This window comes from Sagittula marina (genome assembly GCF_014196795.1).
In the GTDB taxonomy this organism is placed as follows: Bacteria; Pseudomonadota; Alphaproteobacteria; order Rhodobacterales; family Rhodobacteraceae; genus Sagittula; species Sagittula marina.
This window is the reverse complement of record NZ_JACIEJ010000010.1, coordinates 1-55,549: the sequence shown is the minus strand read 5'-3', so window position 1 is coordinate 55,549 and position 55,549 is coordinate 1. Positions and strand designations below refer to the sequence as shown.

The following is a 55,549-nucleotide window of genomic DNA, read 5'->3' as shown; positions in this document are numbered from 1 at the left end:
GTCTTGATCACCACATCGCCCATCTTGGTGCCAAGGATCGACTGGCCCGCGTCGGCCATCATGAACGGCGAATAGCTGGCGTTGGAACCGAAGTGCGGCATCCCGACCATCACCACCTTGCCCCGGTTGGCGAGGTAACGCGGCGCGAGATCGTAGACAGAGGCGACGCCCACCGTGACCAGCACCGCATCCGCACCACGTCCGCCAAGGAGCTTCTTCACCTCCCTGAAGGGTTTTCCATCGCCAAGCACGCCGTGGGTGGCACCGAACTGCTTGGCCGCTTCGAGCTTGTCGGCGTTGGTGTCGATGGCAACGATGCGGCGGGCCCCGGCGATGCGTGCGCCCTGGATCGCGTTCAGCCCCACGCCGCCCGCGCCGATCACCACCACGTCCTGACCGGGGCGAATATTGGCCGTGTTGATCGCCGCGCCAAGGCCGGTGATGACCCCGCAGGAGATCAGCGCGGCGGCATCCTTGGGAATGTCGTCGGGGATCTTGACCGCCTGGGATTGATCCACGACGACGCGTTCCGCGAAGGCCCCGGTAAAGAGCGCCTGCCAGATCTTTTCGCCGCTGGCGGTGGTGAGCGGGCCGTCAAAGGCATCGCCGGGGCTTTCGCACACGGTCGGGTGGCCCGCGCCACACGAAGGGCACTGGCCGCAGGCGCGGATCAGTGTGACCGCCACGGAATCGCCTTCGGCAAAGCCTTTGACACCGGGTCCGACCGCGACGACGGTGCCTGCGGCCTCGTGTCCAAAGACCGCCGGGACAGGCCCACCAAAGCCCCCCTGCCAGAGCGACACATCCGAATGGCACACCGCGACGGCGTCGATGCGGACATCGATTTCACCCAGCTCCGGAGACCGCATGTCGATCTCTTCGATGACGAGCGGTTCACCATGGGCGTGGCAGACGGCGGCTTTGACCTTGGCCATGTGGGGTTCCTTTTGTGGCGCGGCGCAGGGGCGCATTCTATGGGGACAGTAGGGTTGGGTCGGTATCGGCGCAAACGCATTTCATGGCGGTAACGGGCTGCACGCCTGTTGCAATAAAAACATTTTACAAAGAAACAATATGCGGACATAGTTTTCGAGGAGACGTTGAGGGGGAGGATCGCACGATGGCCGATGCGCCGATCGTCAGCGATGCGGAGGCCGTGGCGCTGGGTGAGTTGGAGGACTCGCTGGGCTTTTTGTTGCGGGTGGCGCAGGTGCGCAGCTTCGAGCGGTTTTACGCGGCTTTCGACGAGTTGAAGCTGCGACCGGGCGAGTATTCGTTGCTGTGGCTGGTCAAGCTCAACCCCGGTGTCCGACAGGGGCATCTGGGCGATACGCTGCGGGTCAAACCTGCGCAGATGAGCAAGATGATCCGCCGTCTGGAGCAACAGGGGCGGCTGCGGCGTGTCATCCCGGATGGCAATCGTCGATCCGTGTTGTTGCATCTGACCGACGCGGGCGAGGCCTTTATCACCGCGCATCATGCGGCGTTCTTTGGCCACGACGATTATCACCAACACGACCTGACCCAGGAGGAAGAGCAGCAGCTTGCGGCGCTGCTTCGAAAATACAGCGGCATTCGCAAAAGCGGGCAGGGGCCTGCTGCCTGACGCTGTGGCGGTCCGTGGGCGTAAGGCCAGGGACGGCTGAACCGCAATCGGCGCGGGCTTTGTGCCGTGACATGTAAGGAGACAGCCCCGACGAGCCCGGCTCGCGGTGGCCTGAGAGGGGGAAACGACCAGTGCCTCAAGCACCTATTGATACAGACATCACCATTCATCAGCTGACCGACGATCCATATCCGATCTACAAACGGCTGCGCGCGGAAAGCCCGGTCATCAGGGTGGAGGCGGTCAAGCGGACCTTTTTGACCAAGGCCGAGGATTGCCGCGCGGTGAAGGACAACCCGGAGCTGTTCAGCTCCAACGATCCATCCACGCCGATGGAGAAGGCCTTCGAGGCGCACACGCTGATGCGCAAGGACGGTGAAGAGCATATGCGCGAGCGCATGGCGATGACGCCGACGTTTTCGGCGCGCAATCTGAAGGGCATCTGGTCGCCCGCCTACGAGACGCACGCGCATGCCTATCTCGACAGGCTGCCGCGCGACGAGGCGGTGGACCTGTTTCCGACGCTGGCGGGGCCTTTGTCGGCGCGTATCCTGGCCGATGTCTTGGGCATTCCGGATGCCACCGACGATCAGATGCAGCACTGGTCGCAGGCGCTGATCGACGGGGCCGGGAATTTTGGCTGGTTCGACGAGCCGTTCGACCGGGTGGCCAAGGCCAACGTCGAAATGAACGAATGCATCGCGCGCAATGCCGAGCGGCTGCGCGCCGATCCCGATCAGTCTGCGCTGTCTGTCATGGTGAATGCCGACGACCCGATTGCCTGGAGCCAGATCGTGTCGAACCTGAAGATCGCCATCGGTGGCGGCATCAACGAACCGCGCGATGCGATGCTGACGATTCTCTATGGGCTGCTGCAGAACCCCGACCAGCTGGAGGCTCTCAAGGAGAGTGGAAAATGGACCGACGCGTTCGAGGAAGGGGTGCGTTGGGTCGCGCCGATTCAGGCGAGCTCTCGGCTGGTGATGGAGGATACGGAAATTCGCGGTCTTGCCATTCCGAAGGGCGAGGTGGTCATGACCATCCAGGCCTCTGCCAACCATGACGAGGAGCGGTTCGAGGCCCCGGAGCAGTTCAACGCCTTCCGCGAGCGCAACATCCACCAGAGCTTTGGCAGCGGGCCGCATCACTGCATGGGCACCCATATGGCGCGCCTGATGGTCGGCAAGATCCTGCTGCCGCTGATCTTTGAACGCTTCCCCGACATGAAGCTGGTGGCGCCGGAAACCGTGGTCTGGAAGGGCTTTGGGTTCCGCGGGCCGCTGAATCTGCCGGTGCAATTGAACTGACGCCGCTCACGTGCGCGTGGGACGGTAAAGAAAGTGTTTGAGTTGTGGATATTGTTTGATATCCATCAAATAGCAGCCGGCGGGGAGGTCGGCTCACAGGGAGGAAACATGAAAAATCTTGTTGCGCTTGGCGCATTGCTTTCGGTTGTCACCGCCATACCCGCTCAGGCGCAGGAGGTGACGTTGCGGCTGTCCCATTGGGTGCCGCCAACCATCGCCCCGGCGTCGCGCGGGATCAACCCGTGGGCCGAATCCGTGCAGGAAGCCTCTGACGGGCGGATCGCCATCCAGATCTTTCCGGCACAGCAAATGGGCAAGGCGCCGGACCACTACGACATGGCCGCGCAGGGCATCGTGGACATCGCTTATGTGAACCCCGGTTACACCGCAGGGCGTTTTCCGATCTTTTCGCTGACCGAAATCCCCTTCATGACGGACGACAGCGTCGGTGCGGCGAAGGCCATCCACACCTGGTACAGCGAGAACGGTGGACTGGAGGAGATGAGCGACGTCAAGCTTTGCTTCGTTCATCCGCATGCCCCCGGCGCCTTGCACAGCAAGGTGGCGATCACCTCGCCCGAGGATATCGCAGGCAAGAACATTCGCCCCGCGCACGCCACGATGGCGCGGTTCGTGTCGCTGCTCGGCGGTGGACCGGTGCAGGTGCCCGCGCCCGAAGCGCGCGAGGCGCTGTCCAAGGGCACGGCAGAGGCCGTGACCTTTCCGTGGGGCGCGATGTATGACTTCAACCTGACGGAAGAGGTGCCCGTTCACCTGGATATGCCGTTCTACCTGTCCTCTCAGGTCATGGTGATGAACAAGAACAGCTATGATCGCCTGTCCGACGAGAACAAGGCGGTGATCGACGAGCATTGCAGCCCCGAATGGTCGGGGAAAGTGGCTCAGGGCTGGGCTGATGCGGATATGGAAGCGCGCGATCAACTGATGGCGGACGGCCAGACCTTCAACACGCCCACCGAGGAAGAGGTTGCCGCATGGCGTGAGGCGGCGATGCCGCTGATCGACGAGTGGAAAGAGACAGTCACGGCCAGAGGCGGTGACGCGGATTCCATTCTGGACGCCTACAAGGCCGCGCTCGAAGCGAACGACGCCGCCTATTGAGACTGACACAGAAGGCGTGCGGCGCTCCGTCGCGCGCCTTTTTTCTGCGGAGTCCCCATGACGATTGAATCCCCGAATTTGCGCCCGATTGATCGGGTGGTCCAGTTTGTCGAGCGTATCGCGGGCATCACGCTGGGCCTTGTGACGCTGCTGGTGGTGGCCTCTGCCATCGGGCGGTATGGTTTTGCCCGGCCGTTGCCGGATGCCTTCGATTTGTCGCGCCTGATCCTTGGCGTGGCGATTGCCTGGGGGCTGGCCTCTGTCGGATGGCACGGCACCCACATCAAAGTCGACCTTCTGGCACAGGCGGTTGGCCCCAGGGCGCGCCGCTGGATCAACGTGTTTGCCTGGCTGGTGCTGCTGGCCTTCACCATCGCGCTGACGTGGAAGATCGGCAACCGGGTCGAGGCGGCCATGGGCGGCGGCGACACCACGATGGATCTGCGCCTGCCGCATTGGCCGTTCTTTGCGGCGATCTGGCTGGGGCTGGTGGCGGCGGTGTTCACCACGGCGCTGCGCCTGTGGCGCGTGCTGCGTGACGGTGTGGATCTGGGTGAATTTGACGGCATCGACGAAAGCCTGCTTGAGGATCAAAAATAATGACCAACGGATTTATCGCCTCTGGCGGGTTCGTCGTGCTGTTTGCGCTGATGGCCCTGAGGGTGCCCATCGGCATCGCCATGGGGATCGTCGGCGTGGGCGGCTTTGCCATGGTGGTGCATCCGGTGCCCGCGATGAACCTGCTGTCGCAATCACCGATCTCGTCGATCACCGACTTTAACCTGACGCTGATCCCCTTCTTTATCCTGATGGGGGTGCTGGCGACGAATTCGGGCATGTCGGCAGAGCTGTTTCGCGCCGGGCGCGCGTGGCTTGGCGGGTTCAAAGGCGGGCTTGGCCTTGCCTCTGTCGGGGCCTGCGGCGGCTTTGCGGCGATCTGCGGGTCGTCCGTGGCCACCGCTGCCACCATGACCAAGATCGCCTATCCGGAAATGAAGAAAGCCGGCTACCCCGACGCCGCCGCCACGGGCATCATTGCGGCGGGCGGCACGCTGGGCATCCTGATCCCACCCTCTGTGGTGCTGGCGATCTATGGCTTTATCACCGAGACGGACATCGGCATGTTGTTCATCGCCGGTGTGGTGCCGGGCATCCTTGCGGTGCTGATGTATATGCTGACCGTGCGCGTCTGGTACGGGCGGCATCTGCCCCCGGCGGACAAGTTCAGCCTGTCCGAAGGGCTGGCCGCGCTGCGCGGGGTCTGGGCCGTGGGCCTGCTGTTCATCGCCGTGATCCTGTCGATCTACTTCGGCGTCGTCACCGCGACCGAGGCCGCGGCCGTGGGGGCGCTGCTGACGGCGGTAATCGGGATGCTGCGCGGACGGCTGACGTGGTCCACCCTGCTCGACAGTCTGGTGGAGGCGCTGCGGACATCGGTTGCGATCTACACCGTTCTGATCGGCGCGACGCTGTTTGGCTATTTCCTGGCCGTGACGCAGGTCCCGCAGGAGATCACGACCTTCTTGACGGAACTGGGGGCCGGACGTTACGGCACGCTGGCGCTGATCTTGCTGCTGTTCTTTGTCATGGGCTGTTTCCTCGACGCGATGGCGATGATCATCCTCATGGTGCCCATCGTGTTCCCGGTCATCACGGCGCTGGGGTTCGATCCTGTGTGGTTCGGCATCATCGTGGTCATGACGGTGGAGCTGGGGTTGATCACGCCGCCTGTGGGCATGAACGTCTACGTCATCAACTCCATCGCGCATCGCGTGTCGCTGGTCACCATCTTCCGGGGGGTGCTGCCCTTCGTGACCATCGACGTGCTGCGGTTGATCCTGTTGATCGCCTTTCCGGCACTCGTTCTGGCCTTGCCGGGAAGCATGGAATGACGTCAGACGACCACATCATGCGAGATGTGGCTGACATGCAGGAGCCTGACGCGCTGTCAGGCTCCGTTTCCTATAGAATCCGTCTGTTGCAGATCGCCGCGTACAAATCCTTTGAGCAGAAGGTCAGCGGCTTTGGCGCCGCGCCGCGCTACTTTGGCCTGCTGAAACTGGTGCAGGCCAATCCCGGCATCCCGCAGACCCGACTGGCGGAGGCGATCTTTCTCGACCGGTCCAGCCTTGTGCCGATCATCGAGACGCTCACCCGCGAAGGCTGGGTGGAGCGCAAGCCGTCGGCGCAGGACAAGCGCGTGCGGCGGGTCTTTCTGACCGACGACGGGGCGGAACGACTGGTGGCGTTGGAACGCTGTGTTGCGGAACACGAGGCCGCGATCACCGCTGGTCTGACCAAGCGGCAAAAGGCCAGCCTTTTGAGCCTGCTCGACCATGTGGCGGGCAACCTGCGGCGGACGCATGACGGGGGCGCCTGAGCGCCCCCTTGATCACAGATCCATCGTGATCCCAAAGGGTTGCAGCGCATCACGGGTCAGATCCGGCCAAGCCTCCGCGATGCTGTCCGGGGTCCAGCCGCCGGAGCGGGTCTGTACGCGATGCTCCGACGGATGCGACCAGAACGCCAGACGGTCGCCCCCGATCCCGATGCATTGTCCGGTGGTGGCGCGCCCGGCCTGCGAGGCGAGGTAGACCACGAGCGGGGCGATGTCCTCTGGCAGGCCGATGCCCAGATCGGCACGCAGCTTTTCGGGCAGCGGCTCGCCCCGTTCCATCGCCTGCACATAAGGGGCCAGCGGCGGGATGGTTTCGGTCATGCGGGTCAGCGCGGTGGGGATGATGGCGTTCACGGCGACCTCCGCGCGCTGCAGCTCAGCGGCCCAGGTGCGGGTCATCCCCGCGATGCCGGCCTTTGCAGCGGCATAGGCGGTCTGGCCGAAGTTGCCCAATTGCCCGGCCGGAGAGCCGACCAGCACCAAGGCGCCCCCGTGCCCAGCCTCGCGGAAGTGGCGGGCGGCGGCGCGACCACATTGGAACGTGCCGCGCAGGTGTGTGCGGATCACCAGGTCAAAGGCCTCGTCCTCGGTCTTCCACAAGACACTGTCGCGCAGCACACCGGCGTTGGCCACCAGAACGTCGAGGCGGCCAAAGCTGTCCAGCGCTGCCGCGATGCAGGCTTCTGCCGCGCCCTCTGTGCCGATTTCGGCGGCGACGGCGACGGCCTTTCCCCCGGCCTGGGTGATCTCATCCACCACGTGCTGCGCGGGGTCGGCGTCGAGGTCGTTCACCACGACGCTGGCCCCGGCCTGTGCCAGATGTTGTGCCATGCTGCGGCCAATGCCGCGCCCGGCGCCTGTGACCACTGCCACCTGTCCGTTGAGGTCCATTTACTGTCCTTTGTACTGCGGGGCGCGCTTTTCCATGAAGGCGCGTGGCCCTTCGCGGGCGTCCTCGGTGGCCATGACGCGGACCTTGGCCGCGTCTTCGAGGGCAAAGCCGTCCTCAAGCGGGCGGCCCATGGCGGCCTGTACCGTGGCCTTGATCTGCTGGACGGAAACGGGGGCATGGCTGGCAATGCGGTCGGCCAGCTCGCGGGCGCTTGTCATCAGGTCTTCGGGCGCGACGATGCGGTTGATCAGCCCGTGTCGCAGGGCAGTGTCCGCATCCATCGGCACGTTGGCCAGCATGATTTCCATCGCCGCCGTATAGGGGATCTGGCGCGGCAGGCGGGCGAGCGCCCCGGCAAAGGGGATCACGCCGCGCGCTGCTTCGGGCAGGGCAAAGACGGCGCTCGGCACGGCAAGGCGAATGTCGGTGGACAACAGCACCTCCATCCCTCCGGCCATGCACGGGCCGTTGACGGCGGCAATGATCGGCTTGTTCATGGCGGTGCCGCGCGCCGCGATGCGGTCGTTGATGCGCGGGTCATCCAGAAAGCGGTGGTCGAATTCGGTCTGCGGCGCGCGGTCGCCCGACAGGAGCGGCAGGGTCAGCGCCAGATCTCCGCCGGAACAGAACGCCTTGTCCCCGGCACCGGTCAGGATCGCGACGCGGATGGCGTCATCGCTTGCGATTTCGTCCAGCGCATCGGCAAAGCGGCAGACGGTTTCCGGGCACATCGCGTTGCGCCGCTCTGGCCGGTTGAAGGTCAGGATGGCGGTGGCGCCGTCGCGCTCGAACAGGAAGGGCGCGCTCATCGTGGCACCGGCTGCACGTCACCGGAGGCGATGCCCTTGGTGGCCTGATCACGGAGGGCGAATTTCTGCACCTTGCCGTTGGCGGTCAGCGGCAGCGCGTCGATCCCGATGATATATTTCGGCATCTTGTGGCGGGCCATATGCTCTTTGCAATGGATCTGAAGCTCTTTCGGGTCCACCGACGCGCCGGGGGCGGGCACCACGTAGGCGCAGATTTCCTCGCCCAGATCGGGGTCTGGAACGGCGATCACCTGTGCTTCGGACACGGTGTCGTGCTTGAGCAGACAGTCCTCGATCTCCACAGGAAAGACGTTTTCGCCGCCGCGAATGATCATGTCCTTCAGGCGGCCCACGATGCGCAGGTGCCCGCTGGCGGACAGTTCGGCAAGGTCGCCCGAATGCAGCCAGCCGTCGGCGTCAATGGTTTCTGCCGTCTTGTCGTCCATGTCGAAATAGCCCGCCATGGTGAGGTAGCCGCGAATGCAAAGCTCGCCGCTGTCCCCCCAGGCACAGACCTCCCCCGTTTCGGGCGAGACGATGCGGATTTCCGTGTGGGGCAGGGGTGTGCCGGCGGTGGTCAGCCGGGTTTCCAGATCGTCGGCATTGCTGGTCTGGGTGATGATCGGGCTGCATTCGGTCATGCCCATGATGATCATCGGTGCGCCGCCGGTGAGATCCTGCATCATGCGCATCAGGCTGGGTGGAATGCTGGTGCCGCCGGTGAAGGTCGTGCGCAATGTGCGGATGTCGAATTGATCGACGTCCGGATGTTCGATCATCCGCGTCATCATGGTGGGCACGGCGTTGATGATCGTGGGGCGATGGTGGTGCCAAAGTTCAAGCATCCGGCGCGGATCAAAGCTGTCCATCGTCACGAGTTTCCCGCCACTGACCAGCACGGACATGACGTTGCAGACGCAGCCCGCCGTGTGAAAAAACGGCATCGCCGAGATCAGCGTGTCGTCCGGGCCAAAGCCGCCGCGATCCGCCATCAGCCGCGCGTTGTTCAGCGTGGACCGGTGGGTCAGCATGGCGCCCTTGGGCTTTCCGGTGGTGCCGGAGGTGTATTGGATTTGAGAGATGTCGTTTGGGGCCACCTGTGCCTGACGCGCGGCAAGGTCGGCGTCTGAGGTGTCGTCGGCGGCGCTGTCCAAAGCGTCGAACGGCAGGGCAAAGCCGGGGGCGTCCTCGCCCAGGCCGATCAGCAGGCGCAGGTCCGGCAAGTCCTTGGGCGCTGTTCGCTTGCCCCCTGTGAGGTCGGCGAGATCCGGCATCAGCTCTTGCAGGCTGGCGGTGATGTCGTTGGAGCGCATCCGGGGGACGAAGATCATTGCCGCCACGCGCCCTTGCGTCAGGATATAGGCGACTTCATCGCGCAAAAGCGCCGGGTTCACCGTGACCAGAACCGCGCCGATCTTGGCCAGGGCATATTCCAGCAGGACCCATTCGGCGCAGTTGTAGGCCATGACGGCCACACGGTCGCCGGCGCGGATGCCATGGGTCATCAGGCCGCGTGCCACGCGGTCGGCGTGGTGCTTCAGCTCGGCGTAGGTCCAGCTGGTGGAGCGCGTGCCCGCGCCTTCGTCCACCACGATCGCCGGGCTGTCCGGCATGGCTTTGGCCTGTTGGTCGAGCATGTCGCCCAGCGTTATGTCGAGCAGCGCGGGGCCGGAGCCATCCGGCCGCCACCACGCCATGCGGGTGTCGTCAATCGTCATGCCTGTCTCCTCCTCCGGGCGCGGCGTCGAGCAGACGGCCCCCTCTCCGGGGTGCAGTATCGGCGGCAATAATGTTTGACGTCAATCATTATTTTGCGGTGTGAGCCTTGGTAGGATCAGCGGAGGCGGCGCTGTTTGTCGGGCGTTGATCCGGCGACGGAGCGCGGCGGAAGATGGGCTCCGAGTCCTTGAACAGTGTCGGTGCCTGCGGGCCGACAGGTGATGAGCCTTTCGTTTTTGAAGGTCTTTTCCAGGTGCGGATTCACTTCGGTCATTGCAGCGGAGGAATCGTTTCCTTGGCCGTTGAACATATTGACTGGGCATTATGGATGGTCATCGAGATTGGTCGGGGGGGCCGGCGGGGGACGTATGGACTTGATCCGGTCCATCAAATGCACGGGTCATGTGGTCTTTACTTGGGGTGCATATGGTCTATATTGATGGATACGCAGGAGAACCGCCATGCAAGTTGTCGCAAAAAAACGAGAGCCTCGACAGATCAACGCCGTTGCGCTGAAGGCCTATGCACGGGTCGTCGATGCTTGGGCCTTGAGCCTGAAGGATGCGGCAGGACTTGCGGATATGTCCGAAAGCACCTGGAAACGTGCCAAGAAGCCTGACTTTGCCGGCGAGCTGACCAAGGATCAGCTGCTGCGTCTCAGCGCGGTGATCGGCATTTACAAATCTCTTGAGCTTTACTTCTCCGACACACTGGCACGAACCTGGGTCACGCGGCCAAACGAGGGGCCATTGTTCGGCGGGCAGCGTCCGGTCGAGACCGCGATCGAAGGGGGGCTGCCCCAGATACTGGCGATACGGACCTATCTTGATGCGCTGCGTGGTGGCGCGTGAAACAAACCGAGATTTCGGACCGTGGTTTGACGCGCTTGCTGCCTGCGACCTATCACAAGCCTCCGACACTGCGCGGCCTCGTCGACAGCGACGACGAACTGGACATTCTCGCCGAGATCGAAGGCATGACCAGTGGCCGTCTTTTGGCGGAACGCGGACGCAATCCACATATCGATCCGCGTGAATTGTCCTGGCAGCGTCGCAGCCGGGATCTGCGGATTTATGGGGAAAGCCATGTGAATGCTGCTTTTACCTACACGCGGACGGGCGGAAACCGGTTCAATGGTGACGAGCGTGGCGCCTGGTATTGTGCTTGGGACGTCATGGTTTCCGTCAGCGAGGTCGCATTTCACCGGACGCGAGAGCTGGGCTACACGGGCTGTTTCGTGGATCGCGTTCGCTATGTGGAGCTGCTGGCAGATTTCATCGGGATGTTTGACGACATCACCGATGAACCGGGGCATCCGGCGCTCAACGAGGTGCCCGAAATCGGGTATCCGGAGGGGCAGAGCCTCGCCCAACATCTCCGCCGGGGCGGCTCGCGTGGGTTGATCTACCCATCGGTCAGGGCGCCAGCGCCCGGCGGGAATTGTCTGGTGTGCTTCGAGCCGCGCGCCATCCAGAACGTGCGTCCCGGCGCGTCATGGGATCTTGTCTGGGACGGAACGCCTGAATACTCGATCACGGCAGTGGGCTGAGGTCTGGTGTCTGCGCTATCCGTCGAGGTGTGACGGTCAGGAGGCCGCCTGTTCATTCGGGGGCATCCGTGCGCGGTCGATGGACCGTCAGGCTGATCGGTTTCAATCGTCTGGGTGCGGGCGGGGTCCTCTGCCGGACAGCAAAATGCCGCCGCGACAGGGCGGCTGGACGCCTTGCGCAGTAAGCCACTGTGTCGCCATGCGTTCGAGGTCAGTGGCCAAAGGCGCCTTCGTGGACTGGCACTAAGCACTGATCGAGGCGCACCGCGCGACTGTTTCGCAGGCAGGCGCTGATAGGCTGCATTTGCTCGTCTAGGGTTGGTGCGCTTTTCGGAGGCCCGAAACCCGGTCAGCCGATGCTGAGGGACTGGAATTCCCCCAAAGGTCCGAAATCCTCAAAATGGGCGCGATGCAACATCAGCGCCGCGCCGATTTCTGGCCCGGCTTCGCCCGCTTCTGGGACGAGAAGGGCCGGCGGAGGTGTTTCCGCCATCAACCGCTGTTGCAGGCAGGTGGCGATTTGCAGCTCTGCGCGCTTGGCCAGTTGGGCCACGCGCCCACCGATCACGATGCGTTCCGGGTTGAGCAGCACCGTCAGGATCGCGAGGCCACGCGACAGATCATTGGCCCAGACGTCCAGCACTGTTTGCGCAAGTGGGTCGCCCGCATCGAGTCGGTCAAGATAGTCGCCCAGCGTGGTCCCGATGCCGCCGAGGTTGGAAAAATGCGCAAGGACGGCTGGGCGGGAGACGTAGTTTTCAAAGGCCCCCGCGATGCCGGTGTGACTGCAATGCCCGCCATCGCCAACGGGCATGTGACCGATTTCGCCGGCCAGCCCATTTGTCCCTTCCAGCAGTTGACCGCCGCTTTGGACGCAACCGCCCACGCCATCTTCGAGCAGGAGGAATACGGCTTCCTGGGACCGTTCGGCATCAAGGCGTTGGATTTCTGCCATGGCAAAAGCGTTCGCGTCATTCACCAAACGATGCACGCAAATGCCCGTCAGCCGCTGTTGCAGCATCTCCCGGAACGAGGTGCGCCGCCAGTTCATGGACGGGGCGCGCAAGATATCCCCCCCAAAATCAACGATGCCGGGAACGGCCACGTTTATTCCACGTACCGTGGCTGGCATCGGGAGGGTCGACACAAAGGTCGTCACCATATCGGCCAAGCGCTGCGCGATGTCCTCCGGGGACGGGTAGACCTTTGGCAGGCGTTCCACGAAGCTGTGGCGCACCGTTCCGGTGAAATCGACCACGCAGAGCCGCAGTTCCCGCGCGCCGATGTAGGCGCCGAGGAACAGCGCATGATCGGGGATAAGCCGCAGCTGGATCGCCGGACGGCCCGTGCGAATCGGATGATTTTCGCCGGGATTCAGGCCGGGCACTGCCTTTGGATCGAACTCCTCGACCTTTCCCGCCTCGATCAGGCTGGCGACTATGCTGCCTGCGGTTGAGCGGGTCACATCAAGCTCGCGCGCGAGATCTGCGCGGCTCATGGGGCCCACGTTCAAAAGGCGCGCCAAAACGCGGGCTTCGTTCATCTGGCGAACGGCCAGGGGCATCGACATGACGGTGGGTCCTCCCTCTGGTCTGAGGCCCCGTATGGGGCAGGTCTGCTGCCATTTCAACGTGGTTGACAGTCGCAACTGGCTATGTTTGTTTTCCGACCAAACAAACCTTGCCATGGCGGGAGGACGTCAGGCAAGGGGCCAACGAGGAGGAAATCATGGCTTTTACAAAAACATCGAAGTTGCTGGCGACAGTGGCTTTCACATCCGCGATCGGAAGCGCCGCAATGGCGCAAGAGGTCGAGGTTCTGCACTGGTGGACCGCCGGTGGCGAAGCTGCCGCGCTCAACGTCCTGAAAGAGGATCTGGCGTCCAAGAACGTCGGCTGGCAGGACATGCCCGTTGCGGGCGGCGGTGGTGAAGCCGCCTCTACCACGCTGAAGGCCCGCGTCGCCGCCGGCAACCCGCCGACCGCTGCCCAGATGCTGGGTATGCAGCTGCGCGAGTGGGCAAACGAAGGCGCCTTGGGCGACCTGTCCTCTGTCGCCGAAGAGAACAATTGGGCGGAGGTCGTGCCGGCAGCGGTTCAGGAATTTGCCGTGAACGATGGCAAATGGGTCGGCGCGCCGGTGAACATTCACCGCCCCAACTGGCTGTGGATCAACGCGGAAATCTTTGACGCGCAGGGCCTGACTCCGCCGACCACATGGGAAGAGTTCAACGCAGCCGCCGACAAGCTGCAGGAGGCCGGCATCACGCCGCTGGCGCATGGCGGCCAGCCCTGGCAGGACGCGACCGTCTTTGACGACGTGGTTCTGGGCATCGGTGGGCCCGACTTCTACCGCAAGGCCATCATCGAGGCGGACATGGACGCGCTCGGATCGGACACGATGGTTCAGGTCTTTGACCAGATGCGCAAGCTGTCGGGCTACGTGGACGAGAACTTCTCTGGTCGTGACTGGAACCTTGCCACCGCGATGCTGCTGAACGGCGAAGCCGGGATGCAGCTGATGGGCGACTGGGCCAAGGGCGAAATCATCCGTGCCGACATGGTGCCGGGCGAAGACATCCTGTGTGTGGCGGCTCCGGGCACCGAAGGGTCCTACCTGTTCAACACCGACTTCTTTGGTGCCTTTGACGTGAGCGAAGAGTCCAAGCCCGCGCAGATGGAACTGGCGGCGTCGATCATGTCCAAGGAGTTCCAGGAAGCGTTCAACCTTGTCAAAGGCTCGATCCCCGCGCGCACCGACGTTGCGCCGGACAACTTCGACGCCTGCGGTCAGAAAGCGATGGAAGATATCGTCGAAGCCGCTGACAACAACGCGCTTCTGGGCAGCATGGCGCACGGCCACGGCCAGACCTCTTCGGTCCAGCGCGCGATGTTTGACGTGGTGACCGAGCACTTCAACTCCGACATGTCCTCCCAGGATGCGGTTGAAGAGCTGCAGATCGCCGTCGAATCCGCGATGCTCTAAGCGTCACTGACGCCAACGCGGGTCGCCCATCGTCGGGCGGCCCGTTCTCCAATTCCCCCCAATGACAAGCAGGGAGGCCACCGTGGCCCAACCCATGACCGGACGCAGCTTGCGGGACTGGCTCCCCAAGCTGGTGCTGAGCCCGACTGTCGCCATGATGGCGATCTTCGTCTACGGCTTTATCTTTTTCACGACGTATCTGTCCTTTACCGACAGCCGCATGCTTCCGAGCTACGAATGGGTGGGCTTTGACAACTATGCCACCCTGTTCAAGCTGCGCACCTGGGATATCGCGGTCAACAACCTGCTGATCTTTGGCGGGCTGTATATCGGTATCTGCTGCTTGCTGGGGCTGACACTGGCGATTTTGCTGGATCAGAAGATCCGGGCCGAAGGCTTCATCCGCACGATCTATCTGTACCCGATGGCGCTGTCGTTCATCGTCACGGGTGTGGCGTGGAAATGGTTCCTTGATCCGGGCATCGGGCTGGAGGCCGTGGTGCAGGGCTGGGGCTGGGAAAGCTTCGAGTTCGACTGGATCAAGGATCGCGACATGGCGATCTATACCGTCGTGATCGCTGCCGTCTGGCAGACCTCCGGTTTTGTCATGGCGACGTTTCTGGCCGGATTGCGTGGCATCGACGGCGAGATGCTGAAAGCGGCCGAAGTGGACGGTGCGTCGACCTTTGCGCTGTACCGCCGGATCGTCATTCCGCAGCTGCGCCCGGCGTTTTTGTCGGCCTTCGTGGTGCTGGCGCACATGGCGATCAAATCCTACGACCTTGTTGTGGCGCTGACCAACGGCGGCCCCGGCACGGCGACGGAGGTGCCCGCCACCTTCATGTATTCCTACACATTCACGCGCAACCAGATGGGTGTCGGCGCGGCCTCGGCAGAGATCATGCTGCTGACCATTGCCGCGGTGATCATTCCCTACCTCTGGTCCGAACTGCGGGAGAAGAAGTGATGGCCACTGCCCCCACATCCGAAGCCGTCACCGCAGGCACGGGCACACCGCCGCCGGGTGGCAAGACACGCGCGTCCGTCAATATCCCGCGTATCGTTCTGTACGTCATCCTTGGGCTGTTTTGCATTTACTACCTGCTGCCGCTCTATGTGATGCTGTCCAACTCGCTCAAGCCGCTGAACGAGATCACGTCCGGTGGGATGATGGCGCTGCCGTCGGACTGGACGCTGGCCGCCTGGCGCAGCGCATGGTCCGAGGCTCAGGTCGGCGTCGCGGCGACAGGGCTGAAGCCCTACTTCGCCAACTCGTTCTTCATGGTGATCCCGGCGGTGGCCATTGCCACGTTGCTCGGCGCGCTGAACGGTTATGTTCTGACCAAGTGGCGCTTTCGCGGCGACACCATCCTGTTTGGCCTGATCCTGTTCGGCTGTTTCATCCCGTTCCAGATCGTGCTGATCCCGATGGCGCGTGCGCTGGGGTTCCTGAACATCTCCGGCACGGTGTCCGGTCTGATCTTTGTGCACGTCATCTATGGCGTCAGCTTTTCGACGCTGTATTTCCGCAACTACTACGCTGCGTTTCCCACAGAGCTGGTGCGCGCGGCGCAGATCGACGGGGCGGGTTTCTTTACCATCTTTTATCGCATCCTTCTGCCGAACTCCGGCCCGATTGCGGTGGTCTGCGTGATCTGGCTGTTCACCAACATCTGGAACGACTTCCTGTTCGGGGCGTCGTTCAGTGACTTTGACAGCCAGCCTATGACCGTTGCGCTGAACAACCTGGTGCAATCGTCGACCGGGGTGAAGGAATACAACGTCCACTTTGCCGGGGCGATCATGGCCGCTTTGCCGACGCTCTTTGTCTACATCGTCGCCGGGCGCTTCTTTGTGCGCGGTCTGATGACCGGCTCCGTGAAAGGATAATCCCCATGGGTTTTCTCGATATTGATAACGTCACGAAGTCCTACGGGGCGGTGAAAGTCCTCAACGAAACGGAAATCTCCGTTGAAGAGGGCGAATTCCTGGTGCTGGTCGGCCCGTCGGGCTGTGGCAAGTCCACGCTGTTGAACATGATCGCAGGGCTGGAGGATGTGACCTCCGGCGACATCAGCATCAACGGGCGCCGGGTGAACGACGTCAAACCGGCTGAACGCAACATCGCCATGGTGTTCCAGAGCTACGCGCTTTACCCCAACATGACGGTGCGCGGGAACATCTCGTTCGGGATGGAAATGCACGGTGTGCCCAAGGCCGAGCGCGAGGAAAAGATCGCCAAGGTCGCGGACCTGCTGCAAATCACCAACCTGCTGGACCGCAAGCCGGGCCAGTTGTCAGGGGGCCAGCGCCAGCGTGTCGCCATGGGCCGTGCCTTGACCCGTGACCCGGACGTGTTCCTGTTCGACGAGCCGCTGTCCAACCTCGACGCCAAGCTGCGCGTGGACATGCGCACCGAGATCAAGAAGCTGCACCAAAAGCTGGGCACCACAATCGTTTACGTCACCCATGACCAGATCGAAGCGCTGACCCTGTCGACGCGCATCGCGGTCATGTTCGGCGGCAACGTGCAACAGCTTGGCACGCCGCAGGAAATCTATGACAACCCCGCCAATATGTTTGTGGCCGGGTTCATGGGCAGCCCGGCGATGAACCTGCTGCCTGCGCGCCTGGAACGGGTGAACGGAGCGATGTGTGCGGTGTTGAAGGTTGGCGACGGCAGCACCATCACCGTGCCATTCCCCCGCGCCGAAGATCTGACCGAAGGCGCCGATATCGTGCTGGGCATCCGTCCCGAGGCGATGACAGACCCTGAAGGCGCCGACCGTGACAGCAACGCGTTGACCGAAACCGAACTGCCGATCGATGTTGTCGAACCGGCGGGCAGCGACACCTATGTCACCGTTGCGCTTGGCGGCAAGGACGCCATTGGCCGTTTTCGGGCGCACAACCCGGCCAAGGCGGGACAGCCCGCGCGCTTTACCTTTGATATGGCGAAAGCGGTGGCCTTTGACCCCGAAACCGAAACGCGGCTCGCCTGAGAGCAGCGACACTTCCTACGACTTGAAAGGTTTATAATGTACGCATTCGACAAGGGCCCGATCCTCGTCACCGGCGCCAGCGGCGGCATTGGCGGCGCGACCGTGCGCCAGCTTTGCGCGGCGGGGGCCGAGGTCATCGCCAACGGCCGCAACGAAGAGGCGCTGGCCGAATTGGCCAAGGAGACCGGCTGCCGCACGCTGCCGTTCGACCTGACCTCCGAGGACAGCGTGAAGGCTGCGATGGACGGTCTGGACATCTATGGTGTCGTGAACTGTGGTGGCTGGGGTGGCGAGATTGCCACGCCGATGGAGACCGACATCGAGGTTTTCGACAAGGTCATGAACATCAACGCGCGCGGTGCGCTGCTGGTCACGAAATATGCCAGCCAGACGATGATCCGTCTGGGCAAGGGCGGCGTGATCGTCAACGTCTCCAGCCAGGCATCGCTGGTGGGATTGCGCGGCCACATCTCCTACGGGTCGTCGAAGGCGGCGCTCGACAACATCACGCGCGTGTCCGCGCTGGAGCTGGGTGAGTATGGCATCCGGGTCAATGGCGTGAACCCGACCGTGGTCATGACCCCCATGTCCGCATGGTACTGGGGCAAGCCCGAGATCGAGAAGCCGTTCCTCGACACCATGCCGTTGGGCCGTTGGGCCACCGAGGATGAAATCGCGGCGCCGATCGTGTTCCTGCTGTCGGATGCGGCGTCGATGATTTCGGGTGTGTCCTTGCCGATCGACGGTGGCTTTACCGCCGTGTGATCTGCCCAAGTACGTCGTGTGAACAGCCGTCCTGTGTGGCGGCTGTTTGCGGTTTCAGGGCGCGCGTCACTTCCGCATGGGAAAGACGCCCTCCGGAGGGAGCGCGCTGCGGGCGCGGAAATCGCGCCGGTGGGCGGAGGGCGTGCGCCCCGTGGTTTCGCGAAACTTGCGAGCCAGATGGGCCGCGTCGTGAAAGCCGCAGCGCATGGCGATTTGCGTCATCGGCAAGTCGGTGCGCACCAGCAGCGTCGCCGCGCGCCCGATGCGCAGCCGCGTGACATAGGCGCTGATCGACAGGCCGGTGCTGCGTTTGAAAATACGTTGCAGCTGGCTTTCTGTCACATGCGCCAGATCACATAACGGGCCGAGACGGATCGGCGCATCGAGCGTGGCGTGCAGATGGCCGAGAACTGCCTCCATCCGGCGCTGGTCGCGGGGCATGTCGTCGGGTGTGCGGGCGGTGTTGGTCAGTGGCCGCTGGTCGGGATGCTGCGCCAACGCCACAAGGATTGCGGTCAGACGCAGCGCGCGCTCTGCCGGGGGCAGGTCGCACAGCGCCATGATATCGGCGCGCACCGCATCGTCGGGTCCAAACAGAACGCCGCCGCTTGCCGCTGTCAGCAGGGGTGTAATCAGATGCAATTCGGGCAGGACCGTGGGCAGGCCGCGCACCCATTCCTCGGTAAACCAGCAGATGACGGCGCGATGCTCTGCCGCGCCCTCGGCCAGATCATGCGATTGCCAGGCATGCGGCAGATTTGGTCCGACCAGCGCCAGATCGCCCTCGGCATAGGGGGCGACGTCGCTGCCGACGAAACGGGTGCCGCGACTGCCCAACGTCAGCGTCAGCTCGTATTCCGGATGGTAGTGCCAGTTGAACCCGAATTCCGGCAAGCGCCGGTCATAGACCAGACAGCTTTGACCCTCTGGCAGGGTGACTGCTTCGAACCAAGGCTGCATGCGTCCCTCGTGATTGTGCGGGGATCGTACAAGAATGCGCGGTGTTTGGGAATGGTCTCGGAGAACGGGTGCGATAGGTTGCGGGCGGAGGAGCACAATATGACCGCACAGACCCAGTCGAATCAGCTTGCGCCGCAGGTCGTTGTCATCGGAAGCGGTGTCGGCGGCGGCACCGTTGCCTTGAAATTGGCGCGCGCCGGGCTGCGCGTTCTGATGCTGGAACGCGGAGAGGCGCTGCCCAATGAACCAGAGCTGAACGATGCGGAGGCTGTCTTTGTGCAAAATCGTTATCGCACGCAGGAGCAGTGGCAGGATGATACCGGGCGGCGCTACAGGCCCGGGCAGTATTATTTCCTCGGGGGACACACAAAGTTCTACGGCACCGCCATGTTCCGCTTTCGCGAAAGCGACTTTGCCGAAACTCGGCACGAGGACGCGGCGTCCCCCGCCTGGCCCGTCAGCTACGCGGAGCTTGAACCGCATTATGCCGAGGCCGAAGCGCTTTTTGGCGTGCGCGGTCAGGCAGGCGTGGACCCGACAGAGCCGCCGCGCCAGGCAGGCTATGACCATGCGCCCGTGCCCCATGCGCCGGTGATCAAGAGGATGGCCGAGCGCCTAGAAGCGGCCGGTCTGCATCCGTTTCACATGCCCGCAGCGGTCGATTTCGGGCCTGGGGGGTCCTGTAGGTTGTGTGGCACCTGCGACGCCTTTGGTTGTCGGTTCGGTGCGAAGGGGGACGCGGAAACGCGCATCATTCGCCAGCTTCAGACGATGCCCAACGTGGAAATCCGCACCGGGGTGGAGGTCAGACGCCTGATCCCTGACGCCCAAGGGCAGCGCATCATCGCCGTCGAGGTCCATGGCAACGGGCGGCTGGAGCGCATTGAGGCGCCGCATTTCGTGCTGAGCGCGGGGGCCGTGAATTCTGCGCTGATCTTGCTGCGCTCCGCCACGGAAGCGTGTCCGGGTGGTCTTGCCAACCGATCCGGCGTGGTCGGTCGCTACCTGATGAACCATCACCTGACGGGTCTGATGGGAGTTCTGCCATTCGAGACCAACGATACGGCCTTTCCCAAAACCTTGTCGCTAAACGATTTTTATCACGGCCTTCCGGGTGATGCGATGGCGCGCGGCAATATCCAGATGCTCGGCAACATCAAGGGGCCGATGATCCGAGCGACCTATCCGATGACGCCAAAGCCGTTGGCCAATTGGTTGGGGCGGCACAGCGTCGATTGGCTGGTGATGTCCGAGGACCCGCCGCTGGTCGAAAACGGGGTGCGCCTTTTGCCCGACGGCACGCCGGAGGTCACGTGGCATCCGGCGGACCTGAAGGCCCATGACCGCTTTGTCAGCCATGCACGTAAACTATTGCGACAGATCGGCTTTCCGCTTGTGCTCAGGCATAGTTTTGGCATCGACGCGCCCTCACATCAATGCGGCACTGTCCGGATGGGTGACGATCCGGCGACGTCTGCGCTGAATTCCATGTGTCGCGCGCATGATCATCCGAACCTGTCGGTGGTGGATGCGGGATGTTTCCCGTCCTCCGCCGCTGTAAACCCGGCGTTGACCGTCGCCGCCCAAGGGCTGCGGGTCGGCGCATATCTCTCTCGCACCCTCGCGGCGCAAGCCGCTGCTTGAAAGGAGCCTCCATGCCCCATGATTTTCTGCAACCGCTCACCGGGTGCTTTGCCTGCCCTGTGGGTGAAAACCCCACTGTCGCCATGATCGAGGCCGCCTACCGCCATCATGATTTGCCGTGGCGCTACATCAATTGCGAAGTCACGCCGGACAACCTTGCCGCTGCCGTGGCCGGCGCGCGGGCGATGGGCTGGCGAGGCTTCAACTGCTCGATCCCGCATAAGGTCGCGGTGGTAGAGCATCTCGATGGGTTGGGAGAGTCGGCGCAAATCATCGGTGCGGTGAACACCATCGTGGCGCGTGACGGCAAACTGATCGGGGAGAACACCGACGGCAAAGGGTTTGTCCGCGCGTTGTCCCGGACCTGTGACCCCAAGGGTATGAGAGTCGTACTGTTGGGGGCCGGTGGGGCCGCCCGCGCTGTTGCGGTAGAACTGGCCCTTGCCGGTGTGGCGCAGATCACTGTGGTGAACCGCAGCGCCACCCGGGGAGAGGCGGTGGCGCAGCTGATCAACGAAAAGACCCCCGCAACGGCAACCTATCAGCCGTGGGACAGCACCTACAGCATTCCACCAGAGACGGGGATCGTGGTGAATGTGACCTCGATCGGGCTTTATCCCGATGTGGACAGCACGCCGGACATCGACCACGACAGCCTGCATCCCGGGATGGTCGTGGCCGACGGAATCCCCAATCCCCCGCGGACGAAGCTTTTGCAGGCGGCCGAGGCGCGCGGCTGCAAGACGGCGGATGGTCTGGGGATGCTCGTGGGACAGGGGGTGATCGGTCTGAAATACTGGACAGGTATCGACGTCGATGCAGAGGTCATGCGGCAGGCGCTGAACGATCTTGGTCTATGATGCGTGGCAGGGCGAGCTGGCCCGGCGGTGTGCCCGGCCGTCGAATGGCGGTGTGATCGGGCGCAGGCGAGCTGCGTTCAGCGAGAATGCAGCCGCCATATTGCGCAGCTGAACCTTTGTGTCCGGAGGGGCGCCAAGCGCGGGCGCCGGCAGCTCGTCCATGTGGCTTCGAACGTGATCGCTGTGCAATGGCAGGGCTTGGGATTCGTTCAGAAACGATATTGGGAGACAGCCGATGGTTAAAGCTTTGAACGGCTGGCTGTCGACACAAACGAAAGAATTCGAACACAAAACGATAATCGCGGGCCTGCCTGAGGCGTAAGAAATCTTCCGCGCCTCGGTTTTCTGGCGCTTCAAGACGGTTTCTTGTAGCTTGGGGGCCGTTCTGCTGGTCGACGGCGGCGTCCTCTGCTGGTAACTCAGTTGCGACGCTAACATTAAGCTGCGCCGTGGTTCAAAAGGATCATGGCGGAAGGAGAGGCTCTATGACATCTGTTCTTGAACAACTGCGGACTATGACCACCGTGGTGGCTGACACCGGCGAGGTTGCTCTGGTGAAACGGCTGCAGCCGGTGGATTGTACCACGAACCCGTCTTTGGTTCTGGCGGCGCTGTCTGACCCCGCATCGAAAGACCTGATCGAGCGCGAGATCGAGGCCGGTCAATCCGCTGGTCTGTCCGCCGAGGCGCTGGTTGCCACATTGACCGTTGCGCTGGGGGCAGAGCTGACGCACCTTGTGCCCGGTCGCGTCTCCACCGAAGTCGACGCGCGTTTGTCCTTTGACACTGACGCTTCCGTTGCGCGTGCGCGCGAAATCGTGGCCGACTACGCGGCGCGGGGTGTCGACAAGAGCCGTATCCTGATCAAGCTCGCCGCCACATGGGAAGGGATCCGCGCCGCGGAGATCCTTCAGAAAGACGGGATCGACTGTAACCTGACGCTGCTGTTCTCGATGGTGCAGGCTGTGGCCTGTGCTGATGCGGGCGCGTTCCTGATCTCGCCCTTCGTCGGGCGCATTACGGATTGGTACAAAAAGGCCGATGGTGTGGACAGCTACACCCCGGATGAGGACCCGGGTGTCCTGTCGGTGCGTCGGATCTACGACTACTACAAGGCCAACGGCATCGACACCGTGGTGATGGGCGCATCGTTCCGCACCACCGAGCAGGTGAAGGCTCTGGCAGGGTGTGACAACCTGACGATTTCGCCCAAGCTGCTTGATGCCCTGAAGGACGAAGAGGGCGAACTGACGCGCGCGTTGTCGCCGGATCAGGCAGGCACTGTCGAGCGTGTAAGCGTAGACGAGCCCACGTTCCGCTGGGAGATGAACGCCGACGCCATGGCGACCGAAAAGCTGGCCGAAGGCATCCGCAACTTTGACGCGGACCACAAAAAGCTGATCGCGATGATCGCGGAGAAGCTGGCCTGAGCCGCTCACCCAACGAGGGATCAGGCGATGGATCTGCCTCGGGCGGGTTAACGGCTGATCTATGACACACACCAGACCGGGTTGCGGATCGCAGCCCGGTCGTTGTTTGTCTGAGCTGCGCGTTGGGAAGGGTGCTAAGGCCCGCTATGCTCGGCACACACCGTCGGAGGCCAGATAATCAAGGCGATCCGCTCGCAAAAGCGACGTCGTGGGGCGACGTTCAGGTCGCAGATGTTGCTGTTTTTGCGAGAGGCGCATTGCGTCGGAGCAGCTTTTGCTTGGCGATGTCGGGTACTGAAGCTCTGTTGTTGACGTGGGTCCGCGACTTGGAAAGCGGGATCACGCAAAGACGAGCAGGCACAGGCACAGCACGCTGATGCTGACCAATCCGTAAAGCATGTTCCAGCGAAGCCCCACCTCTGCCGGGTCTTGATCGATCATACGTGCCGAAAGCCGTACCGAGGCGGAGAACGGCGTGACATTCACCACGATCGACCAAGTGGCCACCATGGTCACGGCCACTGACGTGGGCGATATTTCCAGTCCTGCCAAATGCGGCAGCGTGCCCGCCAGAATGGTCACCGAGATGATCGGACTGACCCCTATCATTGACAGCACCAGCGCCAGACAGGCCGACAGGGCCAGCACAGCGCCGCTCGACAGGCCCAGTGCGACAATGGCCTGACCCAGCGCGTCGGTGTCGATCAATGGCAGCACCAGCACCCCGAGGAAGGCGGAGCAGGCGAACAGCCCGATTTCTGACCGCATGGCGGGCAGGCCGGGCAACAGGTGGTGCCAAGTGTCGGACAAGCTGGTCAGGGTCGCGCGCCCTGCGCCCGCGGGCCAGTTCTGGATCATCAACCAGCCAAGCGAAACCAGCGGGAGGCAGATCAGCAGGGCCTGGATCAGGCTCACCCCCAGCACTTGCGACACGGCCAAGGCCACCGAAGGCACCAGCACCACGATGCCCATCAACGGAAGCAGTCCCCAAAGCGATGGCGCTTCGGGCAGGTTCGGCAGCGGACGCCGGGGATAGCTGAACCGGTCGATGCCCCAGCCCAGCAACAAGAGCACCACCGCCAGCGGTGTCGAATACAGTGCGATTTGCGGGTAGCTGACCGATGGAATGGCGGCAGTGATCAGTGCCATGGTGACGGTGATCGGCGACCACATCGGCAACGACGAAAACCCGCGCAACATTGCCAGCGTCATCCGTCGCTTGCGGATCGCGCCGATGCGCCGGGATTCGTCGGTGTCGCCGGGGTCGACGCCCTTTGCGATCATCGTGCCCAGCAATCCCAGCGTCGAGAAATTCAACAGGATGCCAAAGACCGCCGCGCCAAAGGTCAGCACCACGTAGCGCCGCCCGGGGGGTTGCTGCACAAGGATCGCGCCGGACTGCAGGATCAGTGCCGATCGGGCCGCGGCAAATTGCAAGAAGCTGAGCGAGGTCAGAAAGAAGGCAAAGAATGCCGCCCGGTCCACTGCGCGTCCCACCAATGCCGGGTCCAACGTGCCTTGGCTGATCTCCCACAGGGGCAGCGCAACGCATAAGGTGGCCAGGATCAAGGCCACCTTCGACATGCCCCGCAGTTCCAGCATCATGAAGCCGACCAGCCCGACGGCCTCGGCGACACGCAAGGCCGTGGCAGTGGTGAAAATCTCGCCAATGGCGCCGAAGCAGGCAAGCAGCAGAAAGCCGCTGGACCACATGGGTCTCATGTGGCGTTGAATTTCAACGGGCGCTTTTCGGCAAAACGCGTGACCGCTTCGGCGTTGTAACGGCTGGGCAGCAGGATCGCCTGCGCCTGCACTTCCAACGCCAGCATGGTCTCGGCCACATTGAACTCCTTATTGGGCCGCCTGTCGGGGCAGCCTACGTCTCAAAATTTGTAATTATCTTGCATATGATGAGCAAGCTAAATAAATTTACCGCCAAGGCGGACAGGGGCGTCCCAACCTGAGGAGGGCCGATGACCGCGATGCACATCACTCCCCCGGTCAAGGGCGGTCCGATCTTTCAGGAGATCGCGCGGTTTCGCGGTATCCTGTTTGATGCGCTGCTGCGGCCGCATAATCTGACCATGGCGCAAGGCTGGGCGCTGTCTCTCCTGATGCGGGAGGAGGGTCTGCGCCAGGCCGATCTGGCGGACCGGTTGAACATTGCCACCGTGACCACCTCGAAGCTGATCGACCGGCTGGAGGCGCGTGGCTTTGTGCAGCGGCGTGCCGATCCTGATGATCGCAGAACCAACCGGATCTATGCCACCGACAGTGCGCGGTCGCTGTTCGACACGATCACCTCGGCCCGGCGGGAGGTCGATGCCATGGCCAACGCCGGAATCGACGCGGATCAGCTGGAGGCGGCCATGACGGTGCTGGACCAAATGCGCCGGAACCTGAAGGCGGCTCTTGGGGACCGCGATGATTGAGCCCGAGGGCCCGCTCAACCGGCCAATGCCAGTGGGCATCCCGAACAGCACGCTTTGCCAATGTGCGCACCACGCGGTGCCGTGCCCTTTGGCGCAATCCACATCCCGTTTCTGAAAGGACGCATTATGGCTCTTCCTGATATCATGCAGAACATGCGGCTGCCTCTTGTGGGCAGCCCGATGTTCATTGTCTCGCATCCCGAGCTGGTGATCGCCCAGTGCAAGGCGGGCATTGTCGGATCGTTCCCGGCGCTGAATGCACGGGAGAAGGACGGGCAATCGCTGGATGGTTGGCTGACGCGGATCACGGAGGAGCTCGACCGGCACAATCAGGCACACCCGGACACGCCAGCCGCGCCTTATGCGGTCAACCACATCGTCCACAAATCCAACGAGCAGTTGGAACAGCATCTGGAGGTATGTGTAAAACACCGGGTGCCGATCTGGATCACCTCGCTGGGGGCGCGACCAGAGGTCAACGAGGCGGCGCATTCCGTTGGGGGCGTAGTGTTTCATGACGTGATCCACAACACATTCGCCAGGAAGGCTATCGAGAAGGGCGCGGATGGTCTGATTGCCGTTGCGGCTGGGGCTGGAGGGCACGCTGGGGCGCAGTCGCCGCTGGCACTGGTGCGCGAGATCCGCGATTGGTTTGCCGGGCCCTTGCTGCTGTCCGGGGCAATTTCCGAGGGCGACTCGCTGTTGGCGGCGCTGGCGATGGGCGCGGATGGCGGCTACGCCGGATCTGCCTTTATTGCCACAGAAGAAGCCAACGCCGTCCCAGGGTACAAGCAGATGGTGGCCGAAAGCACAGCCGAGGATATCCTTTATTCCAACGCCTTCACCGGGGTGCATGGCAACTATCTGAGACCCTCGATCACTGCTGCGGGTCTGGACCCGGACAACCTTGACGCTTCTGATCCGTCAAAGATGAATTTTGCTGAAAACCGCGAGCACACCCGCCCGAAGAAGTGGTCCGAGATCTGGGGTGCGGGGCAGGGCATTGGCGCGGTGCAGGACATCACCACCGTCGAGGCCCGCGTGGCCACGCTGGAGGCAGAGTTCCGCGACGCCAAGACGCGCCTTGATGCGCAGGTGGCCTCTGTGTCCTGGCGCGCTGCGAAGTAGGCCCATTTGGTGCGATACCTGTTGACGGACAGCGTTTTGCCGGGTCGGTGAAATCAGGGGTTTGGCCCGTCGGGGCACCGGCCGGCCACTCTCATTTTTTGTGTTCCACGCCTTCCACCGCTTGATCGTGGATTGACGTGCCCGCGGTGCAGGGCAAACTATAGCAAGACCTGATAGGATATTTCATGACCCTTCATCTTTATGGACACCCGGATTCAGGTCACGCCTGCAAAGTGGCTTTGGCACTTTCTCTGGCAGGCCTGGACCATACGGTAACGCGCATTGATATTTGGGCGACACCGGACTCCCGGCCAGCGGCGTTTCTGAAGGTCAGTCCTCTGGCAGAAGTGCCGGTGCTGCTGATGGACGAAGCGGCCATTTTTCAGTCGGGGGCGATCCTGATGGAGCTCGCACAGACGTTCTCGGTCCTTGGTGGGGATAGCGTTGAAGGCCGCCGACGCGGGCGAGAGCTGCTGATGTGGGAGGCCAACCGTATCGGCATGTGCCTGCCGCAGCTAAAAGAGGCGCATCGTGAAGGCAGTGCTGGCTTGCCTCCCGAGGTTATTGGCTGGCTCGAAGCGCGCTACACGGTGGATTGCGTCAATTTCGGCAGACTACTCGGCGATGGTCCCTTCTTTCACGGTGAGGCCCCCGGGATTGGGGACTGCGCCATCTGGGGTTATACGCAATGGATCGCGGAAGCCGGCCTTGAACCGACCGACGTCATGGCCACATGGATCGCAAGCATGCGCGGGCTCGATGCGATGAAGACGCCAGAAGGCTTTTTCCCGGCATAGGGCCGGTCGATGTGAGGTGCTTTTGTGCAGAGACCGCCGAACGTGCCGAGGTCTCGATGGTAAATTGCCAAAATCCGGAAATGCCCTTTGGGACGTTTGCGTCGTGCTCTCGCTGCCCAAAAACGGAGACTGAGTGCGTGTGGCGTCAAGCCGTCACTGATTAAGCCATCCGGTTTCTACACGCCGGTTGCGCTGGAGTGTGCCTTTGGCGAGCAGCCGTTCTGAGGGCCCGGTCCAGAGCTAATTATGGACAGGTTTTACGAGCTGGCGCTGTTGAGGGACCGCTTCTAGATCCTCGGTGCGGTGGTCGGAACAAACGTCGTCGCGCCTTTTGCGAGATTTGATGCATCACGAGGGGGCGGCGGCTGGGTGGCCACCTGTTTCGCATTGGGCGGTTACGCTGGCCACCCTTCAATAGTGCTCGATCGCATGTTTCAGACTCTGCATGGTAGACCAAAATATATTTGTTTGCGGAGGCTTGGGCGGAAAGCCACCTCTGCTCTTGCGCGACGTCGATAGGCACCAAGATGCTGGCAATTCTGGAGGCTATCTGATGGATGCCCCTTGAATTCAGCGCAACGGCGGGCAGTTTGACAGCCAAGCGCCTTGGCACTTTGAAAGGAAACTTTATGACCACCCATTCCCCCGATCCCGTTCTTCTGGGCCGTCTCGCAGACGTGGCCGTGCATGTGGGGCTTAATCTGCAGCCGGGGCAGGATCTTGTCCTGACTGCGCCGGTGGAGGCGCTGCCGCTTGTTCGTCAGATCGCGGCCAGCGCGTATCGCGCCGGGGCAGGGGTGGTGACGCCCCTGTTGTCCGATGATGACATCGCGCGGGCACGGTTTCAGAATGCGCAGAAGGGCAGCTTTGACCGTGCCCCCGATTGGTTGTACGCGGGCATGGCGCAGGCTTTTGAAAACGGCGCGGCCCGCATGGCGATTGCCGGAGCCGACCCGATGGCGCTGGCCAAGGAAGATCCGGAAAAGGTGTCCCGCGCCAACAAGGCCAATTCCATGGCCTACAAACCCGCGTTGGAGAAGATTTCCAACTTTGCGATCAACTGGACCATCGCGGCCTATCCGACCGTCGGCTGGGCGCGCCAGGTTTTCCCTGATCTGCCCGAGGATGAGGCGGTTGCCAGGCTGGCAGATGCGATCTTTGCCGCGTCGCGGGTCAAAAACGATGATCCCGTCGCCGCCTGGGCCGAACATAATGCCGCGCTGCGCACACGGTCCGCATGGTTGAATGACGAACGCTTTGACGCGCTGCATTTCACGGGTCCGGGCACTGATCTGATGGTGGGCCTGGCCGACGATCACGAATGGCACGGCGGGGCGTCGAGTGCGCAAAACGGCGTCACCTGCAATCCGAACATCCCCACCGAGGAGGTGTTTACCACACCGCACGCCCATCGGGTGAACGGCACGGTCCGTGCGACCAAACCGCTGTCCTACAACGGCGCGCTCATCGAAGAGATCGAGATGCGGTTCGAGAACGGTCGCGCGGTCGATGCGCGCTCCAGCTCTGGCGAGACTGTGCTGCACAGCATGGTCGACAGCGACGAGGGCGCGCGCCGTCTGGGAGAGGTTGCGCTGGTGCCGCACCGCTCGCCGATTTCGGACACCGGGCTGTTGTTCTACAATACGCTGTTCGATGAAAACGCCGCTTGTCACATCGCGATGGGCCAGTGCTATTCCAAATGCTTCCTTGACGGTGCATCGCTGAGCGCGGACGAGATCGCGGCAAAAGGCGGGAACACCTCCATGATCCACGTCGACTGGATGATCGGCGGCCCGGACACGGACATTGACGGCGTGCGCAAGGATGGCACCACGGTGCCCGTGTTCCGCAAGGGTGCGTGGGCGAACTGAGGTCCCGGATACTCGTCGCGCGTCTCGTTTTCACGCGCGCCGTTTTATCGATCCCGCGCAAGCTGAACAGCACGGCGCGCTATCGATCTGGCGTCAACTTTTCCTAATCAGCGGCGAAAGATCTTCGCGATCAACGGCTTTCGAGGCTTTTGACCTCGTCTGCCGGGGGGTCCGTCAGCATTTCCGGCGGCGTGTCGTAGAGCGACCATCCATGCTTGCGCTGGGTTTCTGGCAGGGTGCCGCGCAGTTCACGCATGCGGATGTGGGTCTTTGCCATGAAATGCGCAGTGATCGGAGCGGTCAGGAACAAGAAGGCCGAGATCAGCAGCTCATGGAAGGTGTAGGTGTCTTCCTTGAACAGAAAATACAACATCGACGCGACCAACACACCGCCGACGCCGAGCGTCGTGGCCTTGGTCGGGGCGTGCAGACGCTGCATGGTGTCCTGAAGCTTGATCAGGCCATACGACCCGACAATGCCGAAGATCCCGCCGACGACGAGACAGATCGAGATGATGACATCGACAATCATGGCTGGACCCTCATTCGATGATGTCGCCGCGCAGCACGAAGCGGCAGTAGGCGACGGTGGAGACAAAACCGACCATGGCGACCAGCATGGACGCCTCGTAGTACACTGCCGTGCCCTGCCAGATGCCGTACAGGATGATCAGCGCGATGCTGTTGATGACCATCGTGTCCAGCGCGAGAATGCGGTCGGCGCGGCCGGGGCCGCGGATGATGCGCCAGAGGTTGGCCAGAAGACCCAACCCAAAGCACCCAAAGGCAAACATCAGGGCGTAGGTGATCATTGGAAAATCTCCTTCAGGCGCCGTTCGTAGCGGTTCTTGATCTCGTCGCGCACTGCCTCCGGGTCATCAGTGTGCAGGCAGTGCACAAGGATCGAGGTGCCGCAGGAGGACAGCATCGCAGACACGGTGCCGGGCGTCATGGTGATCGTTCCGGCCAGAACGGTGATGGCTTCTGGCGAGCGCAGGTCCAGCGGCACCGTGACCCAGGCGGATTTCAGGTCGCGGTTGGGTTTGAACAGGATCAGCAGCGCAACCTCGACATTGGCGACGATGATGTCCCAGATCACGATCAGAACGTATTCGACCATCTTGAACGGTCCGCGTACGTTTGGACGGCCCGGCCAATAGGGGGCGGTGAGCACCGGGATCAACAGGCCAAGGACGCCGCCGAGCAACAGGTTGCCCAGCGAAAACTTGTTCACCAGCATCAACCAGACAACTGTCAGCGTGAGCGAAAGCAGCGGGTGAGGGATCAGTTTTTTCAGCATCACTTCGCCTCCTCCGTGGCGCGGGCGAGCACCTGATTGATGTAATCGCTGCTGTCGAACAGCTGCGCCGAGGTTGCATCAAGGTAGTTTGTCACGGGCCCGGCAAAGGCGGCAAGCGCCATCAGCAAGGCCACGGCCACCATCGCCGGCGCGGCCTGAAGCGCGGAGACGCGGGGCAGGTCGGTGGCGGCTGTGTCCTCGTCCGGCGCAACAGAGGTGGACTTCCAGAAGATCTGGCTGCCCGCGCGCACAAAGCCGACGATGGTCATGAGCGAGCCGATCAGGATTGCCGACCACGCCCAGCCGATCACGCCCGGCCCGCTGAGGGCGTCCATCACGAACAGCTTGCCGAGGAAGCCCGACAGTGGCGGCATCCCGGTCATGGCGATTGCGGCGGCAAAGAACAGCGCGGCGAACAGGCCGTTTTGCGCAGTGGCCGTGCGGACCGTCAGCGCATCGGTGCCCCGGCGCGAGATCACCAGATCGGCCACCAGATAGAGCGCCGCCGCCGACAGCGTCGAGTGCAACAGGTAATACAGTGCCGTGGTCATGGCGTATTGTTCGAACACCGACACCGCCAAAAGCAATGTGCCCATGGAGCCGATCACCGAATAGGACAGCAGCGGCATCAGGCGGCGCGCGCCCAAGACGCCGATGGCGCCGACCGCGATGGTCAGCAGCGATGCGGGGAACAGCCAGTCACCTATCAGATTGCCGGTTTCCGGGTTGCCGGGGGCAAAGGCGATGGTGTGAATGCGGATGATCGCATAGGCGCCGACCTTTGTCATGATGGCGAACAGCGCGGCGATCGGGGCAGGGGCATTGGAATAGGTGGCGGGCAGCCAGAAATGCATGGGCACCAGTGCCGCCTTGATCCCGAACACCACCAGCAAAAGGATGGCGGCCACGCGGATGATCGCCTCGTCGCCCTCGCCGCTTTGGACGACTTGCGCAATGTCAGCGATGTTCAGCGTGCCGGTCGCGGCATAAAGCGACCCGAGTGCAAACAGGAACAGCGTCGACCCGGCCAGGTTCATCACAACGTATTGCAGGCCCGCCTGAAGCCGTTGCTTGCCCCCTGAGTGGATCATGAGGCCGTAGGAGGCGATCAGCAGCACTTCGAAGAACACGAACAGGTTGAACGCGTCGCCGGTCAGAAAGGCTCCGCAGATGCCCATCAACTGGAACTGGAAAAGCGCGTGGAAGTGGCGGCCCTTAGCATCCCAGCCTGTGGCAATCGAATGCGTCACCACGATCAACGCAAGGATCGAAGTCAGCAGCAGCATCATGGCCGACAAGCGGTCCAGCACCAGCACGATGCCAAAGGGCGCGGCCCAGTTGCCAAGGAAGTAGACCTGCGTTTCGCCGCTGGCCGCCATGATCGTCAGCGCGACCGAAATGGCAAACAATGCGATTGTGGACGCCACGGAGGCGACGCGCGCCAGCACAACGTCGTGCCGCATGATAAAGGCGATGATCGGCGCGATCAGCGCAGGCAGAACGACCGGCGCGATAATCCAATGGTTCATTGCCCGCGCTCCTTGGGTTCGATCTCGATCACGAGGGTCTGTTCACCCACGTCCGCGCCGTCGTCTTCGTGCAGATCATCGGGAGCGGGCATGTCGATCTTGTCGTCGCCCGATTCCAGATAAGCGCCGAGCGCAAACATGACCAGGACGGCAGTCATGCCGAAGCTGATGACGATCGCCGTCAGCACCAGAGCCTGCGGCAGCGGATCGGTGTAGGCGGAGAAATCCGTCACCTTGTAGCCGGTGAGGATCGGCGGTTTGTTCACCGCCAGCCGCCCGGTGGCAAAGAGAAAGATGTTCACCGCATAGGACAACAATGCCAGCCCGAGGATCACCGCAAAGGCCCGCAGGCGCAGGATCAGATAGATTCCGCCCGCGGTCAGCGCGCCAATGGCACCTGCAACCAGAAGCTCCATCAGCGCACCTCCTCAGTCACAACCGCGGCGTCGGGGCTGCGGCTTGGATCATATTCCATGGGTTCTTCGTTCACGGTTTCACCCGCATGACGTGCCAGACGCGAGAGCCCGTAGAGCATCAGCATCACAGACCCAAGCACGCACAGGAACACGCCAAGGTCGAACAGCATGGCGGTGGCCAGTTCGAACTCCTCGATCGGCGGGAAGTGGAAATAGCCATAGCTTGTGGTCATGAAGGGCCGCGACGCCATCCAGGACCCTATGCCGGTCAGACCCGCGATCAGCACGCCAGCGCCGATCATGCCGTGGTATTCGATCTTTTGCCGCCGTGTGGTCCAGGCGAAACCGCTGGCCATGTACTGCATCAAAAGCGCGATGGAAAAGACCAGACCGGCGACAAAGCCACCGCCCGGTTCGTTGTGACCGCGCAGGAAGATGTAGATGCCCACCATCATTGCAATCGGCAGCATCAGCCGCGTGGCAACGACCATCATCAGCGGGTGACGGTCCATGGATCGGTCGGCGCTGAGGTCGGCATTGCGCAGGCGACGCCCGGCGGGACCGTTCAACAACGTCTCCATCAGGGCGAAGATCGCAAGACCGGCGATGCCCAGGACGATGATCTCGCCGTAGGTGTCGTAGCCGCGGAAGTCGACGAGGATCACGTTCACCACGTTCGTGCCGCCGCCACCGGATTTCGCATTTGCGAGGTGGAAGTCGGAGATCGTGCTGAAGTCGCGCGTCATGAAGGCAAAGGCCAGACCGGCGACCGCAAGCCCCGCCACGATGGCGATGGTGGCATCGCTGCCGCGCCGCAGCGGGCTGCTTTCGGCGTGGGTTTCCTTGGGCAGGAAGTGCAGCGCAAGCAGCAGCAACAGGATCGTGACCGTCTCGACCGAGATCTGCGTCAGCGCGAGGTCAGGCGCGGACAGGTAGATGAACCCGCCGGAGATCATCAGGCCGATGATGCCGATAACCACCAATGCGCGAAAGCGTGTGCGGTGGAACATGACGACCATGACCACGGCGGCCATGAGCAGAACCCACCCGATGAAGACAACAGGTGGCACCGGCAGGAGCTCGCGTGTTTGCGGCCCGGCGTCACCACTGAAGTAGGCAGAGACGCCCACCGCCGTGGTCACGGCGACAAAGACCGCCAGATAGCGGGTGATGGCCCCATTGTGCAGGCCGGTTGTCAGCGACCGCATGACTGAAACGATGCCGCCCAGCACGCTGTCGAAGATGACCTTGGCCTCGGGGCGCGGGGTGGCGAGCCACGCGCGGTCCAACGGGCGGTGCAGCGCCAGCAGGATCGCCCCGCCGACGATGGCGGCGATGGACATCAGCAGCGCGGTGTTCACCCCGTGCCAGATGGCGAAATGCACCTCAAGATCCTCTCCGGTGACGGCCTGCGCGGCCATGCGCACCACGTCGTCCGCCAGGAAGGGCGCGACACCAATGGCAATGACCAGCACGCAGAGAATCGCGGGCGAGGCCCACAAACCAAGGGGCGGATCATGCGGATGCGAAGGATAGTCGTTGCGCACCTTGCCGCCGAAGGTATGAAAGATGAAGCGTAGCGAATAAGCGACGGAGAACAACGCGCCCAGCGTCGAGAGCGCGCCGACGATCCACGGATTTTCATACCACGTGGTGTGCGCGGCCTCATACAGCATCGCTTCCTTGGACAGGAAGCCGTTGAACAACGGAATCCCCGCCATGGACAGCGCGGCAATGGTGCCGATGGTGGCGGTAATGGGCATCAGCTTTGCCAGACCGCCCAGCCGTTTGATGTCGCGGGTGTGGGTCTCGTGGTCGATGATCCCGGCGGTCATGAACAGCGCGGCCTTGAACGTCAGGTGGTTGATGATGTGGAACACGGCGGCGATGGCGGCCTCAGCGGTGCCAAAGCCCAAGAGCATGGTCAGCAAGCCCAGATGCGACACGGTGGAGAACGCCAGAAGCGCCTTCAGATCGTCCTTGAACAGGGCAATCACCGCGCCCAGAACCATGGTGATCAGGCCGACGGTGGCGACGGTGTAAAACCACAGGTCGGTGCCCGCCAGCGCGGGCCACATGCGCGCCATGAGGAAGACGCCAGCTTTCACCATGGTGGCGGAGTGCAGGTAGGCCGATACAGGTGTCGGCGCGGCCATGGCGTGTGGCAGCCAGAAGTGGAACGGGAATTGCGCCGATTTGGTAAACGCGCCCAGCAGGATCAGCAGCACGGCGGGTGTGTACCAGTCCGATGCTTTGATCTGCTCGCCAGCGGCGAGGATGTCGGTCAGGTTGTAGCTGCCGACGATATTGCCAAGGATCAGCATCCCACCGATCATCGCAAGGCCGCCCGCGCCGGTCACGGTCAGGGCCATGCGCGCGCCCTGACGGCCCTCGGGGAGGTGCTTCCAATAGCCGATGAGCAGGAAGGACGACAGCGAGGTCAGTTCCCAGAATACCAGCAAAAGCAGTATGTTGTCCGACAGGACAATGCCGAGCATCGCGCCCTGGAACAGCAGGAGATAGGTGTAGAACTGGCCCATCGGATCATCGCCAGACAGGTAAAACCGCGCATACAGCGTGATCAGCAAGCCAACGCCAAGGATCATGCCCGCGAACAGCAGTCCGAGACCATCGAGGAAGAAGGCCGCCTCCAGCCCCAGCTGCGGCATCCAAGTCAGCTCGGCGGTGTAGACCGTGCCGTCCATCACGCCCGGCGCGAGGCTGCCAAGCAAGACAAGGGCGAGGATCGTGGGAACAGCCGCGAAACTGGCGCAGGCCGTCCGACCGGCGCGGATCATGACGCCGGGCACAAGCGCCCCGAGAAAAGGCAAGATCGCAATGATCGGCAGAAGGCTGCTTTCAGAAAACATGCGCGTCTCCGGATGACGAAGGGTTAACGGCTTGTGTTCAATCCGGCGTCAAATTGCAACGCGAAACCGGGCCATTGGCGAAGGTTACGAGGCACTGGACGCCTTGACGCAACGGTCGAAACGACCGCAATTGTCCCTATGCGCGAGTGAGGTTATAATATGTGCAGACCGCGGGTTCAGGGCCGCCGGTAGCTTCAGAAGTTGTGCGCCATGGTAACGAAACTGTGATCTCGGGACTGCAGGCGAACTGCGCGGCAGCGTTGCATCGGCACGGCATCACAGGCTGCGCGCCGATCCCGAATGAGCTGTAATACATCGTAGTCGTTTGCATTTGCAGGCCGGATGTCGCGACCGTGGCGAATGTAGGCTGGGTAACATAATCCACATTATTGGTTAAAGGCTTTTTGCCGGGTGGATTCCAAACTGGGTTGCGAAAAATCTCCTATCTTGCTGGAAAGCAACGAGAACGGATGTCCTTTCATCCACGTTGGAAAGCAGACTGCTTCGGGTTTGGCTCTCGGGGTTGCTTATCCTACCCAAGCATCGGGGTGCAGAGAGTCGGTCATCAGGAGCAAGCCTCTGCGCAGTTCGTCGCGCGAGATGGAGCCGCCCAGGCAGACGCGGACATGCTCGTCAGGCTTCCCCAGGACAGTGAACGCATCGGAGGGCATGATGCCGATTTTCCGTCCTGTCAGTCGGCCCATCAGGTTCGCGCGTCCCGCCCCCTCTGGCAGTCGTAGCCAGACGTTGAAGGCGTTCGGCGCCGATTGATACTCCAGTCCAGACAGCAGCTCGGTTGCGATCTCTTGTCGCGCTGCACTTTCGGCACGGACATAGTTGACGATTTCATCAGCGGTGCCTTCCTCGATCCAGCGGGTCGCGAGCGCGGTGGAGATCGGCGAAGCCATGACGGCCGTGCTTCGCAAGGCGTGCCCCAGGCTGAGAGCGCAGCGGCTGGATGGTGCCGTGGCGTAGGCGAGCCGTAAACCGCCTCCAAGGCACTTCGACAACCCTCCGATATACCAGGTGAGGTCCGGAGCATGAGTGGCGAGGGCCGCAGGCGCATCGGCGGGAACGAACCCGTAGGCGTCATCCTCGATTACGTGGAGCCCGTGCGCATTTACCACCTCCGCGACCTGCCTTCTGCGCTGCGGCGGAACGGTCAGGGTGGTCGGGTTGTGCAGGGTGGGGGTGAGATAGAGAGCTCTTGGATTGTGCTCCTGGATGGTGCGGTCGAGCGCGCCGGGGTCGATCCCCTCTTTGTCCATGGGCAAGCCCTGGAGGTTCAGGCGCAGCCGCGCCGCGATAGCGCGCAAGCCGGGATAGGAAACGGCCTCGCACAGGATCGTGTCTCCGGGATCGGCCAGAATGGTGAGGATCGCAAGGATGGTCGCATGGGCCCCGGGCGTGATCGCCACGCACTCAGCACTCGGGCTCAGTCCCCGCTTGCCGAGCCAGCTCATGGCTGCGCTTTTGTCTCGATCGCTTCCCGTGGAAGACTGGTAGCGAAGCAAAGGCGTCAGGTTGTCACCAACATACTCTAGGCCTTCCCGCATACGCCGCTGGAGGCGCTCGTCGCGCAGCTCCGGCGGCATGTTCATCGTGAGATCCTCGTCCCCAGTTCGTTCCGGATCAGGCCCGGAGGCGCGAGCCCGCTGCGCCGCTATGAACGTCCCTCTCCCGACATGGCTTTCTACCAAGCCGCGTTTCTGGGCCTCCGAATAGCCACGGGAGACGGTCGTGAAATCCAGCCCCAAGAGTTCCGCGAGCTTTCTCTGCGGCGGCAGACGATCCCCCGCATGTAGAACGCCCCTCTCCAGATCCCGCAGGATGGCGTCAGCGATCGCGACATAGCGTGGGCTTCCGTTTTGCGAGATCTCGGGACACCAGTCGTTCATAGCCACCACTCCATGCGTTTCCGGACATATAGGGTCATCCCTCAGGATATTGAAGGTATGATTGTATGCATTTACCTTCAAAGAGCGCCGCATAAATGCGCATAATGTCGCATACAAATGGTGCAACATGTGCCTTCAAAAGCCGATCAATGATACCTATATTCGAGCTGTTATAATTCGAGTCGAGAGGGATGAAATGACCACTGCCGAAATACGCGAGACGAAGCCGGCCATCCTGCGTGGCCTGCGCCATCGCTGCCCCGCTTGTGGCGAAGGTCAGCTTTTTGCGCGCTATCTCAAGGTGAAAGACACCTGCTCAGAATGCGGTGAGGAGTTGTATCATCATCGCGCAGACGACGGTCCGGCCTACCTGACCATCCTGATCGTCGGGCACGTGATGGGTTTCGCCCTCCATGGCCTCTTCGGCTACTTGCGGGATGATCCCCTGATTCTGGCGCTTGTGCTCTGCACGATCGCGACTGTGCTCGCGCTGGCGTTGCTGCCCAGGATGAAAGGGCTGGTGGTCGGCTACCAGTGGGCGAAAGAAATGCATGGCTTCAGCAAGCCGCGCGCGCGACTGCCAGAGGCCTCGGAGGCATAGAGCCCTTTTCTCTGGGCCAGTATAGCCCCCCAAGAAGGGGTGCGGCGCAGAGGGCCCCTCCCCGCATCTGATCCGCGACCGGGGTCGGATTCCAGTCGATTGTGGTCTCGGTAGGCGGAAGGCCAGATGCAGACATCCGCTCCCGCACCTTGGCCTCTGGGACACGGTGGTTCCATCGCCAGATGATCTCGCCCAGATATTGCTGGAGGGGCTTCCGGCCCAGACGGTGATAAACACCAATCAGCGCACGCTGGACGGCCGCATTCAAGACCTCGACGGTATCGATCCAGACCAGGGCAGACGGAGATCCAGCGCAGAGGACGTGAACTCAGACTGCCGCAGTGTGAACACAACCGGTCATCAACTCAACGATCAAATGTCTCGGATGGAAGACCCCCGCAGAGGTCTTCCAAGAAAAGATGATGGAGGAGTTTGGCCGCTACCCCTACCCTCGCAGGTAACAGGCGCCGCGCTACAAGGAGCGCGCGCACCCAAGTGGGACATTTCTACGCTGCTTAACCATCAAGACCTCTGAATGTGTTTACAGGTTGTCGGTTGCGACGCTCCGGTAAACACAAAGAGTTCCCTCAGATCAGGCGATACTGCGCTGCCTTGTTGCGCAAGAACGGCAGGCCCTTGGACATGACTTCGTCTTGGTCCTTCGCGACAGGACGCCAGACCGCAAGGCCGAAGCCCACCTCGGGTGGCATGTTGATGAAGCTCTCCATCGCGAGCCCTCCCTTGAAGTCGATGGCCTTCAGCGTGGCAAATATTTCGTCCCAGTCGCAGCATCCCTCGCCCGGCGTGCCCCGGTCGCTTTCGCTCAGGTGGATGTACTTCAGGTAGTCGCGACAATCGAGGATGCCGTTGGCCGCGCCTTTTTCCTCAATGTTCATATGGTAGGTATCGAGGTGCACGAAGATGTTGTCCGAGCCCACGCGCTCGATCATCTCACGCGCCTGCCAGCCGGTGTTGATCAAGTGGTTCTCGTAACGGTTTACCGGCTCGATCCCGAAGAGCAGGCCGACCTCCTTCGCATAGCGCGACGCGGCGTCCAGCACCTTGGCGATGTTGTCATATTCCCCCTCGGTGGGCGAGGTGCCGGTGCGCTGGCCGATGCCGCCGAAGGTCACGCCCGACAGAGCCTCGGCGCCGCAGGCCTTTGTCTTGTCGATCGAGAGTTTCAGATAGTCGATCGCACCTTCAGGGTTCACCGAGGCCCAGTACTGTTCCGGCAGCCCCAGGGAGCAAACGGCCCGCAGATTGTTGCGCTCGAGCAGACCGGCGGTGTGCGCGGTGTCGATTTCGGAGGGGCGCAGCATAGGGATCTCGATGAAGTCGACACCGTAATGCGTGGCACCCTGTACGGCGCGCTCTGCGCCCTCATGGTCCCAGTTCATCGTCCACATGCTGGTGTGTACGCCAAAGCCTTCCATCTTATTTATCCTTTCCAGAAATTAGTCCGATGTATCGTTGAATTTGTCCTGACCGCAGCACCATTACGCCGATCAGGAAGAGGCCCCAGACCGCGGTCGCCAGGTGTTGGTTGGCTCCCACGAGGTTCAGGCCAGAGGACAGCACTTGCAGAATGACCAACGCGATGATGACCGGCATGACGCGCCCGTGGCCGCCGAAGGGGTCGATCCCGCCGAGGAAACAGGCCAGAACAGTGATCAGAAGCATTGCTTCGCCATGGCCAACCCTGACGGAGTTGAAACGCGCGGCCATCAGGATGCCTGCAATGGCGCAGAGCACACCGGACAGGGTGTAGATGAGCACCAATGTCCGCTTGGCGTTCAGCCCCGCGTATTCCGCAGCCTTCAGGTTGGAGCCGGTCATGTAGACCGAGAAACCGTGCGGTGTGCGGCGCAGCAGGACATGCCAGCCGAAGGCGATCACCGCGAAGAGGATCAGCGGGACGGGCACGCTCCACAGGCTGCCGTGTCCCAGCACGCGCATGTAGTCGGGGAAGCCCGAGATGTCGCCGCCACGGGTCAGGAACTCGCCCAGGCCGCGCAGAAAGATCATCATCGCCAGCGACACGAGGATCGGGTGCGCGCCGACATAAGCGACAACGGCCCCCATCGCCGCGCCTGCAATGGCACCGACGAACAACGCCAGGACGCAGCCAAGGACGAAGGCGCCGATGCCTGCCTCGGCCCCGCCAAACTGCATGATCGTCCAGGCCAGAGCCAGACCGCTGATGTTCGCAGTGTATACGATGGCGAGGTTCAGGCCGCCCGACACGATGGGGGCCAGCATGGCCAGCGTCAGCAGGCCCAGAAGTGGCATCTGAAAGCCCATCGACCCGAGGTTGGCCCCCGTCAGAAAGCGCGGTGAGGCGATGGAAAACACCACTACAAGCAGCGCCAGCATGGCCAGCAGGGAGAGGTTTTCGCCCATCGGGCCGGTGGCCTTGAGGCCCTTGAATGCGGGCTGGCGCTTGGTCTCGCTCATCATGACCGTGCCTCCTTGCTGCGGAAGAATTGGCTGAGGTCGATGTTCGAGGTCGAGATCGCCACGAGGATCGCCGCACCGATGATCATCTGGAACGCGAAGGGCGAGACCCCCAGCAGGTTCAGCCCGTTCTGGGTGATCGCCACGAACATCACGCCGAGGATGCATCCCAGGATCGTGCCCTTGCCGCCGCCAAGGCGTGCGCCTCCCAGCACCACTGCCGCCAGCACGTCCAGTTCACGACCGTAAAGCGCGTTGGGCACGACCTCCTTGACGATGTTCACCTGCATCAGTCCTGCGATCCCGGCCATCAGGCCCATCCAGCCGAAGGCCACGCCTTGCATCACGGCGATGTTGACCCCTGCCCTGCGCGCGCCCTCGGGGTTGTCGCCGAATGCATAGAGCTGGCGGCCGATATTGGTTCGGCGGATCAGTACCCAGGTTGCCACCACGCAACCGACCATCACCGCGACCGAAAGCGTGAGCTCGGACCAGATGCCTTGGGCGTTCTCGTGCTCGAAGATGAAGATCCGCGCCGTCCACCAGTCCGGCAGGTTGTAGATGTTTCGCCCGCCGCTGAAGAACATCAGGAGACCAAAGAAGGCGTTAAACGTGGCAATTGTTACCACGATGGAGATGATGCGGAAGCCATGGATGAGCCACGCGTTCAGCAGCCCCAGAAGGATGCCGAGCGAGCCGCAGAACAAAAATCCCAGCAGCCAGTTGCCGCCGCCGATGCCGATCAGCATCTTGGCCGCGACATATTGCACGACCGAGGACGCCACCGCGAAGGAGATGTCGATCCCCCCGGCGACCAACACGACCAGCAGGCCCACGGCCCAGATCAGGTTCACGGCGCTGTTGTTGAGCAGCGATGTGGCGTTGGGCAGTGTCGCGAATTGCGGTGCCGAAATGGAAAGCACCACGCAAAGCACCGCGAGGACCACCGCCAGCCGTGTTTCGATGGTATAGGACCGCAAGGTATCACGCATAGATCCGCTCCTCGAGTTGGGGCACCGAGATGGTGCGCGGGTCATAGTTCTGTACGATCCGGCCATCGGCCATGTGCAGGATGCGGTCCGAATTGTGCATGACCTCTGTGACTTCGTCGGAGATCAGCAGGATGGCGAGACCCTCCTCTGCCAGTTCCCGGACGATGCGAAAGATGCCTGCCCGCGCCCCTACGTCGACGCCCACTGTGGGGCTGTCGAGGATCAGCAGGCGCGGCTTTGTCGCCAGCCACTTGGCCAGAACGACCTTCTGCTGATTGCCCCCCGACAGCGTCGATATCGCATCCGAAGGCTGGCCGATCTTCACCCCGAGTTCACGGATCCAGTGCCGGACCAGCTCGGCCTTGCGTGTGTCGGAGATCAGCCCGGTGGCTGCGGTCAGTTTGCCGAGGACGGAAATGACGGTGTTGTCCTCGATGGATTGTTTCTGCAACAGGCCAAGCGCGAGCCGATCCTCGGACACGTAGGCCAATCCTTTGCGAATGGCGTGGCGGATGGAGCCGGGGTGGTAGTCCGCGCCGTTCAGAAGCATTGTCCCTGCGTCAGCCTTGCGCATGCCCATCATGACGTGCGCCAGCTCCGTGCGCCCTGCCCCGATCAGACCCGTGAGACCCAGGACCTCGCCGGCCTTGATGGTCAGGGAAACATCTTCGAATTCGCCGTGACGGCTGAGGCCCCTTGTCTCGAAGACCACGGGCGCGTCAGGCAGGTCGCGGGCGGCGACATCATTCTCGATATGGTGGCCGGTCATAAGCTCGCCGAGCCGCGCCTGCGTCATGCCGTCCGTCGGGTAGACGCCCACGAGGTTGCCGTCGCGCACGACGGTCACGCGCTCCGCGATCTCGAGCACCTCGGCCAGTCGGTGCGAGACGAAGACGATGGCCACACCATCGGCAGACAGCTTGCGCACGATGTCGAGCAGACGGTCGGTCTCGGACTGGGTCAGCGAGGCCGTTGGCTCGTCCATGAAGATCAGTTTGGCGTCGTTCATCAACGCGCGTGCAATCGCCACCACCTGACGCTGCGCGATCGGAAGGTCGTTCAAGGGTGCGCTCAGCGCTATCCGGACGCCGAGACGGTCGAGCACCTCGCCTGCCCGTGTAATCATCTCGCGGTAGCGCACTGACCTGGGGCGCAGTCCGACGAGATCGTCGAAGGCAATGTTCTCCGCCACGGACATGTGCGGAAATAGCGCAAGGTCCTGCCAGATGACCGAGACGCCCTTCTCGCGCGCCTGCACCGGGTTAATGCGTTCGATCTTTTCACCGAACAGCTCGATCAGCTCGGCGCTTTCGGGTTGGTGCACGCCGGTTACGGTCTTGATCAGCGTGGACTTGCCGCAGCCGTTCTCTCCGGCCAAGCAATGCACCTCGCCCGCGCGCACCTCGAAATCGACCTCGTTCAACGCCTGCACGCCGCCGAAAGCCTTCGAGACCTTGTGCAGACGCAGCGCGAACCGTTCTGCCGGGGCAGTCGTCATGGTTCACCTATGGGAATGGGGGATCTGGGGCGGGCGGGGGTGGGCCCCGCCCGCCGCGAGGCGTGGTCTTACAGGCCCTTCTCGGCCAGCTCGTCCACGGTGCTTTCGTTGATTTCCAGAAGGTTGTCCGTGATGATGTCGCGGTTTTCGACATCCGGTTCGATCACGCCGAGCCCGGGAATGTCCATGCCGGCCTCGAGGGTGGTGCCCTCTGCCAGCATGTCGCCGAGCGTAACGAAAACCTCTCCGGCCTGTGCCGGGTTCCACATGTAACCGCCGGTCAGCACGCCCGAGTGGATCATCTTGCGGCCCTGCCCCGGCGAGAACGGACCCATGACCTGAATCTCGCCGACCTTGCGGCGCTCCTCTACGGCGCGGCCTGCACCGATGGGCCCCTGCGAGCCGAAGGCCAGAAAGCCCTTGAGATCCGGGTTCGCCGCGATCAGGTCCAGTGCGGTGGAGCGGCTGTCGTCCACGTTTTCGGCCACGCCGTACCGGTCGCCGACGATCTCGATATCCGGACGGTTTTCCTCCATCCAGGCGATCGCCGCATCAGCCCAAGCATTGTGCAGCGGCACGGTGAGCGAGCCGACGTAGACCGCGTACTTGCCGCCTTCGGGCGTCTTTTCGGACAACAACTTGGCATGCGCCTCGCCGAAACCCTCGGCGGATGCCAGTTCGAAGTTCCAGTCGACGTTCTCCAGCCCCGGCCCCTCGTGCGAGATGACCACGATACCTGCATCGCGGGCCTTCTTCAGCACTGGCTCCAGCGCGGCCTCGTCGTTCGGCACGACACCGATCACGTCAACGCCCTTGGCGATCAGATCCTCGATGGCCTGCACCTGCAGCGCCGGATCCGCCGACACCGGGCCGATCATCTCGGCGCTGACGCCAAGCTCCTCGGCGCGGCGTTCGATGCCGTCCTCCATGGCGTTGAACCACGGAATGCCGCCGATCTTCACCACGATACCCATCGTGGTTTCCGCGGCTGCGGATGTGGAAAGTCCAACGGTCAACGCCAGCGCGCTGACCAGTCCGGTCAAAGTCTTCATGGTTTCCTCCCTTGGCACGAAGCCGCGCCGACAATGCACAATCGGTTGCGCATCACTCTCTTAAAAAACCACGTTACCCTTTTTCAGGCTTCGTGGTTTCAACCTCTCGATGATGCACAATCGATGTTGCATAACAAACGATTTTTAGACCACTGTGTCAACACGGCTTAGCTGTTTCTTTCATCACCCTTTGGATCGCGGTAACCAAGCTTATGACAAAGCTGCAAAAAGAGACGATCTACGACATTGCGCAAAGGGCCGGGGCCTCGGCGTCGACCGTCAGCGCGGCGTTGAACGGGTCGTGGAAGAAGCGCCGGATCGCCAAGTCGACCGCCGAACGCATCATCGCAATCGCCGCCGAGCAGGGCTATTCCGCGAATCTGCAAGCAAGGGCTTTGCGCACCTCCCGCTCTGGCCTCGTCGCGCTGCTCATCCCGGAATACAACCGCTTCTTCTCCAATATCGCGCAGACTTTCTCCGCCGAGGTCCGCGCCCGCAACCAATGCCCCGTCATCATCTCCACCGCGCGTATCCCCGAGGAAGAGCGCAAGACCGTCTCCGACCTCGCGGCCTGGAGCATTGACGCGATTTTCTTCGTCGGCTCGGTCGCGCCCGAGGATCTCAGCCGCCATTGTGCGGAGGCCGAAATCCCGCATGTCTTCATCGACCAGCCCTGTGACATCGCACCCTCTGTCGTGACCGACAACCGGACCGGGGCAAACGTCCTTACACGCGAAATCCTGTTGTCCATGGTCCGGCTCGGCGGTGTCGGCGACACCCCCCGCGAGACGATCTATTTTCTTGGCGGCGACCGCACCCTCCCGTCAACCCGCAACCGTGTCGCGGGCTTTTCCGAAGCGCTCTACGCTCATGTCGGCCGCGTAGATCCCGAACAGATCATCGCCGAGACCTACGATCTCGACGTGGCCACGCGGTCGATCAAGGCGCTTTACGAGCGGCTCGGCGGTCTGCCGCGCGGGCTTTTCATTAACTCGGATTCGGTGTTCGAAGGGGCGCTACGGTTTCTCGCGACCCTTCCCGAGGAAGAGCTCCGCGCCTGCGCCTTCGGCTGCTTTGATTACGAACCCTTTGGTCAACTCCTGCGTTTTCCGGTGCATATGATGCGACAACGCCATCGTATGCTCGTCGAACGCGCCTTCGCGCTGCTCGGCTCGGAGAACGCGCCAATCCTCGAACAGGTTAATCCCGAACTCTACCGCGCAACATTGCGTTAATTTCTCTGGGTAACATTCAACACCCTTTTAGGCTGCGCGAGGCCGCATGCACCCGTTGCAGAGGTTCCCTCCGGGTGCGGTAGTTTTGGCTTGAAGCGGTCATGAGAGCTGCGGCAGACCTAATGTGCACCTCGACGGACCAGAATGACGCTCCCGACCGAGTCTGTGTGGAAACTCTTGGTTTGGGTATGCTGGCCTTCAGTACGTGGAGGTGGTGATGTCGGGGTATATAGAGGGCGCGGATCGGGATCAGGTCAGTCTGTTTCCGGATCGGATGGAGGATTGGATCGTCGAGGATCATCCGGTTCGTGTGATTGATGTCTTCGTCGATGTCGGAGCCGGGACCGCCGGTCACGACAATCATATGGTCCCCATGTGACCTTCTCAAATTTTAAAATAGGGGGAATGCACAGGCTGCCCAGACGTCGTCTGGGTCCACCCCTTGCTCAAGGAAGCTTGTCTGCGGGGCGCAGTCATTAAAATGGGTGCGAACCGACCATCCGCTGCTGCTGGCCTAAACGACTGAAGCGCGGGACAAAACCGATCTTCGTCCATCGACTACCCTACGCGTTGGACGGAAGCCGTCTTCTCTGGCACTCTTCACAAGCACTTGCTGAGTTGATCACTCAAAGCCTATCCGGACGTAGCTGCGGTTCGGCAGCTGGTCAGGAATTCCGGGAGCGCCCCGGCCCTGCGCACCAAGGCGGGGGCCCGGTAGTTCCCCACAACACTTCGCCTCCTTCCGGGGCCAAGTGTCCGAATGCGAGACAGTTGGCGCCACTATTTCCATCGGACCGAAGCGACCTCAACCAAGACGCGCACGCCGATCGCACTGCGGACATTGTGAGTCCGGTCCAAGGCTTCCCCTCACCTACCGAATGGTTAATGGTTGGCAATACAATCAAGAGGGACCAGCGCATGACTACAATCGTCGATTTCTTAAACACCATATTATGGGGATATGTCCTCGTATACGGGCTGCTGGCCGTGGGGATCTATTTCACCTGGCGAACGGGCTTCCTGCAATTCCGGCACTTCGCCGAGTTCTTTCGCGTCGTAAAGTCATCGCGCGACACATCCGCCGCGGGCATTTCTCCGTTTCAGGCCCTGACGATCTCCCTGGCAAGCAGGGTAGGCACGGGCAATCTCGCCGGGGTTGCCGTGGCGATCTACCTTGGCGGGCCAGGTGCCGTGTTCTGGATGTGGATGGTCGCCCTCGTGGGTATGGCGACGGCCTACGCCGAATCCACGCTGGCGCAGCTTTACAAGGTGCGAAACGCGGATGCGCAATATCGCGGCGGTCCGGCCTTCTACATGGCGCGGGGCATCGGGTCGAACGCCATGGGTTACGTCTTTTCGGTCTGCCTCATCATCAGCTTCGGACTGATCTTCTCGGCGGTTCAGGCGAACTCGATCTCCGTCGCCATGGAAGAGGCGTTCTCGATCCCCAAACTTGTCACCGGACTTGTTATCGGCGGCCTCGCCGGCATCGTGATTTTCGGTGGCATCAAATCCATAGCACGGGTTGCTGAAAAAGTCGTTCCGGGCATGGCGGGGCTTTATATTCTCGTGGCGCTGGTCATCGTGCTTATCAACATCGCCGAAGTGCCCGCCATGCTGGCCCTGATCGTCAAGTCGGCCTTCGGATTCGAAGCGGCGGCGGGCGGCTTCACGGGTGGGTTCATGGCGGCCCTACTCAACGGTGTGAAACGCGGCCTGTTCTCCAACGAGGCCGGCATGGGCTCCGCCCCCAACATCGCGGCCGTCGCGGTCCCCGATCCGCACCACCCGTCCAGCCAGGGGCTTGTGCAGGGACTTGGCGTCTTTATCGATACCCTGGTCATCTGCACGGCCACGGCTCTGATGATCCTGCTGTCGGGCGTGGTCGACTATTCCGAAGGCGCCCCCACCGGCATGGCGCTGACACAGATCGCGCTGGAGCAGCATATCGGGGCGTTCGGTCCGATCTTCGTCGGGGTCGCGATCCTATTCTTTGCCTTCACCTCGATCATCGGAAATTATTCCTACGCAGAGAGCGCGATGGAATTCCTCGGGTTGGGCAAGCGTATCCCGCTTCTGGTGCTGAAGGTGCTGGTGGTCGCGATGGTGATTTGGGGGTCCTTGCAGGCGGTCACGACCGTGTTCAATTTCGCCGATGCGTCCATGGCGCTGATGGCGACGGTGAACCTGGTTGCAATTCTGATCCTGTCCAAGACCGTTGCGAAACTCACGCGGGACTATTTCGCGCAACGTCGCGCCGGGAAAGAGCCTATCTTCAAGGTCTCTGAATACCCCGAACTTGGCGACGGGGTGGATCGGTCAATCTGGAACAGTGACGTCGAGCGCGAGACGAAGGCCGCCAACCCCGAGTGAAACTTGCGAGGCAAGGGTCGCCACCCTTGCCTCCTGCCTTGATCGCTTGTCTGGGCTCACAGGCTCGCGCACTCTATCGGAGATTTCACCTGACTTCATTCAGTAATATGAAGGTGCATGGCGGCGGCCACCGCGAATGCATTGCGGATGCGCGGATCCCCGGTGTGGCCCGCAGTGCCGGACGAGACCGAACCGCGCCGAGTTTGCCGGAGGCTGATTTGTCTTGGTTACGCGGCCACGTCTGATCTTTCCAGAGCTGCATAGAAGTTCGCCTCGGCGTCGGCTGGCGGGATATTCCCACCAGGCTCCTGCAGGCGGCGGTTGTTGAACCAATCGACCCATTTCAAGGTTGCGTATTCGACCGCTTCAAAGCTGCGCCATGGGACATGCCGGTAAATAACCTCGGCCTTGAACAGGCCGTTGACCATTTCGGCCATCGCGTTGTCATACGAGTCCTCGACACTACCGACAGACGGTGCAATCTTTGCCTCAGTCAACCGCTCAGTGTACTTGATGGAAGGATATTGGGCGGATTCAACCGGTCGTCGCAGCACCCCATTTTAGGAGGTGTAGATGAAGAAAACAGGTAGACGAAAATCCGAACGTTCGATACGGGGCAAATTAAATTCTCTAGGAAGGCCGCCAGTCTGGCAACGTGAAAATCTTTGCCGGTTCTGGGGGGCGTGGCCGCAGCTCATTCCAGTGAATTGTCAGCCTTTGAAGCGGGTGTTTCCGGTCCTGTCGGAATCCGGTGGGTTACGAGTTCTGGCGGATTGCCCCCGACACACCTTGCACCATCAGCGACGTCATTGATGAGCGAGAAGAGATTGCTTTGCAATGTGCGCGGGGGACAGGTATCCGCGCTATCGCACGCAAGCTGTCGCGGTCACCCAGCATGGTATCGCGAGAGATCAGGCGCAATTTCGCGATACTATCGCAGGGACAATCATGAGGCTTCCTGCAGATTTTCGTCGATCCTTAACTTGGGATCAGGCTGCGGAGATGGCCCAACATGCGTAGCTCCAAATCGACACGGGTCTGGAAAACTATTTTTGCGACCCTCAAAGCCCTTGGCAGCGCGGGAGTGACGAAAACACCAATGGCTTGCTGCGGCAATACTTTCCCGAAGGCACGGATCTCAGCCGACACGGTGTCAATGAGCTGAGCGCAGTCGGACATGCGTTGAACATAAGACCCCGCAAAACCCTCGGATAGCGCACATTTGCAGAGGCTCTCGACCGACTGCTCGAACAGGATTTAATCGAAAGTGTTGCGACGACCGGTTGAATCCGCCTTGCGATCCGCGGTCTGAGTGATGCACCAGTTGGTCTTGCGCTGGCCTACGTTGATGACTTGCCTGTTCCAAAGCATCAAGAACAAAGCCTGCATTGGCTGTGCGGCTTGCGCGCAGCCAACAATGCGCCGTGCAAAAACGTCAATGAAAAAAGCCACATAGACAAAACTCTGCCACGTGGCGGCATAGGTGAAGTCGCTGAGCCACAGCACGTTAGGTGAAGGTGCGTGGAATTGCCGTTCCACCCTATCCAGTGGACAAGATAACGCTTTGTCAGGAAACGTCATTCGAGGCTTCTTGCCCCGAATGACGCCTTCAATACCGATGTCTTTCATCAGGCGGCCGACCGTGCATCGCGCGGCATTCTTCGTCGGTGAAGGTCCGCAGTGCGCACGGAGTGGTAATTCGTGCAGTTGCATCTAGGTGTTCAGTCCCGACATTTGGAGGATCGGATCGATGATGAATCTATCGGGCTCTGATGTCCAGATTCTGCAGATGTATTCGTAGGGCGTGAGCCTGTTGAGGGTCTTGAGCCTGCGTGCGAAGTTGTAGGCAGCCATGAAGTCTGGACCTGTCACGGTTTGGTGCCGCTCCTTTGATAGCATAATGTGCAGCAAATGAGACGAACTATGGGCACGGGCAGAACGGATGAATTCCGCAAGAATGCAGTGCGAATTGCGCTGACCAGCGGTCTTTCGCGGCGTCAGGTTGCGGATGATTTGGGCGTTGGGCTTTCGACGCTGAACAAGTGGGTGACAGCGCACCGCGACACGGATGTGGTATCATCCGAGGACCGCGAATTGGCACAGGAGAACGAGCGGCTTCGGCGCGAGATCCGTATTCTCAAGGAAGAGAGGGACACTTTAAAAAACCGTTCCGGGCCGCTGCTCGCCTGTGCGCGGTATAAACAGCCTGTGCTATGCTGCGCCTGAAGGGCAGTTGCCGATGGCTTATTGGTGGGCTGGACCCCGTTAAAAAACGTGGCACATGGGCCGTTGCGCACTTGAGAGTGGTGACGCCGCCATCGTGGCGATCCCGGTTAGGAAGATGACGAACTAGCAAAGCCCACGCCCTTCGCCCCGAATGGAGGAGATGTCATGACGAAGCGCAAATCCGGTGACCACCCGGACCTGAAGATGGTCAATGCCAATGCAGCCTCGGTCGACATGGGCTCGACGATGCACATGGCGCTGTGAACCCTGACACCGATATCATGCCAGTGCGAGCCTTCGGGACATTTACCCAGGATCTGCACGATCTCGCCGTCTGGTTCCAATCGTGCGGTGTCACCAGCGTGGCCATGGAATCCACCGACGTTTACTGGATACCGGCCTTCGAGATCTTGGAGGCGCATGGGTCCGAGGTCATTCTGGTGAATGCGCGCTATGCCAAGAATGTGCCGGGTCGCAAAACCGATGTCAGCGATGCTGGATGGCTGCGCCAGTTGCATTCCTATGGCTTGGCTCACGTGGGAGCTTCCGCCCCGAAGCTGAGATGGCCACTCCGCGCGCCTATGTTCGCCAACGGGAACGGCTCACTGAGTATGCCGCTGCCCATATCCAGCACATGCGAGACAGGCACTGATGGAGATGAACCTCCAACTGCATCATGTCGTCTCTGACATCACTGGTGCGACCGGCATGCGGATCATCCGTGCCATTGTCGGCGGCGATCGCGATCCGGAGGTTCTTGCCGCGTTCCGGGATGTCCGCTGCAAATCCTCTGTGGATACGATCAAGGCTGCGCTGGTCGGCAATGACCGCGAGGAGCATGTTTTTGCCTTCACACAGTCGCTGGAGCTTTACGATTTCTACAAGGCACAGATCGAGACGTTCGATCATAGCCTGGAAGCAGCGGTTGCAGCCCTGACGGTCCGGGAGGACGATGATCTGGCCCCACTGTCCAAGGCGCGGATCAAAGGCAGCAGCACAATGCGCCGTCCTTCGACGTGCGGGCCGCACTCTACGGTGTGTTGGGCACAGACATAACGCAGATCCATGGCCTCGGACCATCGTTGGCCCTGAAGCTGGTGGCCGAATGCGGCACAGACCTGCGCGCCTGGAAGAGTGCCAAGCACTTCACGTCCTGGCTCTGTTCGGCTCTGGGCAATAAAATCTCCGGGGCAAGTTGCTATCCTCGCGGACACGTCGGTCCTTCAGTCGTGCGGCCGCTCTCTTGCGCTTGGCTGCCGTAACGATTGGCAAAAGCGACACGGCCTTGGGTGCGTTTTACCGGCGACTGTCATCGCGCATACGCAAGCAAAAGGCGGCAACGGCCACGGCGCGCAAGATCGCAGTCTTCTTCTACAACGCCATCCGCCATGGCATGGCCTATCAGGATCAGGGGGCCGCAGCCTGTGACGAACGACATAGGCAACGTGTGCTGTCAAACCTCCAGCGGCGCGCCAAAATATTGGCTTACGCATTGGCGCCCATTCCAGAGGCCATGGGTGTTTTTTAGGAAGCCACCCAGTTCTTCGCGAGCCAAAAGCCATGAGGTTCAGGTTCGTCCACTGCCCGGCAGTGCATGTTTACATGCACGAGAGGGGAAGCACAGCGCGGTGCCTTCCCGATCGACTGGCTGTGTCAGGTCATGAACGTCAGCCCGCGCGGGTTGCGGGCTTTCCGTAGCCGGCCTGCCAGCCGCAGGCAGCGCACGGATATGGTTGTGCTGGCGCATATCCACTGCCCGGCAGGGCATTGCGACGCAATGTCCCGAGAGGGGGCCTCGACATCCGGCAGGCACGAGATCCCATGCCGCTGCAGGCACCGGCGCAGCGCTAACCGGGTCAGGTGCGGGATTGAGGGCTGAAGGGCATGGAGACAGTCATCCAGCGGCAGCAATGTGTGGCGTCGAAACGCGACAATCATAGCTTCCCCCGCCTCGGTCAGAACGGTTGAGCGCGGCTCTCTCGGACCGGTCTTCAAATCCTTGACAGTCGCACGCCTCCGCCACTTCGCGACCATCTTGGGATTGATGCCCAGCTCTTGGCGCAGTTGCGCGAGCGAAGCTTGCGATCGCTGTATTGCTGCTCTGACGGCGTGCGTGCCCTCTCGGCAGATTTGCCACGCAAATCGCCTGCCGGGTCACTGTACGTGGCGCTCCCGCGACGAACTTGTCCCATAATGCTTCCTTCCAAGCTTGAGAAAGGATCACACCATCAAACCGTGGAATCAAACACCTAGGCCCATCTCTATTTCCAGAACACCCCGCCTGACAGGTTGTCCGAACGGCCGCTGCGGTTCCAAAATCAAAGGGGGCGCGAAGGTAGTCTTGTGGTACGGGCGGAAAAAACACTAGAGTTCTTAATATTAAAGACGAATTCCAAAAGGGAGAGCTTTCTATGAAACATCTGACACTTCTGGCAGGTATGGCCGTCGCTGCCACGCTGACGGCTGGGTCCGCCAGCGCGCAGGACATGTCCTTCTTCCGCATCGGTACCGGCGGCACCGCTGGCACCTATTACCCCATCGGCGGGCTGCTTGCGAACGCGATCTCCAGCCCTCCCGGATCACGCGCCTGCGATGAAGGCGGCTCCTGCGGCGTTCCAGGTCTGGTGGCCTCGGCGCTGTCGGCCAACGGCTCGGTCGCGAACATCAACGCGATTGCAGGCGGGAGCCTGGAGTCGGGCTTTTCGCAGTCCGACGTGGCGACTTGGGCTTATACCGGAACCGGCATCTGGGAAGGCAAGGAGCCGGTCGAAAGCCTGCGCGCCATCGCCAACCTCTATCCTGAGTCGATTCACCTGATCGCCCGTGCCGATGCCGGTATCGCTGGCGTCGCAGACCTGAAGGGCAAGCGCGTTTCGATGGACGAACCCGGATCGGGCACGCTGGTTGACGCCCGCATCATCCTTGATGGCTACGGCCTGACCGAAGACGACATCGAAGCCGAATTTCTCAAGCCCGATCAGGCGGCGGACCGGATGCGCGACGACGCCATGGACGCTTTCTTCTTCGTCGGTGGCTATCCGGCCGGCGCGATTGCCGAACTGGCCAGCCAGCATGACGTAACCGTCGTACCGATTTCCTGCGACGAAGCCCCGATGATCTGCGAGAACTTCGGTTACTTCTCGAACGATACGATCCCGGGCGGCACCTATGAAGGCGTGGCAGACGACACCGAGACCCTGTCGGTCGGCGCGCAGTGGATCACCTCGGCCGATCAACCCGAAGAGCTGATCTATGGCATCACCAAGGCATTGTGGAACGAGAACACCCGCAAGCAGCTGGACGCGGGCCATTCCAAGGGCAAGATGATCACCGCCGATACGGCGCTGGACGGTATCGGCATCCCGCTGCACCCGGGTGCCGAGCGTTTCTACAAGGAAGCCGGATTGCTGTCAGAGTAATCTGGCCTGCCCCAACCTGATACCAACCGGGGGGGCGTCGCCGTGCGCCCCCGACCGACCCCGCAGCAAGCGGACCTTACACGACCTTTCCCCTTATTTGTTTGCCTTTCACTGCCCTCAGCCAGTCCGGACGCCAGATGCCCCAAGACCGCCAGAAATCGCCGGAAGGCGAGGATATCCATACCCTCAGCGCTGAAGAGCTTCAGGCTCTGGAAGAGAAATTCGACCCCGAACTGCGGTTCAGGGTGCTGGCCTCGCCACTGGCGCTGGCTGCCAGCGCTCTGCTGTTCCTGCTGGCCTGCTATCATTTCTACACCGCCGGCTTCGGCATTCCGCAGGCGACCACGCACCGCGGCTTGCATTTGGGCGCCACGCTGGCACTGGTGTTCCTGAGCTTCTCGGCCTTTGGCAGCAAGGAGATATCCCCTTCGGTCACTGCGCCACTTGGCCTGCCGTTGTCCGATTGGGTCCTGATGATCGCAGGCGCGGTCGCCGCCTTCTATGTGCCTTGGATCTATGCCGACCTGGCGTTCCGCGTTGGCAACCCGCTGCCCATAGATGTGGCCATGGGAACTGTGCTGATCGTCGTTCTGCTGGAGGCGGTGCGCCGCTCCATGGGCTGGCCGTTGCCAGTGATCGCGATCATTTTCATCAGCTACGCCTATTTCGGACAGCACATGCCTGGCATCTTCGTCCACCCCGGCGCGAGCTGGTCCAACATCGTCAATCATCTCTACCTGACTTCGCAGGGGATCTACGGCACTGCTCTGGGCGTGATCGCGACCTATGTGTTCCACTTCGTGCTGTTCGGCGTTATGGCGACGCGCATCGGCTTGGGTCAATTGTTCATCGATATCGCCTCCGCGCTTGCAGGGCGCTATGCGGGCGGGCCGGCAAAGGTCTCGGTCGTATCCTCGGCGATGCTCGGGTCGATTTCGGGCTCGTCCATCGCCAACACGGTCACCACCGGGTCGCTGACCATTCCGGCAATGATCCGCATCGGCTATCCCCGCCACTTCGCCGCCGCGGTCGAGGCCGCCTCGTCGACCGGCGGGCAAATCACGCCGCCGGTGATGGGCGCCGTGGCTTTCCTGATGATCGAATACCTCGGCGTACCGCTGACCACCATTCTGACCGCCGCGCTGGTGCCAGCCTTCATGCACTTCTTCGGCGTGCTGGTCCAGGTACACTTGGAAGCCCGCCGCCTTGGCCTGCGCGGCCTGTCCGCCGAGGAGCTACCCAATGCTTGGAAAGTCTTCAAGGCCGGCTGGCTGTCGGTCTTGCCGCTGGTGATCCTGGTCGCCATCCTCCTGTCGGGTCGCACGCCGTTCTTCGCAGCCTTCTGGTCGATCTCGGCCTGTATCGCGGTGATGGGGATCCAGCAAGTCATGGCCTCGGGCCTGATGGGCGGGATCAAAGGCACCGTCCAAGGCGTCTGGGACGGTTTCATCCTTGGCGCGCGCCAGTCGCTGGCTGTGACCGCCGCCGCCGCGTTGGTCGGCGTGGTGATCGGCGTGGTGACGCTGACCGGGGTCGGGTTCAAGATCGCCTACATGGTCACTGGCGTCGCCGCAGACTGGGCCACGAACGTCTCCGGCTGGCTGGCTGTCCTGCCGTTCGAGATCATGGGAGTGCAAACGCTGACGCTTTTGTTCACGCTGATGCTGACGGCCGTCGTGTGCATCCTGATGGGCTGCGGCATCCCGACCACGGCGAACTATATCATCATGGTCGCCGTGGCCGCCCCGGTGCTGGGCTTGTTGCAGGTCGAGCCGCTGGTCGCGCATTTCTTCGTCTTCTACTACGGTGTGTTGGCGGATGTGACGCCGCCTGTCGCCATGGCCGCCTATGCCGGCGCCGGCATCGCCGGATCGAACGCCTTCAAGACCGGCAACACGGCCTTCCGCTTGAGCATGGGCAAGGCGCTTGTACCCTTTATCTTCGTGTTCCAGCCCGCGCTGCTGCTGGTCACTGAAGGCTTCACGTGGTCGGCCTTCGCGCTGGCCTTCGGGGGCGCAGTACTGGGCATCTGGGCGTTGTCGGCGGCGGTCACGAACTGGCTTTTCGCCCCGCTGCACTGGGTCGAACGTCTGGTTCTGACACTGGCGGCGGTGCTGCTGGTCGCGCCGGACCTGACGGCTACGGTGATCGGGGTGGTGCTGATCCTGCCGACGGCAATCCGCCAGCTGATCGGGAACAGGCAGGCGGCCTCCACCTGAATAATCGGCTCCTGGGGGCTCTCCGCCCCCCTGAAAAGAGAAAAGTTTGAAGCCGGCGTTTTCAGCGAAGTTTTCTCCGCAAGGAGAGGCGCGGTGCCAATGAAGCATAAGCTTGCACGATTTGGCGGTTTTCATGCACACCCCCTGTCAAGAGGCTCGGGGTGCCTCTCTGAAGGTTTCTTCTAGCA

53 protein-coding genes and 7 pseudogenes (1 of these 60 cut by a window edge) are annotated in these 55,549 nt (G+C 62.0%); 35 read left to right on the top strand and 25 right to left on the bottom strand.

Annotated features, from left to right (window positions below; translation table 11 throughout):
- Nucleotides 1–935 carry the 5' portion of a Zn-dependent alcohol dehydrogenase gene (locus GGQ68_RS18005; RefSeq protein ID WP_183968449.1) on the bottom strand. 157 nt of this gene lie to the left of the window's left edge, so only the first 935 of its 1,092 coding nucleotides appear in the window; its start codon is at nt 933–935; its stop codon lies beyond the left edge, outside the window.
- 185 nt (nt 936–1,120) lie between these two features.
- Between GGQ68_RS18005 and GGQ68_RS18000 the strand changes: the two genes are divergently transcribed.
- The 6 genes from GGQ68_RS18000 to GGQ68_RS17975 all read left to right on the top strand — a co-directional run bounded on the left by GGQ68_RS18000 (nt 1,121) and on the right by GGQ68_RS17975 (nt 6,415).
- Nucleotides 1,121–1,606: a MarR family winged helix-turn-helix transcriptional regulator gene (locus tag GGQ68_RS18000; protein WP_183968448.1), complete on the top strand. Its 486-nt coding sequence runs from the start codon at nt 1,121–1,123 to the stop codon at nt 1,604–1,606.
- Between the two features lie 131 nt (nt 1,607–1,737).
- Nucleotides 1,738–2,913, top strand: coding sequence for a cytochrome P450 (locus GGQ68_RS17995; RefSeq protein WP_183968447.1), 1,176 nt, complete (start codon nt 1,738–1,740; stop codon nt 2,911–2,913).
- A gap of 108 nt (nt 2,914–3,021) precedes the next feature.
- Nucleotides 3,022–4,035, top strand: coding sequence for a TRAP transporter substrate-binding protein (locus tag GGQ68_RS17990; protein ID WP_183968446.1), 1,014 nt, complete (start codon nt 3,022–3,024; stop codon nt 4,033–4,035).
- Between the two features lie 57 nt (nt 4,036–4,092).
- Entirely contained in the window at nt 4,093–4,635 is a 543-nt protein-coding gene (locus GGQ68_RS17985) for a TRAP transporter small permease (RefSeq protein ID WP_183968445.1), read from the top strand.
- Nucleotides 4,635–5,927: a TRAP transporter large permease gene (locus tag GGQ68_RS17980; RefSeq protein ID WP_183968443.1), complete on the top strand. Its 1,293-nt coding sequence runs from the start codon at nt 4,635–4,637 to the stop codon at nt 5,925–5,927. The genes GGQ68_RS17985 and GGQ68_RS17980 overlap by 1 nt, the downstream gene beginning before the upstream one ends.
- On the top strand, nt 5,924–6,415 hold the full coding sequence (locus GGQ68_RS17975; RefSeq protein WP_183968441.1) for a MarR family winged helix-turn-helix transcriptional regulator: 492 nt from the start codon (nt 5,924–5,926) through the stop codon (nt 6,413–6,415). Before GGQ68_RS17980 ends, GGQ68_RS17975 begins: the two co-directional genes overlap by 4 nt.
- A 12-nt stretch (nt 6,416–6,427) precedes the next feature.
- Here GGQ68_RS17975 and GGQ68_RS17970 read toward each other — a convergent pair whose 3' ends face one another.
- Genes GGQ68_RS17970 through GGQ68_RS17960 form a run of 3 tightly spaced genes read right to left on the bottom strand, consistent with a single transcriptional unit; the run spans nt 6,428 to nt 9,852 of the window.
- A complete protein-coding gene (locus tag GGQ68_RS17970) occupies nt 6,428–7,324 on the bottom strand; it encodes an SDR family NAD(P)-dependent oxidoreductase (RefSeq protein WP_183968439.1) in 897 nt (298 codons plus the stop codon).
- Complete coding sequence (locus GGQ68_RS17965; protein ID WP_183968437.1) at nt 7,325–8,134, bottom strand: enoyl-CoA hydratase/isomerase family protein; 810 nt, start codon at nt 8,132–8,134, stop codon at nt 7,325–7,327.
- Nucleotides 8,131–9,852: an AMP-binding protein gene (locus GGQ68_RS17960; protein ID WP_183968436.1), complete on the bottom strand. Its 1,722-nt coding sequence runs from the start codon at nt 9,850–9,852 to the stop codon at nt 8,131–8,133. The genes GGQ68_RS17965 and GGQ68_RS17960 overlap by 4 nt, the downstream gene beginning before the upstream one ends.
- Nucleotides 9,853–10,314: 462 nt before the next feature.
- On the opposite strand from GGQ68_RS17960, the gene GGQ68_RS17955 reads away from it, so the two are divergent.
- Entirely contained in the window at nt 10,315–10,704 is a 390-nt protein-coding gene (locus tag GGQ68_RS17955; protein WP_183968435.1) for an MbcA/ParS/Xre antitoxin family protein, read from the top strand.
- Nucleotides 10,701–11,402: an RES domain-containing protein gene (locus GGQ68_RS17950; protein WP_183968434.1), complete on the top strand. Its 702-nt coding sequence runs from the start codon at nt 10,701–10,703 to the stop codon at nt 11,400–11,402. Before GGQ68_RS17955 ends, GGQ68_RS17950 begins: the two co-directional genes overlap by 4 nt.
- A gap of 349 nt (nt 11,403–11,751) precedes the next feature.
- Here GGQ68_RS17950 and GGQ68_RS17945 read toward each other — a convergent pair whose 3' ends face one another.
- A complete protein-coding gene (locus tag GGQ68_RS17945; protein ID WP_183968433.1) occupies nt 11,752–12,972 on the bottom strand; it encodes an ROK family transcriptional regulator in 1,221 nt (406 codons plus the stop codon).
- A gap of 158 nt (nt 12,973–13,130) precedes the next feature.
- Between GGQ68_RS17945 and GGQ68_RS17940 the strand changes: the two genes are divergently transcribed.
- From GGQ68_RS17940 to GGQ68_RS17920, 5 genes are all read left to right on the top strand, one after another.
- Nucleotides 13,131–14,387, top strand: a complete 1,257-nt coding sequence (locus tag GGQ68_RS17940) for an ABC transporter substrate-binding protein (protein WP_183968432.1) — start codon at nt 13,131–13,133, stop codon at nt 14,385–14,387.
- Between the two features lie 94 nt (nt 14,388–14,481).
- Nucleotides 14,482–15,354, top strand: a complete 873-nt coding sequence (locus GGQ68_RS17935) for a carbohydrate ABC transporter permease (protein WP_183968730.1) — start codon at nt 14,482–14,484, stop codon at nt 15,352–15,354.
- Nucleotides 15,354–16,277 (top strand): carbohydrate ABC transporter permease, encoded by a 924-nt coding sequence (locus GGQ68_RS17930; RefSeq protein WP_183968431.1) that lies wholly within the window; start codon nt 15,354–15,356, stop codon nt 16,275–16,277. The genes GGQ68_RS17935 and GGQ68_RS17930 overlap by 1 nt, the downstream gene beginning before the upstream one ends.
- A 5-nt stretch (nt 16,278–16,282) precedes the next feature.
- Complete coding sequence (locus GGQ68_RS17925) at nt 16,283–17,389, top strand: ABC transporter ATP-binding protein (RefSeq protein WP_183968430.1); 1,107 nt, start codon at nt 16,283–16,285, stop codon at nt 17,387–17,389.
- Between the two features lie 36 nt (nt 17,390–17,425).
- Complete coding sequence (locus GGQ68_RS17920) at nt 17,426–18,154, top strand: SDR family oxidoreductase (protein WP_183968428.1); 729 nt, start codon at nt 17,426–17,428, stop codon at nt 18,152–18,154.
- Between the two features lie 66 nt (nt 18,155–18,220).
- Here GGQ68_RS17920 and GGQ68_RS17915 read toward each other — a convergent pair whose 3' ends face one another.
- Nucleotides 18,221–19,114, bottom strand: a complete 894-nt coding sequence (locus GGQ68_RS17915; RefSeq protein WP_183968426.1) for a helix-turn-helix domain-containing protein — start codon at nt 19,112–19,114, stop codon at nt 18,221–18,223.
- A gap of 99 nt (nt 19,115–19,213) precedes the next feature.
- On the opposite strand from GGQ68_RS17915, the gene GGQ68_RS17910 reads away from it, so the two are divergent.
- The 3 genes from GGQ68_RS17910 (at nt 19,214) to tal (ending at nt 23,048) form a co-directional block, all read left to right on the top strand.
- Complete coding sequence (locus GGQ68_RS17910) at nt 19,214–20,758, top strand: GMC oxidoreductase (protein ID WP_183968424.1); 1,545 nt, start codon at nt 19,214–19,216, stop codon at nt 20,756–20,758.
- A gap of 11 nt (nt 20,759–20,769) precedes the next feature.
- Nucleotides 20,770–21,618, top strand: a complete 849-nt coding sequence (gene aroE / locus GGQ68_RS17905) for a shikimate dehydrogenase (RefSeq protein WP_183968422.1) — start codon at nt 20,770–20,772, stop codon at nt 21,616–21,618.
- 485 nt (nt 21,619–22,103) lie between these two features.
- Nucleotides 22,104–23,048 (top strand): transaldolase, encoded by a 945-nt coding sequence (gene tal / locus GGQ68_RS17900; RefSeq protein ID WP_183968420.1) that lies wholly within the window; start codon nt 22,104–22,106, stop codon nt 23,046–23,048.
- Nucleotides 23,049–23,387: 339 nt separating this feature from the next.
- Here tal and GGQ68_RS17895 read toward each other — a convergent pair whose 3' ends face one another.
- A complete protein-coding gene (locus GGQ68_RS17895; protein WP_221235633.1) occupies nt 23,388–24,761 on the bottom strand; it encodes a hypothetical protein in 1,374 nt (457 codons plus the stop codon).
- 5 nt (nt 24,762–24,766) lie between these two features.
- Nucleotides 24,767–24,889, bottom strand: a complete 123-nt coding sequence (locus tag GGQ68_RS24635; RefSeq protein WP_281374888.1) for a hypothetical protein — start codon at nt 24,887–24,889, stop codon at nt 24,767–24,769.
- Nucleotides 24,890–25,021: 132 nt separating this feature from the next.
- Between GGQ68_RS24635 and GGQ68_RS17890 the strand changes: the two genes are divergently transcribed.
- The 4 genes from GGQ68_RS17890 (at nt 25,022) to GGQ68_RS17875 (ending at nt 29,276) form a co-directional block, all read left to right on the top strand.
- Nucleotides 25,022–25,480, top strand: a complete 459-nt coding sequence (locus tag GGQ68_RS17890) for a MarR family winged helix-turn-helix transcriptional regulator (protein ID WP_221235632.1) — start codon at nt 25,022–25,024, stop codon at nt 25,478–25,480.
- A gap of 126 nt (nt 25,481–25,606) precedes the next feature.
- The gene (locus tag GGQ68_RS17885) at nt 25,607–26,608 is read left to right on the top strand and encodes an NAD(P)H-dependent flavin oxidoreductase (protein ID WP_183968416.1); all 1,002 of its coding nucleotides are present in this window, start codon (nt 25,607–25,609) and stop codon (nt 26,606–26,608) included.
- 185 nt (nt 26,609–26,793) lie between these two features.
- Nucleotides 26,794–27,405, top strand: coding sequence for a glutathione S-transferase family protein (locus GGQ68_RS17880; RefSeq protein ID WP_183968414.1), 612 nt, complete (start codon nt 26,794–26,796; stop codon nt 27,403–27,405).
- A gap of 629 nt (nt 27,406–28,034) precedes the next feature.
- Nucleotides 28,035–29,276, top strand: a complete 1,242-nt coding sequence (locus GGQ68_RS17875; RefSeq protein WP_183968412.1) for an aminopeptidase — start codon at nt 28,035–28,037, stop codon at nt 29,274–29,276.
- 130 nt (nt 29,277–29,406) lie between these two features.
- Here the strand turns inward: GGQ68_RS17875 and GGQ68_RS17870 are convergent, their stop codons facing one another.
- The 7 genes from GGQ68_RS17870 to GGQ68_RS17840 form a co-directional block, all read right to left on the bottom strand.
- A complete protein-coding gene (locus GGQ68_RS17870) occupies nt 29,407–29,808 on the bottom strand; it encodes a Na+/H+ antiporter subunit G (protein WP_183968410.1) in 402 nt (133 codons plus the stop codon).
- 10 nt (nt 29,809–29,818) lie between these two features.
- A complete protein-coding gene (locus tag GGQ68_RS17865; RefSeq protein ID WP_183968408.1) occupies nt 29,819–30,088 on the bottom strand; it encodes a K+/H+ antiporter subunit F in 270 nt (89 codons plus the stop codon).
- On the bottom strand, nt 30,085–30,576 hold the full coding sequence (locus GGQ68_RS17860; RefSeq protein WP_183968406.1) for a Na+/H+ antiporter subunit E: 492 nt from the start codon (nt 30,574–30,576) through the stop codon (nt 30,085–30,087). The genes GGQ68_RS17865 and GGQ68_RS17860 overlap by 4 nt, the downstream gene beginning before the upstream one ends.
- Nucleotides 30,576–32,105: a monovalent cation/H+ antiporter subunit D gene (locus GGQ68_RS17855; protein WP_183968404.1), complete on the bottom strand. Its 1,530-nt coding sequence runs from the start codon at nt 32,103–32,105 to the stop codon at nt 30,576–30,578. The genes GGQ68_RS17860 and GGQ68_RS17855 overlap by 1 nt, the downstream gene beginning before the upstream one ends.
- On the bottom strand, nt 32,102–32,521 hold the full coding sequence (locus GGQ68_RS17850) for a Na+/H+ antiporter subunit C (protein ID WP_183968403.1): 420 nt from the start codon (nt 32,519–32,521) through the stop codon (nt 32,102–32,104). Before GGQ68_RS17850 ends, GGQ68_RS17855 begins: the two co-directional genes overlap by 4 nt.
- Complete coding sequence (locus tag GGQ68_RS17845; protein ID WP_183968402.1) at nt 32,521–35,391, bottom strand: monovalent cation/H+ antiporter subunit A; 2,871 nt, start codon at nt 35,389–35,391, stop codon at nt 32,521–32,523. Before GGQ68_RS17845 ends, GGQ68_RS17850 begins: the two co-directional genes overlap by 1 nt.
- A gap of 527 nt (nt 35,392–35,918) precedes the next feature.
- Nucleotides 35,919–37,289 (bottom strand): aminotransferase-like domain-containing protein, encoded by a 1,371-nt coding sequence (locus GGQ68_RS17840; protein ID WP_183968401.1) that lies wholly within the window; start codon nt 37,287–37,289, stop codon nt 35,919–35,921.
- Nucleotides 37,290–37,350: 61 nt separating this feature from the next.
- Between GGQ68_RS17840 and GGQ68_RS17835 the strand changes: the two genes are divergently transcribed.
- The gene (locus GGQ68_RS17835) at nt 37,351–37,890 is read left to right on the top strand and encodes a DUF983 domain-containing protein (RefSeq protein WP_343055986.1); all 540 of its coding nucleotides are present in this window, start codon (nt 37,351–37,353) and stop codon (nt 37,888–37,890) included.
- Here GGQ68_RS17835 and GGQ68_RS17830 read toward each other — a convergent pair.
- Nucleotides 37,847–38,176, bottom strand: a complete 330-nt coding sequence (locus tag GGQ68_RS17830) for a transposase (RefSeq protein ID WP_425502988.1) — start codon at nt 38,174–38,176, stop codon at nt 37,847–37,849. The genes GGQ68_RS17835 and GGQ68_RS17830 overlap by 44 nt on opposite strands.
- A 76-nt stretch (nt 38,177–38,252) precedes the next feature.
- On the opposite strand from GGQ68_RS17830, the pseudogene GGQ68_RS24900 reads away from it, so the two are divergent.
- Nucleotides 38,253–38,351 (top strand): annotated as a pseudogene (locus GGQ68_RS24900) (integrase); the annotation flags it as partial.
- A 126-nt stretch (nt 38,352–38,477) separates the two neighbouring features.
- Here GGQ68_RS24900 and GGQ68_RS17825 read toward each other — a convergent pair.
- The 5 genes from GGQ68_RS17825 to GGQ68_RS17805 all read right to left on the bottom strand — a co-directional run bounded on the left by GGQ68_RS17825 (nt 38,478) and on the right by GGQ68_RS17805 (nt 43,889).
- Complete coding sequence (locus tag GGQ68_RS17825) at nt 38,478–39,326, bottom strand: sugar phosphate isomerase/epimerase family protein (RefSeq protein ID WP_183968399.1); 849 nt, start codon at nt 39,324–39,326, stop codon at nt 38,478–38,480.
- A gap of 1 nt (nt 39,327) precedes the next feature.
- Entirely contained in the window at nt 39,328–40,350 is a 1,023-nt protein-coding gene (locus GGQ68_RS17820; protein WP_246429419.1) for an ABC transporter permease, read from the bottom strand.
- The gene (locus GGQ68_RS17815) at nt 40,347–41,339 is read right to left on the bottom strand and encodes an ABC transporter permease (protein ID WP_183968398.1); all 993 of its coding nucleotides are present in this window, start codon (nt 41,337–41,339) and stop codon (nt 40,347–40,349) included. The genes GGQ68_RS17820 and GGQ68_RS17815 overlap by 4 nt, the downstream gene beginning before the upstream one ends.
- A complete protein-coding gene (locus GGQ68_RS17810) occupies nt 41,332–42,837 on the bottom strand; it encodes a sugar ABC transporter ATP-binding protein (protein WP_183968396.1) in 1,506 nt (501 codons plus the stop codon). The genes GGQ68_RS17815 and GGQ68_RS17810 overlap by 8 nt, the downstream gene beginning before the upstream one ends.
- Nucleotides 42,838–42,905: 68 nt before the next feature.
- A complete protein-coding gene (locus GGQ68_RS17805; RefSeq protein WP_183968394.1) occupies nt 42,906–43,889 on the bottom strand; it encodes a substrate-binding domain-containing protein in 984 nt (327 codons plus the stop codon).
- 212 nt (nt 43,890–44,101) lie between these two features.
- Between GGQ68_RS17805 and GGQ68_RS17800 the strand changes: the two genes are divergently transcribed.
- The 3 genes from GGQ68_RS17800 (at nt 44,102) to GGQ68_RS17790 (ending at nt 47,497) form a co-directional block, all read left to right on the top strand.
- Nucleotides 44,102–45,124: a LacI family DNA-binding transcriptional regulator gene (locus tag GGQ68_RS17800; protein ID WP_183968392.1), complete on the top strand. Its 1,023-nt coding sequence runs from the start codon at nt 44,102–44,104 to the stop codon at nt 45,122–45,124.
- A 217-nt stretch (nt 45,125–45,341) separates the two neighbouring features.
- The gene (locus GGQ68_RS17795; RefSeq protein WP_183968760.1) at nt 45,342–45,503 is read left to right on the top strand and encodes a hypothetical protein; all 162 of its coding nucleotides are present in this window, start codon (nt 45,342–45,344) and stop codon (nt 45,501–45,503) included.
- A 539-nt stretch (nt 45,504–46,042) separates the two neighbouring features.
- Nucleotides 46,043–47,497 carry an alanine/glycine:cation symporter family protein gene (locus GGQ68_RS17790; RefSeq protein ID WP_183968390.1) on the top strand — a complete coding sequence of 485 codons (1,455 nt, stop codon included), beginning with the start codon at nt 46,043–46,045 and terminating at the stop codon, nt 47,495–47,497.
- Between the two features lie 227 nt (nt 47,498–47,724).
- Here GGQ68_RS17790 and GGQ68_RS17785 read toward each other — a convergent pair.
- Nucleotides 47,725–48,024, bottom strand: a pseudogene (locus GGQ68_RS17785) (integrase core domain-containing protein); the annotation flags it as partial.
- A 224-nt stretch (nt 48,025–48,248) separates the two neighbouring features.
- On the opposite strand from GGQ68_RS17785, the gene GGQ68_RS24730 reads away from it, so the two are divergent.
- Both GGQ68_RS24730 and GGQ68_RS24395 read left to right on the top strand, forming a co-directional pair.
- Nucleotides 48,249–48,449: a helix-turn-helix domain-containing protein gene (locus GGQ68_RS24730; RefSeq protein WP_343055984.1), complete on the top strand. Its 201-nt coding sequence runs from the start codon at nt 48,249–48,251 to the stop codon at nt 48,447–48,449.
- Nucleotides 48,422–48,784 (top strand): annotated as a pseudogene (locus tag GGQ68_RS24395) (IS30 family transposase); the annotation flags it as partial. The gene GGQ68_RS24730 and the pseudogene GGQ68_RS24395, both read left to right, overlap by 28 nt.
- Here GGQ68_RS24395 and GGQ68_RS17775 read toward each other — a convergent pair.
- The gene (locus GGQ68_RS17775) at nt 48,755–49,210 is read right to left on the bottom strand and encodes a DDE-type integrase/transposase/recombinase (protein ID WP_343055983.1); all 456 of its coding nucleotides are present in this window, start codon (nt 49,208–49,210) and stop codon (nt 48,755–48,757) included. The pseudogene GGQ68_RS24395 and the gene GGQ68_RS17775 overlap by 30 nt on opposite strands.
- Nucleotides 49,211–49,357, bottom strand: a pseudogene (locus GGQ68_RS17770) (IS481 family transposase); the annotation flags it as partial. It abuts the gene before it with no gap.
- A gap of 63 nt (nt 49,358–49,420) precedes the next feature.
- On the opposite strand from GGQ68_RS17770, the pseudogene GGQ68_RS17765 reads away from it, so the two are divergent.
- The 6 genes and pseudogenes from GGQ68_RS17765 to GGQ68_RS17755 all read left to right on the top strand — a co-directional run.
- Nucleotides 49,421–49,681: pseudogene (locus GGQ68_RS17765) on the top strand (transposase); the annotation flags it as partial.
- A gap of 323 nt (nt 49,682–50,004) precedes the next feature.
- Nucleotides 50,005–50,412, top strand: coding sequence for an IS110 family transposase (locus GGQ68_RS24390; protein WP_246429431.1), 408 nt, complete (start codon nt 50,005–50,007; stop codon nt 50,410–50,412).
- The gene (locus GGQ68_RS24385) at nt 50,375–50,779 is read left to right on the top strand and encodes a hypothetical protein (protein WP_246429418.1); all 405 of its coding nucleotides are present in this window, start codon (nt 50,375–50,377) and stop codon (nt 50,777–50,779) included. Before GGQ68_RS24390 ends, GGQ68_RS24385 begins: the two co-directional genes overlap by 38 nt.
- The gene (locus GGQ68_RS24380; RefSeq protein WP_343055982.1) at nt 50,740–50,985 is read left to right on the top strand and encodes a transposase; all 246 of its coding nucleotides are present in this window, start codon (nt 50,740–50,742) and stop codon (nt 50,983–50,985) included. Before GGQ68_RS24385 ends, GGQ68_RS24380 begins: the two co-directional genes overlap by 40 nt.
- A complete protein-coding gene (locus tag GGQ68_RS24375; RefSeq protein ID WP_246429416.1) occupies nt 50,967–51,251 on the top strand; it encodes a hypothetical protein in 285 nt (94 codons plus the stop codon). The genes GGQ68_RS24380 and GGQ68_RS24375 overlap by 19 nt, the downstream gene beginning before the upstream one ends.
- A 2-nt stretch (nt 51,252–51,253) precedes the next feature.
- Nucleotides 51,254–51,473 (top strand): annotated as a pseudogene (locus GGQ68_RS17755) (hypothetical protein); the annotation flags it as partial.
- Between the two features lie 44 nt (nt 51,474–51,517).
- Here the strand turns inward: GGQ68_RS17755 and GGQ68_RS24370 are convergent.
- A pseudogene (locus tag GGQ68_RS24370) lies at nt 51,518–51,853 on the bottom strand (transposase family protein); the annotation flags it as partial.
- Between the two features lie 281 nt (nt 51,854–52,134).
- Between GGQ68_RS24370 and GGQ68_RS17745 the strand changes: the two are divergent.
- Nucleotides 52,135–53,142 (top strand): TAXI family TRAP transporter solute-binding subunit, encoded by a 1,008-nt coding sequence (locus GGQ68_RS17745; RefSeq protein WP_183968388.1) that lies wholly within the window; start codon nt 52,135–52,137, stop codon nt 53,140–53,142.
- A 137-nt stretch (nt 53,143–53,279) separates the two neighbouring features.
- Nucleotides 53,280–55,361, top strand: coding sequence for a TRAP transporter permease (locus GGQ68_RS17740; protein WP_183968386.1), 2,082 nt, complete (start codon nt 53,280–53,282; stop codon nt 55,359–55,361).
- Nucleotides 55,362–55,549 lie beyond the last annotated feature (188 nt).

Excerpts from the sequence above, each read along its gene's own strand:
- GGQ68_RS24385 (WP_246429418.1), top strand. The coding sequence starts at position 50,375 with ATGGAGATGAACCTCCAACTGCATCATGTCGTCTCTGACATCACTGGT.
- GGQ68_RS17795 (WP_183968760.1), top strand. The coding sequence starts at position 45,342 with ATGTCGGGGTATATAGAGGGCGCGGATCGGGATCAGGTCAGTCTGTTT.
- GGQ68_RS17945 (WP_183968433.1), bottom strand. The coding sequence starts at position 12,972 with ATGTCGATGCCCCTGGCCGTTCGCCAGATGAACGAAGCCCGCGTTTTG.
- GGQ68_RS17860 (WP_183968406.1), bottom strand. The coding sequence starts at position 30,576 with ATGCTGAAAAAACTGATCCCTCACCCGCTGCTTTCGCTCACGCTGACA.
- GGQ68_RS17980 (WP_183968443.1), top strand. The coding sequence starts at position 4,635 with ATGACCAACGGATTTATCGCCTCTGGCGGGTTCGTCGTGCTGTTTGCG.
- GGQ68_RS17745 (WP_183968388.1), top strand. The coding sequence starts at position 52,135 with ATGAAACATCTGACACTTCTGGCAGGTATGGCCGTCGCTGCCACGCTG.
- GGQ68_RS17820 (WP_246429419.1), bottom strand. The coding sequence starts at position 40,350 with ATGATGAGCGAGACCAAGCGCCAGCCCGCATTCAAGGGCCTCAAGGCC.
- GGQ68_RS17895 (WP_221235633.1), bottom strand. The coding sequence starts at position 24,761 with ATGTGGTCCAGCGGCTTTCTGCTGCTTGCCTGCTTCGGCGCCATTGGC.
- GGQ68_RS17805 (WP_183968394.1), bottom strand. The coding sequence starts at position 43,889 with ATGAAGACTTTGACCGGACTGGTCAGCGCGCTGGCGTTGACCGTTGGA.
- GGQ68_RS17935 (WP_183968730.1), top strand. The coding sequence starts at position 14,482 with ATGACCGGACGCAGCTTGCGGGACTGGCTCCCCAAGCTGGTGCTGAGC.
- GGQ68_RS17810 (WP_183968396.1), bottom strand. The coding sequence starts at position 42,837 with ATGACGACTGCCCCGGCAGAACGGTTCGCGCTGCGTCTGCACAAGGTC.
- GGQ68_RS17875 (WP_183968412.1), top strand. The coding sequence starts at position 28,035 with ATGACCACCCATTCCCCCGATCCCGTTCTTCTGGGCCGTCTCGCAGAC.
- GGQ68_RS17855 (WP_183968404.1), bottom strand. The coding sequence starts at position 32,105 with ATGAACCATTGGATTATCGCGCCGGTCGTTCTGCCTGCGCTGATCGCG.
- GGQ68_RS17890 (WP_221235632.1), top strand. The coding sequence starts at position 25,022 with ATGACCGCGATGCACATCACTCCCCCGGTCAAGGGCGGTCCGATCTTT.
- GGQ68_RS17840 (WP_183968401.1), bottom strand. The coding sequence starts at position 37,289 with ATGAACGACTGGTGTCCCGAGATCTCGCAAAACGGAAGCCCACGCTAT.
- GGQ68_RS17850 (WP_183968403.1), bottom strand. The coding sequence starts at position 32,521 with ATGGAGCTTCTGGTTGCAGGTGCCATTGGCGCGCTGACCGCGGGCGGA.
- GGQ68_RS17845 (WP_183968402.1), bottom strand. The coding sequence starts at position 35,391 with ATGTTTTCTGAAAGCAGCCTTCTGCCGATCATTGCGATCTTGCCTTTT.
- GGQ68_RS17985 (WP_183968445.1), top strand. The coding sequence starts at position 4,093 with ATGACGATTGAATCCCCGAATTTGCGCCCGATTGATCGGGTGGTCCAG.
- GGQ68_RS17930 (WP_183968431.1), top strand. The coding sequence starts at position 15,354 with ATGGCCACTGCCCCCACATCCGAAGCCGTCACCGCAGGCACGGGCACA.
- GGQ68_RS17740 (WP_183968386.1), top strand. The coding sequence starts at position 53,280 with ATGCCCCAAGACCGCCAGAAATCGCCGGAAGGCGAGGATATCCATACC.
- GGQ68_RS17870 (WP_183968410.1), bottom strand. The coding sequence starts at position 29,808 with ATGATTGTCGATGTCATCATCTCGATCTGTCTCGTCGTCGGCGGGATC.
- GGQ68_RS17965 (WP_183968437.1), bottom strand. The coding sequence starts at position 8,134 with ATGAGCGCGCCCTTCCTGTTCGAGCGCGACGGCGCCACCGCCATCCTG.
- GGQ68_RS17960 (WP_183968436.1), bottom strand. The coding sequence starts at position 9,852 with ATGACGATTGACGACACCCGCATGGCGTGGTGGCGGCCGGATGGCTCC.
- GGQ68_RS17910 (WP_183968424.1), top strand. The coding sequence starts at position 19,214 with ATGACCGCACAGACCCAGTCGAATCAGCTTGCGCCGCAGGTCGTTGTC.
- GGQ68_RS17970 (WP_183968439.1), bottom strand. The coding sequence starts at position 7,324 with ATGGACCTCAACGGACAGGTGGCAGTGGTCACAGGCGCCGGGCGCGGC.
- GGQ68_RS24390 (WP_246429431.1), top strand. The coding sequence starts at position 50,005 with ATGCCAGTGCGAGCCTTCGGGACATTTACCCAGGATCTGCACGATCTC.
- GGQ68_RS17885 (WP_183968416.1), top strand. The coding sequence starts at position 25,607 with ATGGCTCTTCCTGATATCATGCAGAACATGCGGCTGCCTCTTGTGGGC.
- GGQ68_RS17915 (WP_183968426.1), bottom strand. The coding sequence starts at position 19,114 with ATGCAGCCTTGGTTCGAAGCAGTCACCCTGCCAGAGGGTCAAAGCTGT.
- GGQ68_RS18000 (WP_183968448.1), top strand. The coding sequence starts at position 1,121 with ATGGCCGATGCGCCGATCGTCAGCGATGCGGAGGCCGTGGCGCTGGGT.
- GGQ68_RS17990 (WP_183968446.1), top strand. The coding sequence starts at position 3,022 with ATGAAAAATCTTGTTGCGCTTGGCGCATTGCTTTCGGTTGTCACCGCC.
- GGQ68_RS17955 (WP_183968435.1), top strand. The coding sequence starts at position 10,315 with ATGCAAGTTGTCGCAAAAAAACGAGAGCCTCGACAGATCAACGCCGTT.
- GGQ68_RS17775 (WP_343055983.1), bottom strand. The coding sequence starts at position 49,210 with ATGCAACTGCACGAATTACCACTCCGTGCGCACTGCGGACCTTCACCG.
- GGQ68_RS17975 (WP_183968441.1), top strand. The coding sequence starts at position 5,924 with ATGACGTCAGACGACCACATCATGCGAGATGTGGCTGACATGCAGGAG.
- GGQ68_RS17800 (WP_183968392.1), top strand. The coding sequence starts at position 44,102 with ATGACAAAGCTGCAAAAAGAGACGATCTACGACATTGCGCAAAGGGCC.
- aroE (WP_183968422.1), top strand. The coding sequence starts at position 20,770 with ATGCCCCATGATTTTCTGCAACCGCTCACCGGGTGCTTTGCCTGCCCT.
- tal (WP_183968420.1), top strand. The coding sequence starts at position 22,104 with ATGACATCTGTTCTTGAACAACTGCGGACTATGACCACCGTGGTGGCT.
- GGQ68_RS17825 (WP_183968399.1), bottom strand. The coding sequence starts at position 39,326 with ATGGAAGGCTTTGGCGTACACACCAGCATGTGGACGATGAACTGGGAC.
- GGQ68_RS17865 (WP_183968408.1), bottom strand. The coding sequence starts at position 30,088 with ATGATCACCTACGCCCTGATGTTTGCCTTTGGGTGCTTTGGGTTGGGT.
- GGQ68_RS17880 (WP_183968414.1), top strand. The coding sequence starts at position 26,794 with ATGACCCTTCATCTTTATGGACACCCGGATTCAGGTCACGCCTGCAAA.
- GGQ68_RS17925 (WP_183968430.1), top strand. The coding sequence starts at position 16,283 with ATGGGTTTTCTCGATATTGATAACGTCACGAAGTCCTACGGGGCGGTG.
- GGQ68_RS17920 (WP_183968428.1), top strand. The coding sequence starts at position 17,426 with ATGTACGCATTCGACAAGGGCCCGATCCTCGTCACCGGCGCCAGCGGC.
- GGQ68_RS17940 (WP_183968432.1), top strand. The coding sequence starts at position 13,131 with ATGGCTTTTACAAAAACATCGAAGTTGCTGGCGACAGTGGCTTTCACA.
- GGQ68_RS17790 (WP_183968390.1), top strand. The coding sequence starts at position 46,043 with ATGACTACAATCGTCGATTTCTTAAACACCATATTATGGGGATATGTC.
- GGQ68_RS17815 (WP_183968398.1), bottom strand. The coding sequence starts at position 41,339 with ATGCGTGATACCTTGCGGTCCTATACCATCGAAACACGGCTGGCGGTG.